Below are 53,862 nucleotides of genomic sequence, written 5' to 3'. Positions count from 1 at the left end.
CATCATGGTCCGCCGACTCACCCGCGGCCGCCCCGCCACCCGACCAGGCCCGCGACCGCTCTCACCCACCGAACCACGAGATCTCAAACGCGGTCTCAGCCCCAACGACTATGAACACCGACGCCACACGGCTAAGCTCGCGCTCGCCGCGTGACAACCAACCCCGTGTTCACCTACACGTGCGAAGGCCATCGGTTCGTTCGAGAACGACATGGCCGCAAACTTAGCCGACGCGCGACAGGATGGCGCTGGTGCTCAGAGCATGTAATCTCCGGCTTCTGTGCTTGAAGGGGTAGGAATGTCGCAGGCAAAGCCACGGGTGGTGTCCTGGGGAGCTGGGCGGGTCGAGGACGACGGGCCGCCGATGGGGACCAACCGGCTGGCGCTCTGGTCGGCGATATCCGGTGTGTTCGGGCTCGTGCCGTTCGCACTTGGGTTCGGCGTGTTCGGGCTGATGCAGACTCGGCGCAGTGGGCAGCCAGGGCGGGGGCTTGCCGTGTTGGGTCTGGTCACGTCGGTTCTGTGGACAGGGGTGCTGGTCAATGTGGTTGCCGCACCGGGCGTTGGGGTTGACCGCGATTCGACGGGACGAGTCTCCACGGCTCAGTACTCAAGCGTGTTCGACATGAGGAGCGGGGACTGCTTCACGTGGGCACCACTTGCGGCCGACGGGTCAGTGGAGATGGTCAGGTTGGTCCCGTGTGCCCAGGGACATGACGCTCAGGTCTACGGCGCACCCAGCCTTGCGATGATGGCGGACAGTCTGATCGAGGCCGCAGCCGAGGACGCCTGCGCTGATGCACGGGCCGGGCGCGAACTGCCAGCCGGGGTGAGGCTTGGCCTCATCTACCCGGACCGCACCTCTTTCGCCAAGTACGATCGGCGGGTTGTCTGCTACACGAGCTCCTGACTACGGCGATGGGCCGGCGTGTTGGGGAAGCCACCCCAGGCCGGCTACCGCTGCGCCTACCTGACCGACTGGACGGTAGTGAAGGCCCGCTGGGGCCTGAGCGCCGATCAGGTCGAAGCGGATGCGCTGCACCGCTTGGCCGCCGCCTGCCCTGCCGAGCCTCTGATCGTCACCCCGGCCCCTGACCGCCCGGGCCGGGCAGGGGCCGGTCACAGGTTCAGGTCGATGCACTCGGCGATGTAGGCGCCGTCGTCGAGCCGGGTGCCGGTGGCGAGGTGGCGCGATCCGGCGGCGGAGAACTCCTGGCCGGAGACCAAGGTGGTCAAGCCGATGTGGCGGGCAGCACGGCCCATGAGCAGGATGACGCGGCGGCGGGCCGGGGCGGCGGGGTCGGCTTCGGGCAGCGGATCACGGAGTCCTCCTCGGGGCCAGGCCGAGCGCGCCCCGGCCTCCCAGCCCTGATGCTCGGGACCCGGCACTCGACAGGGAAGCAACGCCGAGCGCCTCTTGAGCCCGCCGTCGGTCCGGGAGCGGGCCCGGGTGCGGTGCGGAGGAGAATCGGTGGTGACGTGTGCCGCGAACCATTGCCTACCGCACGCGCCGTTAGACGACCCGTCAGGGCTGCCGCGATAGCCAGGTGATGGGCACGGTGGCGTGCAGCAGGCGCACCGTGGCCCTGGGGGTGAGGGTGCCGGGGCCGGCGCTCCTGCGCTTCGACGTGCGAGCCCATGACGGCGGTGCGGTCGCGGAGGAGGCCGGAGTGCTCGGCGGCGTCGGCGGTGATGGGGGAGGCGGCGACGAACAGCCGCCTCCCCGGCGGCCACGGCGTACGCCTTGCCGGCGCCCGGTGCGACGCCGAAGCGGACGTGCAGTGTGCCGGTGCCGACCGTTCGAGGCGCCCGGGGGTCCCGGTCGGCCGACCCGGGCCGACCGGGATCCCGTACCGCCCTGCCGCGGGGGCGCCGCTGCCCGCAGGACGCGGCGGGCAGCCCGGCAGACGTCAACGTCGTGTCAAGGCCGCCCCGGTGCGCGTAGGCCACGCGTCAAGGACCGCTCCGACCGGCGGCCGAAGGGGCTCCACTGGGAGGGAGGGCAGGAACACCCAGCTCCTCGCCTCGACCGGAAGGAACCGGGACCATGACGGACACCCAACTCGTCACCGCAGTGGCCGCGGAGCGCGGCCGGCCCGCCCCGCCTGACGGCGCGACGTTCCGACAGCTGCTGAGCGGAACAGTATTCGGCCCCGGCACGGCAGAGGGCACCGACGGCCGCCCCGGTGACGCCCGGGAAGACGACCGCCGGACCACCGCGCACTGCCGGCACGCCATGCACTACGTGGACTGACCGGACACCGGACGATCCCCGTGGAGCGTGTGATGCCCATCGAAGACGAAGCACCCGAGGACCCCCGCGAACGCTCCCTGCGGCACGTGCCGGTGCGCACCGCGGGTCCGGCCCAGGTCCTGCGCCTGTTCCGGGACCGTGACGGCACCCGCTGCGCGGTCGCGTTCAGCACCGCGGAAGCCCTGCACGCCGTGCTCGGCCCCGACCAGGAGTGCGCCGAGGTCACCGGGCCCGCCCTGCGCGCACTCACCGAGCCGCTCGGTGTCCACCGCGTGATCACCGACCCCGCCCTGGTCGCGGCGCCGGTCGCCGGCACTCCGGTGCCCGCGGCGGTGGGCACCGAGCGGGAACTGGCACCCCAGCGGTGACCCGCCGGCAGGACGAACCGGATCCGCTCGGGGCCCGCCCGGCCCGGTCCCGCCGCGTTCCGTCACCGACCGACCAGCCGTCGAGCCCCGTCCCCGACAGGAGCCCCGCACCGTGACCACGTTTCCCGTCCCCGCCGTCGGCCGTCCCTCCGCGGCGCCCCACCGGCCCGCCCGCCTCACCGACGGGCCGCCGCTCGGCAGCCCGTGGCCCGCCTCCGCCAGGCCCGGGCGCGACGGCGGCCTGCAGATCGCCGGGGTCGACGTGGCGCAGGCCGCGGACCGCTTCGGCACCCCGCTCTACGTCCTCGACGAGGGCGAGGTCCGCAGCAGGGCGCGCGCCTACCGCCGCGCACTGCCGACGGCCGAGGTGTTCTACGCCGCCAAGGCGTTCCTGTGCAGCGCGATGGCCGACTGGATCGCCGACGAGGGCCTCGGGCTGGACGTCTGCTCGGCCGGGGAGCTCCGTCTCGCCACCGGCGCGGGCTTCCCGCCCGAACGGATCCTGCTGCACGGCAACGCCAAGACCCCGGACGAACTGCGCCTCGCCCGACGGCTTCGGGTCGGCCGGATCGTCATCGACAACCTCGCGGAAATCCCCCGACTCGCTGCCCCCACCGCCGCGGACACCCCGCAGCGCGTCCTGGTCCGCGTCGTCCCCGGCATCGCGGCCGGGCACCACAGCGCCGTGCGGACCGGCGTGGACGGCCAGAAGTTCGGCTTCCCGCTCACCGGGGGCGACGCCGCCGGGGCGATCGCCCGCGTGCTGGCCCAGCCCGCACTCCGGCTGACCGGCCTGCACTGCCACCTCGGCTCGCAGATCACCGACACCGAGCCCTACCTGACCGCGGTGGACCGCCTGGTCGGCCTCCTGGCAGAGGTCCGCGACCGCCACGGCGTCGAACTGCCCGAACTCGACCTCGGCGGCGGGCACGGCATCCGCTACCTCCCCGACGACCCGGAGCTCGACCCCGCCCGCCTCGCCGCCGCGACCACCGCCCGCCTCCGGGCCCGCTGCGCCGAGCACGGCCTCGCCGTCCCGCGGCTGATGGTCGAGCCGGGCCGGGCGATCGCCGCACCCGCCGCGGTCGCCGTCTACCGGGTCCTGTCGGTGAAGCACTCGGCCGGCCGGACCCACGCCGCCGTCGACGGCGGGATGAGCGACAACCCGCGCCCCGCCCTGTACGGATCCCCCTACACCGTGCGGATGTTCGGCCGGATCGGCGCCCGGGCGACCCGGCCGGTCGACGTCGTCGGCCGCCACTGCGAGGCCGGCGACGTCCTGGTCCGCGACGCCCAACTGCCCGCCGACCTCCGCCCGGGCGACCTGCTCGCCGTCCCGTCCGCAGGGGCGTACCAGCTCTCGATGGCCTCCGGCTACAACCTGGTCGGCCGCCCGGCGGTCGCGGCCGTCCGCGACGGGCGGATCCGCCTGCTGATCCGCCGCGAGACCGTCGACGACCTGCGCGCCCGGGAGGTCGGCCGCTGAACCGCACCCCGGCCGACCGGTCCGCGGGCCCGACCGCCCCCCCGGTCCGGTCGGGGCGGCCGCGACGAGCGTCGCGAGCAGGACGACGGCCGACCGGAGCGGTGTCGAGTACGCCGCCCTGTCGGCCGTGCACCACGAGCGAAAGCCACCCGTGCCACCCGCGTCACCACTGTCAACGTCGGTGACACCGTCGCGCTGCACTACGGCAGCTGACGAGATGTCAGGGGACCGCCGCAGCGCAGGTTCCAGCGCCCGGCGCGCCCGCTGAGCGAGGTGACGGTGAGCGGGGCGACGTCCAGCCGCCAGAACGCGGTGGCCGGCTCGGACGGCGCCTCCGCCAAGGCGTGCTGCAGGGCGCGCACCCGGGCGCTGCATGCGCCAACCTGGCGCCGGTTCGCGAGCGGGGACTCGGACTCCCGCTCGGGGAGCACGACCAGCACCTCCTCGCCGACCCGGATCCGCCGCGCCCCGCCCCGTCCGGCGATCGGCCGCCCCCTCGATCGCTCCGGCCGGTCCGGGCGGGCAGGCGGTGTGCCCGCCCGCCCGGACCGGTACCTCGTCAGTCGATCCGCCGGTTCTGCAGTTCCGCGCGCAGGGTGCGGGCGGCCGTGACCAGGCTGTCGATCGAAGCCCGGGTCTCGGGCCAGCCGCGGGTCTTCAGGCCGCAGTCCGGGTTGACCCACAGGCGCTCGGCGGGGATCGCCGCCAGTCCGGCCCGCAGCAGGCGCAGCGCCTCCTCGGGGGAGGGCACGCGCGGGGAGTGGATGTCCCACACGCCCGGGCCGACCTCGGCGAGGTAGCCCGCCTCGGCGAGCTCGCGGGCCACCTGCATGTGCGAGCGGGCGGCCTCCAGCGAGATCACGTCCGCGTCCAACTCCTCGATGGCACGCAGGATGTCGCCGAACTCGGCGTAGCACATGTGGGTGTGCACCTGGGTGTCGGCGCGCACCCCGCAGGTGGCGAGCCGGAATGCGTCGGTAGCCCAGTCCAGGTAGGCGGGCCACCCGGCGCAGCGGCAGGGTCTCGCGCAGCGCGGGCTCGTCGACCTGGATGACGGCGGCGCCGGCGGCCTCCAGGTCGGTGACCTCGTCGCGCAGGGCGAGGGCGACCTGCCGGGCGGTGTCGGCGAGCGGCTGGTCGTCGCGGACGAACGACCAGGCCAGCATGGTGACGGGACCGGTCAGCATGCCCTTGACCGGGCGGTCGGTGAGGCCTTGCGCGTAGCGGTACCAGTCGACGGTCATCGGCTGCGGACGGGAGATGTCGCCCGCCAGCACCGGCGGCCGCACGTAGCGGGTACCGTAGGACTGCACCCAGCCGTGCCGGGTGGCGAGGTAGCCGGTGAGCTGTTCGGCGAAGTACTGCACCATGTCGTTGCGTTCGGGTTCGCCGTGCACCAGCACGTCCAGCCCGGCCCGCTCCTGGTAGGCGATCACCTCGCGGACCTCGGCCTCCATCCGCTTGCGGTAGTCGGCCGCGTCGATCCGCCTGGCGTTCAACTCGGCGCGGGCGGTGCGTAGTTCGGTGGTCTGCGGGAAGGAGCCGATGGTGGTGGTGGGCAGCGGCGGCAGCTGGAGCCGGGCGCGCTGGGCTTCGGCGCGGACGGCGTAGGGGGCATCGCGGCGAAGGTCGGCCTCGGTGACGGCCGCGGCGCGGGCCCGGACGGCCGGGTCGCGGGTGATCGGGGAGGCGGTACGGGAGGCCAGGTCGGCGCGGTTGGCGGCGAGTTGGGCGGTGACGGCGCCGGTGCCGTCGCGCAGGGCGCGGGCCAGCAGCGCCACTTCGGCGGCCTTCTGCCGGGCGAAGGCCAGCCAGCGACCGATTTGCGGGTCCAACTCCCTTTCGGCGGCCGTGTCGAGCGGGACGTGCAGCAGCGAGCAGGAGGGGGCGACGTCCACCGTGTCGGCCAAGCCCAGCAGGGTGCCCAGGGTGGCGAGCGACTTCTCCAGGTCGTTGATCCACACGTTGCGGCCGTCGACCACGCCCGCGACCAGCCGCTTGCCGGGCAGGCCGCCGACGGCCGCCAGGTCGGTCAGGTTGCCCGCCGCCGGTCCGGTGAAGTCCAGCGCCAGGCCCTCGACCGGGGCCTTGGCCAGGGTGATCAACGCCTCGCCGAGCCGGTCGAAGTACGAGGCCACCAGCAGCTTCGGGCGGTCGGTCAGCGCACCGAGGTCCCGGTAGGTGCGGGCGGCGGCGTTCAGTTCGGCCGGGCTGCGGTCCTGCACCAGCGCGGGTTCGTCGAGCTGCACCCACTCGGCGCCCGCCGCCCGCAGGTCGGCCAGCAGCTCCGCGTACACCGGCAGCAGCCGGTCCAGCAGGGCCAGCGGCTCGAAGCCGGACGGTGCGTCGGGTGCGGGCTTGGCAAGCAGCAGGTAGGTGACCGGGCCGAGCAGCACCGGGCGCGCCCGGTAGCCCTGGCCGAGCGCCTCGCGCAGCTCGCCGACCTGCTTGGCAGAGTCGGCGGCGAAGACCGTGTCCGGCCCCAATTCGGGCACCAGGTAGTGGTAGTTGGTGTCGAACCACTTGGTCATCTCCAGCGGCGGCGCCTGCTGGGTGCCGCGCGCCATCGCGAAGTAGCCGGCCAGCGGGTCGGCCGCGTACACGTCCCGGTGCCGGGGCGGGACGGCGCCGACGGCGACGGTGGTGTCCAGCACGTGGTCGTACAACGAGAAGTCACCGGTGGGGACTTCGGTGATCCCGGCCCCGGCCAGCTGCCGCCAGTTGGCGCAGCGCAGTTCGGCGGCGGTGGAGCGCAGCGCGTCGGCGGTGACGGTGCCCTTCCAGTAGCCCTCGATCGCCTTCTTCAGTTCCCGGTTCCCGCCCTGGCGGGGGTATCCGTGGACGGTCGCCGCGGCGACGGACGTCGTAGTCAAGGGGACTCTCCTCGCGAGCCTTGATCCTGGAACCGGTGCACAGGAGGGCGCGCGGGGGTGGCGAGACCGGGCGGAGGCCGGTGCGGCCCGCCTGGTGTCCGTGCCGACCCGCCCTCGAGGTCACCGGCTACCGGACGCGAACGGGTCGCACCCGGGCAACGGGCAGGTCTTCGGACTCGCGGGCACACCCGGGGAGTTGACGCCTCCCGGGCACCTACTGGCCGTCGCTTCCCAAGCCCTCCCGGGCCCAGTGCGTATGACGGCGGTCGTTCCCGCTCACCGCTGCGGGGCAGTCCCGGACTGGCCAGTCAAGGCGTCACCGGGTTCCCTCTTACGACGCCCCGCCTGGCGGACGGGGCGAACCAGTCGCGTCGCCAGTCTAGAACGGGCCGGGCGGGAGCCGGTCAGCCGTCGGTGCGGCGCAACAGGTAGCTGTCCATGATCCAGCCCTTGCGCTCGCGCGCCTCCTCCCGCAACTCGACGATCCGGTCGGCGAGTTCGGCCAGCGGACCGGCGACCAGGATCTCGTCCCCGGTGCCCAGGTAGGCGCCGTAGTGGATGTGCACGCCCGCGGGGTCGATCTCCGCGAACGCGGCCTGCCCGTCCAGCATCACCACCGCGTCCTCCGCGCCGGGCCCGAAACCCTCGGCCGCCAGCCGCCGCCCGGTGGTGATCCGCACCGGCCGCGCGGTGCGGGTCAGCGTGGTGCGGTGCCGGGCCGCCAGCACGGAGACGCTGCTGATGCCGGGGACGACCGTGTACGCGAACTCCGTCCGGCCGCGCGCCAGGATCCGGTCCAGCACGGCACTCACGCTGTCGTACAGCGCCGGGTCGCCCCACACCAGCAGCGCGCCCGTCCCGCCGTCCGGCACCTCCTCGGCCACCGCCCGCTCCACCAGGTCCGCCCGCCGCTCCCGCCACTCCTCCACCGCCTGGGCGTACGCCGCCGCGGTGCGGTCCCGGGCCGGGTCGACCAGCTCGACCACCCGGTGTCCGGGGCGGCCGTGCTCGGCGATCATGTCCCGCCGCAGCCGCATCAGGTCCTGCCGCTCGGCGGGCTTGTCCAGCAGCAGGAACACGTCGGTGCGGCCGAACGCCTTGACCGCCTCCAGGGTGAGGTGGTCGGGGTCGCCCGCGCCGATGCCGATGACGAGAAGAGTGCGCATACCCGCGATTCTGCCTTCCGCCGCCGCCCGCCCCCGCACCGCGCCCGCCGCAGGGTGGATCAGGGCGCGGAGATGCCAGGCCGGGCGCCCGCGCCGAACGCCCAGCCCTCCACCTCGCCCGGCGCCGGCCCGCCCGTCCCGGCCGCCTGCAGGTCTTCAACGCCGAACGCGGCAGCCGACCGGCCTTCGAACGCGGCACCGGCTTCCTGCTGGCCCGCCTGAGCTCCCTCACCGCCCGCTCCTGGACGACCTTCCTCGGCGAGCACCGGCTGACCCAGGGTCAGTACGCCGTCCTGGTCGCCCTGGACCGGCACGGCGACACGGTCCAGCGGCGCTTGGCCGAACTCGTCGCCATGGACGCCCGCAACATCGTGGCCGTCCTCGACCAGCTGGTGGACCGGCAGCTGGTGGAACGCCGCCCCGACACCGACGCCGGCTCCGATACCGGCTCCAGGTAGGGCGGCGGCCGAGGGCGCCGCCGGAGCCGGGGTCAGTGCTTGAGCGAGTCCGCGCCGCGGTAGCCGGACGGGACGCCCTCGATGAGGACGATGTCGGCGACCATGTGCCGGGTGCGCAGCGGCAGGATCTCCCGGTAGGCGGGCGAGTCCCACCAGGCGCGGGCCTGCGCGTAGTCGGGGAACTCGATGACGATCGTGCCGCTCTGGCCCCAACTGCCCTCCACCGTCTCGGACTTGCCGCCGTGGACGATGAACCGTCCGCCGAAGGGGTCCAGGGTGGCGTCGATGCGCTCGAGGTACTCGACGATGTCGGGGCCGAACTCCACCGAGTGGACCTGGGCCAGTGCGTAGGCGGTCATCTGCTGCTCCCGTGGGGTGTCGTGGGGTGTTCCGGCTGACGTCTTCGACGGTAGGCGGCGAGGGCGGGCGGCCGAATCAGTCACGTATCGGCAGACCCGCGCGGCCGCACCGGTCGTACCAGCGCCCCCGCTCGCGTCCGTCCCTGTTGATCATCTGTTGATCGGCGGCTGGCAGAGTGGGGCCCGGACCGGAACCCGTCCGGTGACCGCCGTCAGCACACGTCAGAAAGCCGCTGCTCCACGATGCTCCGACACCTCAAGCCGAAACCGGCGCTCGCCGTCCTGCTCGCCCTGGCGGTGGTCGCCGCCCTGGCCGTCTGGCACCCGTGGCGGCGCCCGGCCGCACCGGCGGCGTCCGCGCCGATGGCGTTCACCACGGCGGGCGGCGGCACGGAGCCCGCCGGTACCGGGGGGAAGGCGTACCGGTACAAGGTGCGGGCGGAGGACGGGCTGGCCGAGCGGCCCGAGCAGTTCGCGGCCGAGGTGGACGCGGTGCTCGCCGACGTCCGCCGCGGCTGGTCCGCCGACGGCACCCGCACCTTCCAGCGGGTCGCTGCGGATCCGGTCGACTTCACCGTCTACCTGGCCACGCCCGCCTCCACCGACCGGATCTGCGGCCAGTACGGCCTGGACACCGGCGGCGAGGTCAACTGCGGCGCGGGCCACCAGGTCGTGATCAACGTCAAGCGGTGGACCGACCTCACCGAGTCCTACCGCGGCCGCCCCGAGGAGTACCACGCGCTGGCGGTCAACCACGAGGTCGGCCACGTCCTCGGCTTCGGCCACGTCGACTGCCCCGGCCCCGGCCTGCCCGCCCCCGTGATGCAGCAGCAGATCTTCGGCCTGCACGGCTGCCTGCCCAACGCCTGGCCCTTCTCCGACACCGGCACCCTCCTCACCGGCCCGCCCGTCCCCACGCCCCCGCCGACGCAGCAGCCCTGACCGGGCCCACCAGGCGCGCTGACGCCCCGTCGGGGCGGGGGCGTCGTACGCTCGATGCCGGAGAAAGCAGGGGGGACACCGAGACCGGAGGACGCCCGTGGACGCGACGACCCTGTACGCCGAGCTGGACCGCCGCAGTGCGGACGTCGCCGAGCAGGTGACCGCCTGGCGCCGCCACCTGCACCAGCACCCCGAACTGTCCAACCGCGAACGGGCCACGGCCGCGCTGATCGCCGAGCACCTGCGGGCGCTCGGCCTGGACGAGGTGCGCACCGGCATCGCCGGGCACGGCGTGGTCGGGGTGCTGCGCGGCGGGCGGCCCGGCGAGCGGGTGGTGGCGTTGCGGGCCGACACCGACGCGCTGCCGGTGGCCGACCTGTGCGGCACCGGCTTCGCCTCCTCGGCCGTCGACCACGACTACCCCGGCGGCCCGTTCCCGGTCTCGCACGCCTGCGGCCACGACGGGCACACCGCGATGCTGCTCGGCGCCGCCACCGTCCTCGCCGGGGTGCGCGGACAACTGCCCGGCACCGTGCTGTTCGTGTTCCAGCCGGCCGAGGAGGGCCCGCCCGTCACCGAGACCGGCGGGGCCCGGCAGATGCTCGCCGAGGGCGCCCTCGCCGACCCCGAACCCACCATGGTCTTCGGCCTGCACCTCACCCCGCACCCCAAGGGCCACGTCGGCTACCGGGTCGGCAACCAGTACGCCGCGTCCTGCCTGGTCAAGATCACCGTGACCGGCCGCCAGGTGCACGGCTCCACCCCCTGGCAGGGCGTCGACCCGATGCCGCCCGCCGCCGCGATCGTCACCGGCATCGGCCAGCTCTACCGCCAGCTCGACGCCTACCACCCCGTCACCGTCACCATCGGCCACCTCGAGGACATCGGCCGCTTCAACATCATCGGCGAGCACGTCACCCTCTGGGGCACCGTCCGCTGCGCCGTCGAGAGCGACATGGCCGACGTCCAGCGGCGCCTGACCCGCCTCGCCGAACACACCGCCGAGGCCCACGGCTGCACCGCCACCGTCGAACACCTCCAGGACGTCCCCGCCGTCCACAACCGCCGGGAGTGGCTGGACGCCGCCCTGCCCACGCTGCGCCGGGTGGTCGGCGAGGACCGGGTCCTGGAGACCGGCGCGACCCTCGGCTACGACGACGTCTCCGAGTTCGTCAACGCCCACGGCGGCCTGTACCTCATGCTCGGCGCCCAGGACACCGAACTCGACCCCGCCGGGAACCCCGCCCCCACCCCCGGCGGCCGCGGCCTCGTCCCCAACCACAACCCGCACTTCTACCTCGACGACGACACCCTCCCCACCGGCGTCCGCCTGCACGCCCACCTCGCCGTCGACCACCTCACCGGCCGCCTGCTCCCGGCGGAGCCCCGGTGAAGTCCCGGTGACCCTCCCCGCTCACCCGCGCAACGCCCGTTCCAGCAGCGGGCGTTGGTCGGCCAGCCAGGATTGCAGCCGGTCCCAGCGGGTCCAGCCGCCGTACGCGGCGAAGTAGGAGACGAACGCGGGGTCCCCGGCGGCGATCCGGCGGGCGACGAAGGTGCGGCAGACGGCGGTGGCCTGTTCGAGGGTGGTGGGGAGGGCCAGGCGGTCGGCGGGGGAGAGGCCGTAGGCGGCGGCGAACAGGCGCAGGCGGTGCGGGAGTTCGAGGTGGGCGCGGGCGGATTCGGCGGCGGTGGCCGGGTCGAGCACCGGAACCCAGTAGCGGGCGGTCAGGGCGACGTCCCAGAGCGGGCGGCCGGGGGCGGCGAAGTCGAAGTCGATCAGGGCGGCGGCCCGGCCGGAGCGGAACACCACGTTCTCCGGGCAGACGTCGTTGTGGCAGAGCAGCGGGCCGCCCTCCGGGTCGGCGAAGTCGGCCGGCCAGGGCGCCGCCGGGTCGAACGGGGTGCGGGCGCTCGCCGCGTGCCAGCGCCGCAGCAGGCGGGCCACCGAGACCAGGGCGTCCTTGCTCAGCGCCCAGGCCGGGTAGGGCGGCAGGGCGACGTCCCCGGGCAGGAACTCCAGCCGCTCCCGTCCGTCCGCGATCGGGCCCGCCGGCAGCGGTGCGCCGGGGAAGCCGCCCGCCCGGAGGCCGGTCAGGAAGGCGTGCAGGGCTCCGGCGTGCGCGGGGGCGGGCCGTTCCACGGTGCCGCCGTGCCGCCGCACCGCGCCCGCGTTGGCCAGGCCGCCCGCCAGCAGCTCCCCCGACTCTCCGTCGTCCACGGTCGGTTCCTCCTCGGGGCAGGGCGGGGCGGGGCGGCGCAGGGCAGGGCGGTGGGGGGGCAGGGCAGCGCAGGGCGGTGCGGCTGCGAGGGTACTCGGGCTGCCGGGGGCGCCGACCGGCGGGATACGCGGGATACTCGAACTGACGCCGAACTCCGCGGAGGTGAGAGCGATGCCCGCGACCGCTGCCGGAACGCCCCGGCCCAATCCGGTCCGCCGACTGGCCGCCTGGCTGACCGCCAAGCACAACTCCTCGCTGGTCTTCCTGCTCGCCCTGTCACTGGGCCTGGGCCTGGTCGCCCCGCAGGTGGGCCAACTCTGGTTGCTGATCGTGTTCTCGGTGGTGTGGGGCGTCACCATCGTCGCGTTCGTCACCCAGTTCGCCGGCCGCCACGAGCACGCCCACCCGCACGCCCACCCGCACCACGCCTGAGCCGGCGGCACCGGCCGCTCCCGGGCCCGGCGCCCTCCCGCGCCGGGCCCCCGCGCTGCCTCAGCTGCCGGACCACACTGTGGTGATGTTGCAGAACTCGCGGATGCCGTGACCGGACAGCTCCCGTCCGTAGCCGGAGCGCCGCACCCCGCCGAACGGGAACGCCGGGTGCGAGGCGGTCATCCCGTTGAAGAAGACCCCGCCCGCCCGCAGGTCGCGCACGCACCGCTCGCGGTCCGCGTCGTCCCGGGTCCAGACGTTCGAACTCAGGCCGAACGGCGAGTCGTTGGCGACCGCGACGGCCTCGTCCAGGTCGCCGACCCGGTACACGGTGGCGACCGGGCCGAACGCCTCCTCGCGGTGGATCCGCATCCGGGGGGTGACCCCGGTCAGCACCGTCGGCAGGTAGTACCAGCCGCCCGCCAGCGCCGGGTCGTCCGGGCGGCCGCCGCCGCAGGCCACCGACGCGCCGAGCGCGACCGCGTCCGCGACCAGTTCCTCCAGGTCGGTGCGGCCCTGCTCGGTGGCCAGCGGGCCGACCTCGGTGCCGTCGGCCGTCGGGTCGCCGACCGTCAGCGCCCGCATCCGCGCGGTGAACGCGGACAGGAACTCCTCGTACACGTCCGTGTGCACGATGAAGCGCTTCGCGGCGATGCAGGACTGCCCGTTGTTCTGCACCCGCGCGGTCACCGCCCGCTCCGCCGCGGCCGGCACGTCCGCCGAGGGCAGCACCAGGAACGGGTCGCTGCCGCCCAGTTCCAGCACCGTCTTCTTGATCTCGTCGCCCGCGACCGCCGCCACCGAGCGGCCCGCGCCCTCGCTGCCGGTCAGCGTCACCGCCACGACCCGCTCGTCCCGGATCACCGCCTCCACCTGGGACGAGGAGATCAGCAGGGTCTGGAAGCAGCCCTGCGGGAACCCGGCGCGGGCGAACAGCTCCTCCAGCGCGAGCGCCGTGCGCGGCACGTTCGAGGCGTGCTTCAGCAGGCCCACGTTGCCCGCCATCAGGGCGGGCGCGGCGAACCGCACCACCTGCCAGAACGGGAAGTTCCACGGCATCACCGCCAGCACCGGCCCCAGCGGCCGGTAGCGGACGTACGCCGACACGCCGCCCGAGTCCGCCACGTCCGCGTCCGCCGGGTGCTCGTCGGCGAGCAGCGCCTCCGCCCGGTCCGCGTACCAGCGCATCGCCTTCGCGCACTTCGCGGCCTCGGCCCGGGCCTGGGCCAGCGGCTTGCCCATCTCCAGGGTCATCGTCCGGGCGACCTTGTCGTTCGCCTGCTCCAGCAGCTCCGCCGCCCGATGCATCAGCTCGGCGCGGTGCGCGAACGTGGTCAGCCGCCAGGACTCGAACGCCGACTGGGCCCGGGCCAGCCGGCGCTCCACACCGGCCTCGTCCAGCGGATCGAAGACCTCGACGGTACGGCCGTCGGCCGGATTGACAGTGGCGATGGCCATCGGGCCATTCCTTCCTCGACTGCCGCCCGGCCAACCGGGCGGGGGCGGACACATCGAGGGGAGCGAGGAGGTGGAGACAGGAATCGAACCCATGTACGCGGCCCTGCAAGCCGCTGCCTCGCCTCTCGGCCACTCCACCGGGCTCCCTCGCGTGACTCACAAGCTAGCAGCGGAGGGCACGCGGACGGGTGCCCGACCCACCCGGAACTCACCCGAATGCTGCGGTGCGCGAGAAATGTGACGAATGGTCAGGAGATGATCGAATCATCCTCTGCCGATCGTCGGACCGGGCGACTACCCTGGGCGCCGTGCAGATCGACGACCTCAAGCGCCTCCGCAGGGCCCGCGACACCATGGACCGCGACTACGCCGAACCCCTGGACGTCACGGCCCTCGCCAAGGTCGCCCTGATGTCCGTCGGCCACTTCCAGCGCAGCTTCCGCGCCGCGTACGGCGAGACCCCGTACAGCTACCTGATGACGCGGCGGATCGAGCGGGCCAAGACGCTGCTGCGCCGGGGCGACCTGTCCGTCACCGAGGTGTGCATGGCCGTCGGCTGTACCTCGCTGGGCTCGTTCAGCACCCGGTTCACCGAACTCGTCGGCGAGAGCCCCAGCGCGTACCGGGCCCGCGACCACAGCGCCGCCGAGCACATCACCGCGTGCGTGGCGATGTACCTGACCAGGCCGATCCGCGGCACCGACACCGGGCGGCCGCGGCAGGAGGATCCGGGGCCGGAGGCGCAGCCGGAGCCGGGTCCGGAGCCGGAGGCGCAGCCGGTCAGGAACGGAGAAGCACCGGCCGCGGCGGATCGGTAGCGTCGGGGGCATGGACATCAAGCTCTCGCAGTGCTTCATCGCCGTCGACGACCACGAGGCCGCGCTCGGCTTCTACCGGGACGCGCTCGGGCTGGAGGTGCGCAACGACGTCGGCTTCGAGGGGATGCGCTGGGTCACCCTCGGCTCGACCGCCCAGCCCGACGTCGAGGTCGTGCTGGAGCCCCCGGTCGCCGACCCGGGCGCCACCGACGCCGACCGGCAGGCCGCCGCCGAACTGCTCGCCAAGGGCCTGCTGCGGGCCGTCAACTTCCGCACCGCCGACTGCGACGCCACCTTCGAGAAGGTCCGCGCCACCGGGGCCGACGTGCTCCAGGAGCCGATGGACCAGCCCTACGGCGTCCGCGACTGCGCCTTCCGCGACCCGGCCGGCAACATGGTCCGCTTCGCCCAGCCCAGCCGGTAGGCCCCGGCCCGGCCGGCAGGCCCTTGCGGGCCCGGTGGGCCCTTGCCGGGCAGGTGTGCCCTGGTCGGGCCGGCGGACGCCGCTCGCGGGACGACCCCGCGGGCGGCGTCCGCCGACTCCGGCGCCGGATCAGCCCGCGAGCAGCGGGTAGTGGTCCGACAGGTCGGTGTACGTGTACGAGCTGCCCCAGCTGCTCACCGTCCACGGCGCGGAGTGGAAGCGGTGCACGGTGTTGGTGTACTGCTGCGGGCGGGCGTGGTCGGCCCGGTACAGCACGTAGTCCAGGTCCTCCTTCGGCTCGCCGGGGTAGCGGTAGGCGGCGATCGAGTTGTCGACGGTGTCGAAGGAGTTCGCCCAGCCGGTGCGGGTGCTGGCCGGGGCGAGGTTGCCGTTGGCCAGCAGCGCCGGGTACTCGCCGCCGTGCGAGTCGATGTTGAGGTCGCCGGCCAGCACGATCGGCTCGTCCGCCGGGATCTGCTTGGCGTCCAGGAAGGCCCGCATCGCGCGCAGCTGCCTGCCCCGGACGTCCGCGGCCTGGCCGCTGGCGCAGCCGGAGTCGGTGGACTGCAGGTGGGTGCCCACCACGTGGGTGCGCTGCCCGTTCACGTTGATCTGCGCGTAGACGAACCCCTTGTTGGACCACCAGTCCGAGCCGCAGGCGTCCTTGAACACGTACTGCTCCTTGCGCAGGATCGGCCACTTGCTCAGCAGCAGCACCCCGCCGTCCTCCGGGGTGGTGCTGCTGTAGCTGCCGGACGTCGCGTCCCAGCCGGAGGTGGAGCGGCCCACCACCGGCGTGCGGTACGGGTAGGCGCCGGCCGCCTTCGCCGCCAGCGCGTCCGAGACCGTGTTGTCGAACGCCTCCTGGAGGACCACCACGTCGTGGCCCTGGAAGAAGTCCGCGCCGGCGATCGCCTGGGCGCGCTGGGCCTGGCCCCAGTTCGGGTAGAGCGAGGTGCTCATCAGGAAGGTGTTGTAGCTGAGCACGTCCAGCGGGGCGACGGTGGCGGGCGCGGTCTCGGCGTGCGCGGCGGTGGCCTGAGTGGTCGTCAGCAGGGCGGCCGCGGCGGCGAGTACGGCGGCGGTGCGGGCGGCGCGAAGGGCGGGCATGGAGGCTCCGGTGGGTGAGGGCCGGTCGATGTTGTGCAGTCAACTCGGGCCGCCGTGACGCGGACAAGACAGCGGGCGGCGGGCGGGTGAACTCGGCCGAAACACCACCTACCGGCGGGTAGGAACCGGCCGCGCCGGGCACTGTCAACGGAAGGTTGACACCCCCTGACTGTCAACCTAAGGTTGCCTCATGGCAGACACCTCCGGAGCGAAGCCCTCCATCCGGCTCGACGACCTGATCGAGGGCATCAAGAAGTCGTACCCCGAAGCGCTCGACCAGCTGTCCAACGCGGTCCTGGTCGCCGACCACCTCGGCGACGTGGCCGACCACCTGATCGGCCACTTCGTCGACCAGGCCCGCCGCTCCGGCGCGTCCTGGACCGACATCGGCCGCAGCATGGGCGTCACCCGCCAGGCCGCCCAGAAGCGCTTCGTCCCCAAGGACCCCGGCGAGGTCACCGGGACCGACACCGCGCAGGGCTTCAACCGGTTCACCCCGCGGGCCCGCAACGTGGTGATGGCCGCCCACCAGGCCGCCAAGGACGCCCACAACGACGAGGTCCGCACCGAGCACCTGGTGCTCGGCCTGCTCGCCGAACCCGAGGGCCTCGCCGCCGCCTACCTGGTCACCAGCGGCGTCCCGCTCGACACCGTCCGGGAGGCCGCGCTGGCCGCGCTCCCGCCCGCCGTCGATGACGCCCCCGAACTCGTCCCCTACGACGCCGGGGCCAAGAAGGCCCTCGAACTCACCATGCGCGAGGCCCTCCGCCTCGGCCACAACTACGTCGGCACCGAGCACCTGCTGCTCGCCCTCCTCGAACACGAGGCGGGCACCGGCATCCTCACCTCGCTCGGCCTCGACAAGGCCGCCGCCGAGGCCGAGTTCCTCGCCATCCTCGCCCAACTGACCAACGAGTCCTGACGGTTCGACCCGCACACCCCGCGAGCGGCGGGGCCGCCCTGGGACGGGAGCGGCCCCGCCGCTCACGGCTGCCCGGCGACGGCCGGACGAAACACGGCTACCGGACGAAACACGGCTACCGGGCGAAACGCGGGGGCAGGGCGAAACGCGGCGGCCGGGGGAGCGGCGCGGCTACCGGGCGAGCGCGGCGAGCAGCTGGGTGGCCAGGCGGGCCGAGGAGGCCGGGTTCTGGCCGGTGTGCAGGTTGCGGTCGGCGGTGGTGAACGGCAGCAGCGGCAGGCGGCCCTTGACGTAGTGGGCGCCCTCGGCACGCAGCCGGTCCTCCAGCAGCCAGGCGGCCTTGCGGCCGAAACTGTTCAGCTTCTCCTCGGTGTTGGACAGCGCGGTCATCCGGTAGCCGGTGAACGGCCAGGACCCGCCCTCGTCGCGGGCGGCCAGCAGCGCGGCCGGGGCGTGGCAGAGCAGCCCGAGCGGGCGGCCGGAGCGCAGCACCCGGGTCAGCAGCGCGCCGGAGACCGGGTCCTGCGCGAGGTCCTCCATCGGGCCGTGGCCGCCGGGGTAGAAGACGGTGCCGAAGTCGTCCGGGTCGACGGCGTCCAGCGCGACCGGGCGGGCCAGCTCGGCCCGGATCGAGCCGAGGTACGCGGAGACCTCGCGCAGCGTGCGGGGCAGCCCGGCGGTGCGGGACATGCTGAGCCGGTCCAGCGTCGGCGGCCGTCCGCCCGGCGTGGCCAGCGTGACCTGCCAGCCCGCCGCGGTGAACTCCCGGTGCGGGACGGCGAGTTCCTCGCCCCAGTAGCCGGACGGGTGCCGGGTACCGTCGCGCAGCGTCCAGTGGTCGGCGGCGGAGACGACGAAGAGGGCGCGGCCGGGTGCTGCCATGTCCGGAACTCCAGGGGTGCGAGGGGGCTTGCCGGGTCGAAGCTACGGCCGGGCGGGACGGGTACGGACGACGGCGCGCCGGGCGCGGACCCGGGCGGGTTGGCGGAGCTGTGCCCGGCGCGGCCGGATTCCGCCCCTCGAAACCCCGTTGACGACCCGTCGGCCCAGCCGGTTCGCTGCTGCCGGGAGCGATCCCGCGCACCCGGACGGAGAACGGAGCAGGCATGGCGTACCGACTGCAGGGCCCGGTGCTGGAGGGGCGGCTGGTCCGGCTGGAGCCGCTGGAGCAGCGGCACGCCGCGGGACTGGCGCGGGCGGCGGCGGAGAGCCGGGACAGCTACGGGTTCACCTGGGTGCCGAGCACGGAGGAGAGCGCCGCCGAGTACGTCGCCACCCAGCAGGGGCGGGCCGCCGCCGGTCGGCTCGCCCCGTACGCGCAGGTCTCGCGGGCCACCGGCCGGGTCGTCGGCGCCACCGCGTTCTGGGACCCGCGGACCCTGCCGGACACCGGCGTGCTGTACGCCGTCGAGATCGGCTTCACCTGGCTCGCCGCCTCCGCGCAGGGCACCGGGATCAACGCCGAGGCCAAGCTGCTGCTGTTCCAGCACGCCTTCGAGCAGTGGCGGGTCAGCCGGGTCGACCTCAAGACCGATGCCCGCAACGCGCGCTCCCGGGCCGCGATCGCCGCGGTCGGCGCCCGCTTCGAGGGCGTGCTGCGCAAGTCGGGACGCTCCTGGGCGCCCGGGGAGGACGGCAGGCCGCGGGACGCCGCGGTCTTCTCGATCGTCGACGACGAGTGGCCGCAGGCCAAGGCCGCCCTCCAGGAGCGCGTCGCCCGCTACGGGACGTGACGCCACGGGACGGGACGCCACGGGACGGGACGCCACGGGACGGGACGCCGGGGGAGTGGCGGGCGCGGCGTCACTTCCCGTGCGGGGGCGGCGGGTTGGCCGGGCCGGGCGGTGGCGGGGGCGCGCCGCCCATGCCGGTCGGCTTCCCGGACGGAGCTTTCTGCGGTGCCACGGTTCCCCTCCTCGGTGCGCCCGGCGGCGGAGCGGGCCGCCGCCGGCAGGTGCGGTCAACGGCTGGATTCCCTCCGGGCGCCGGGCTATGCGACCGCACATCCGTCCAGCTCCACCGCTGCGGGCCGATGATCCGATCATCGGCCCGCAGCGCGGGTGCGCTCATCCCTCGGACGGGCTCCCGCCCGGCGGTCCGATCAGCGCACCGGTGCGCTCGGCCCGCCCCACGCCCCACGCGTACAGCGCCTCCAGCACCGGCACCAGGCTCTCGCCCTCCTCGGTCAGCCGGTACTCGACCGACGGCGGGACGGCCCCGTCCGAGTGCCGGGCGACCAGGCCCGCCGCCTCCAGCCCGCGCAGCCGCTGGACCAGCACCTTCTCGCTGACCCCGGGGATCCGGCGGCGCAGCGCCCCGTACCGGTGCACCCCCTCCTTCAGGTGGGCCAGCACCACCACCGCCCACTTGCCGCCGATCACGCTCAGCGACAACTCCACCGCGCAGTTGTACCGCTGACCGTCCGTCAGTTTTCCCACCTGGCTCCCCGCCGGTTCCGCCACCGTTCAGCTCCCCCGTTCGGCTACTTACCGTGAAGTGCGTTCTTGTCCCGGGACGCGCCCTGCGGTTGGGTTCCGATCATGACGGTCGAATACATCCGCTACCGGATCGACGGGGCGCGCGCCGCCGCGTTCGAAGCAGCCTACGCCCGCGCCGCCGAGCCGCTGGCCCGAGCCGAGCAGTGCCTGGACTTCGAACTGAGCCGGTGCACCGAAGCCCCGGACCACTACGTCCTGCGGATCCGCTGGACCTCCACCGAGGAGCACCTCGAGGGCTTCCGCAAGGGCGAGCACTTCGCCGCGTTCTTCGCCGAGATCAAGCCGTACGTCGCGGACATCCAGGAGATGCGCCACTACGAACCGACCGCGGTGGCCGGCCGGGGCGGCGCCCACCCCACCCTGTACGACTGGGCCGGCGGCGCCGAAGCCCTGGAACGCTGGTTCACCCGTTTCTACGAGCACGTCGACGCCGACCCGCTGCTCGCCCCGCTCTTCGCCGACAAGCACCCCGACCACGCCCGCCACGTCGCCGCCTGGCTCGGCGAGGTCTTCGGCGGCCCCCGCACCTACAGCACCCGGTACGGCGGCCACCGCGGGATGGCGACCCACCACCTCGGCCGCGGCATCGACGAGGCCCGGCGCCGGCGCTGGGTCGCCCTCCTGACGGACACCGCGGACGAGGTCGGCCTCCCGGCCGACCCCGAGTTCCGCGCCGTCCTCGCCTACTACCTCGAGTGGGGCACCCGGATGGCCGTCCTCTACTCCGGCCCCACCCCGCCGCCCGTCCTCGAAGCCCCCGTCCCCCGCTGGGACTGGGGCCTCACCCCGCCCTACCGCGGCTGACCGGCCGCCGTCGCCGTCGCTGCTGTCGTCGTCGGAGCCGTCGGAGTCGTCGCCCACTGGTGCGCGGTGCCCTGGTGCAGGGCCGCGTAGACGCGGTCGCGCAGGGCGTTGGCCTCGGCGTCGGTGAGGGTGCGGTGCAGGTCGCGCAGGACGACCTTGAGCAGCAGGTTGTGCTGGTCGGGGCGGGCGCCGAGGCGGGCCAGGGCCTGCGGGGGCAGGTCGCGGCAGGGGGTGGCGGCGAGGACCTCGACCGTCTCCACCCGGTCGGCGTCCGCGCCGAGCGCGTCCCGGACGCGGTCGCCGAGGTCCTCGGCGAGGTCGGCGCCGTCCACCGCGACGGACAGGTCGCGGCGGACCGCGGGCAGCGCGGAGACCGGCCGGTACGGGGCGAGGTCGGTGAGCTGGGCGGCGACGGCCGGGTCGGCGGAGCGCAGCAGGCGGATGTCGGGAATGCCCTTGCGCAGCATCAGCACCCGGTCCAGGCCCAGGCCGAGGGCCAGCCCGCTCCACTCCGGCCCCAGCCCGGCCCCGGCCAGCACCCGCGGGTGGGCCAGCCCGCACTCGGCGACCTCCACCCACTCCTCCTCGTCCGCGCCGCCGTTCCCGCCGCCGTTCCCGCCGCCGTTCCCGCCGGCGTCCCCCTCGCCGTTCCCGCCCGCCGCGACGTCCAGCTGACGCCCCGCCAGGGTGTACGGGTGGACCCGCTCCTCGGTGCGGTACGCCGCCCCCGGCAGCAGCGCCCCGGCCAGCGCGGCGATCATCCCGGTCAGGTCGTCCGGCCCGGCCGGGAGCGGACGGCGGGTCAGGTACCACAGGTCCAGCTGGTGCGGGGTGCCGCTGTGCAGCCGGTCGATGCTGTCGCGCCGGTAGACCAGGCCGGGGCAGACCAGCAGCACCGACTCCGGCGCGGCACCGGCCGCGGCCCGCGCGGCGAGCGCCCGCAGCGCGCCCGGGACCAGCGCGCTGGAGTGGCTGCGCAGCATCCGCCGGTCGTCGACGTACCGGGTGTAGCGGGCGTCCCGGGTGATGTCGTCGGCACGGTAGTTGAGGTGGTCGTAGTTGTCGGCGACGGTCACCGCCCGCTCGCCCCGGTGCACCAGCACCTCGCACCCCCAGCGCCCGGCCAGCGCCCGCGCCGCGCGGTCGACCAGCAGTTGCAGGGCGTGCGGCCCGGCGGCCGGGTCGGTCAGGTCGCGGACGGCGAGGTCGCGGGCGAGCTGCTCCGCGGACAGGTGGCGGACGGAGCCGCGGGTGGCGGTGCGGTCGGGAGCGGCAGTGCGGTCAGGGGTGGTGGACATGGCGGCCTCCGGGCCTGGTCGGAAGAGGGCAACGAGGGGGGAACACCACACCCCCCGGCCCCTGGGCACGACCCGCCACCGGGGGCCGACCCGCTCCGCCGGAGCCTCGCTACCGGCGCGACGGAACCCGCCCCCTGCGGCACCCATCGGGAGCCGGGGGGCCGGTAAATCGGCGAGAGTTCGCAACGACGGCCATGCCCGGAGTCTAGGCACCCCACCCGGCCCGCCCGCAACGCATTTACCGCCCCGGTCCACCGCCCCGCCCGGAACCCCGGCCCCGGCTAGGCTGAGCGCTTCCCCGGCGCCGGACGACACCGGCCGCCGGACGGGACCGGGCAGCGGGCGACGGACAGCAGGCAGCAGGCAGCAGGCAACGGACAGCGGGAGGCGCGGGATGGGGACGGACCACGGGGTCGGACTGGCGTACGACGGGGTGGCGGAGCTGTACGCCAACCTGTTCCGGGGCGAACTCGCCACCCAGGACGTCGAGTTGACGCAGATCCGGCGGCTGGTCGAGGCGCCCGCGGTGGCCGGGCGCGGGCTGCCGGTGGGCGACCTCGGCTGCGGGCCGGGGGAGGCGACGGAGCTGCTGGCCGGCCTGGGCGTGCGCGCGTTCGGGCTGGACCTGTCGGCCGGGATGCTGGCGCAGGCCCGGCTGGCGCACCCCGGCCGGCCGTTCCTGCGTGGCTCGCTGCGCGCGCTCCCGCTCGCCGACGGCAGCCTCGGCGCGGTGCTCGCCCGCTACTCGCTGATCCACCTCCCGCCCGCCGAACTCCCGTCCGTGCTGGCCGAGTTGCACCGGGTGCTGGCCCCGGGCGGGCTGCTGCTGACCGGGTTCTTCGCCGCCGACCCGGAGCTCGGCGACCGCGACCTGCCCGTCCCGTTCGACCACAAGGTGTCCACCGCCCACCGCTGGCCGGTGGACACCCTGGCCGGGCTGTTCCGCGCGGCCGGCTTCACCGAGACCGCCCGCACCCGGCGCGCCCCCGGCCCCGGCGAGCGCTTCCCGCAGGCCACCCTGCTGCTCACCCGCCCCTGAACCGGGGCCCGCCCCCGGGCCGTAGCCGCGCCCCCGAACCGTGCCCGCAACCCCGTCCGCCCGTCCGCCCGTTCAGTCCGCCCAGCCCCGCCGGTGCGCCTGCCAGCCGAGTTGGATCCGGGTGTCGGCGCGGGCCAGTGACATCAACCGGCTGATCCGGCGCTGCACGGTGCGCAGTCCGAGGCTGAGCTGCTTGGCGACGGCCGGGTCGGTGGCGCCGGAGAGCAGCAGGGCGAGGATGCGCCGGTCGGTCTCGTCGGGCTCCCCGGCCGGGACGGGGCCGACGGCCAGGTCGGGGCCGGTGCGGCCGAGCGGGTGCGCCCACTCCCAGGTCTGTTCGAACAGCACGGTGAGGACGGTGACCAGGGCGGGGGCCCGGATCACCAGCGCCACCGGGTCGGTGGTGGAGGCGGTGAGCGGGACGAGGGCCAGCGAGCGGTCCGCGACGATCAGCTTGGTCGGCACGTTCTCCACCACCCGGACCTGCTGCTGCCGGTCCAGCGCCTCGAACAGCGGCCGGGCCGCGCCGGGTTCGTCCAGCGAGCGGCGCTCCAGCACCACCCGGTAGGTGACGCCGCGGGCCACCGCCGCGGTCTCCGCGCCGGTCTCGTCGGCGGCCACCACCTGGTGGCGCCCGGTCACCAGGGCCAGCAGTTCGCGCTCCGCGCCCGCCTGGAGCTGGGTGACCCGGTGGCTGATCGCGGCCCGCCCGGCCACCACCTCGATCAGGTCCCGGTGGGCCCGGTCGTTCCCGGCGGCCGCGCTGCGGTACGCCTCGGTGAGCTGGGAGGCGGTCAACTCGGCCTCCTGGAGGGCGTGTCGCTGCCCGGTGAGCAGCGCCTCCAGGGCGACGGCCGGGGGAGCGGCGGTGAAGCGCCGGTCGGCGTCGGGGGCGACCAGGCCGCTGGCCTGGAGGAGTTCGAGCGCGCCGGTGGGCAGCGGGCCGCAGCGGGCGGCCAGTTCGGCCCGGGTCGCCGGGCCGTGGGCCACCAGGTGGGTGTAGACCCGCTCGGCGTGCTCGTCCAGACCTATCGCCGCCAGCACCCGCACTCCGTTCGCCGTACCGAGAACCACCCCTGCCCGGCCGCGCCCCCCCCACCGCCCCTCCCGGTGCCCGCGGTGCCCCGCCGGCCGGGCCCGAACCCCCGTCAGGGGCCCGTCCCGCACCGTCGGTTCGCACCGGACGCACCCGGTGGCGGGTTGCCGCCGGGCGGTGATCCGCCAGCGCACATCATGACCGGTCAGCCGGGTTTTCTGCCAGGCTCACCGGCCATAAACCGACTCCTGGAGGCGTTCATGACACTGCCTGCGCGCATACGCGGCGCGATGGCACTGACGGTGGCGGGCATCCTCGCCACCGGCGCGCTCAGCACCACCGGCCAGGCGTACGCGGCCACCCCGGCGGCCGCCCCGGCCGCCGCCCCCACCGGACCGGCAGCCCCCGCGAGCACCCTGACCGGCCGTCAGCCCACCGCCCCGCGCACCGTCACCCTGGTCACCGGCGACCGGGTGCAGGTCGCCACCACCGCCGACGGCCGCACCAGTGTCACCGTCCTGCCCGACGAGCACGGCAACGTCCCGCTCACCTTCACCCAGCAGGAGAACGGCGACCAGTACGTCCTCCCGCAGCGCGCCTCCGCCGCCCTCGCCGCCGGCACCGTCGACCGCTCCCTGTTCAACGTCAGCTCGCTGCTGCGCCAGGGCTACGACGACCAGGGCACCGGGACCCTCCCGCTGATCGCCGTCTACCGGGACGCCCGGGCCGCCGACGCCAGCCCGCAACTGCGCGCCCGCGCCGCCGGGACCAAGCAGCTCAAGGCCGTCGACGGCGTCGCCTTCGCCCCCGCCAAGGACACCGCCGCCCGCACCTGGGACCAGCTCGTCGGCCCGGACGGCAAGGGCCGCGACGGCCTGGCCAAGCTCTGGCTGGACCGCAAGGTCAAGACCGCGAACGACGCCGAGACCCGGCAGATCGGCGCCCCCGCCGCCTGGGCGGCCGGCCTCGGCGGCGACGGCGTCAAGGTCGCTGTCCTGGACACCGGCATCGACGACCAGCACCCCGACCTGGCCGGACAGGTCGACGCCCGCCGCAACTTCACCGCCGAGACGCCCGACGAGGACGTGCACGACGCCGTCGGCCACGGCACCTTCGTCGCCTCCGAGATCGCCGGCACCGGCGCCGCCTCCGGCGGCAAGGAGCGCGGCGTCGCCGACCGGGCCCGGCTGCTGGTCGGCAAGGTCCTCGACGACGGCGGCTCCGGCACCGACTCGCAGATCATCGCCGGCATGCAGTGGGCCGCCGACTCCGGCGCCGACGTCGTCTCGATGTCGCTGGGCAGCCAGGAGCCCAGTGACTGCACCGACCCGATGTCGGTGGCCGCCCAGAAGATCGCCCAGCAGTCCAGGGCGCTGTTCGTGGTCGCCGCCGGAAACCTCGGCCGCTACCAGTCCGTCAGCTCCCCGGGCTGCGCGCCCGCCGTGCTCACCGTCGGCGCCGTCGACGGCAAGGACGCCACCGCGAACTTCTCCAGCCACGGCTCGGTCACCGGCACCCACACCCTCAAGCCCGAGATCGCCGCCCCCGGCGTCGACGTCAAGGGCGCCGCCACCGGCGGCCGCGGCGTGTACGCCTACACCGCGATGTCCGGCACCTCGATGGCCACCCCGCTGGTCGCCGGCACCGCCGCCCTGGTCAAGCAGCGCCACCCCGACTGGGACGCCGCCCGGATCAAGGCCGCCCTGGTCTCCGCCGCGCTCGCCACCGTCCCCGGCGACGTCCAGCAGGTCGGCGCGGGCCGGCTGCGCGCCGACGCCGCCACCACCCAGCGCGTGCTCGGCGCCCCCGCCGTCGGCTTCGGCGACTTCGCCCACCCCCAGCAGAAGTCCGACACCCGCACCGTCCAACTCCCGTACACCAACACCGGCGACCGGCCCGTCACGCTCAAGCTCGCCGTCCAGCGCACCGACGGCGACGACGACTCCCCGGTCAGGGCCAAGGCCGTCAAGCTCGGCACCGACCGGGTCACCGTCCCCGCCGGCGCCACCGTCGAAGTGCCGCTGACCCTCGACCCGACCGCCAAGCTGGCCGGCGGCCAGTACGGCGACCTCACCGGCCGGGTGCTGGCCACCGCCGCGGACGGCAGCACCGTCTCCACCCCGTTCAACGCCTACGTCGAACCCGACACCTTCGCCGTCCGGGTCAAACTGATCGACCGCGACGGCAAGCCCGCCGCCCCCGACGCCGGCAGCAGCATCACCATGGTCGACCTCGGCCAGGCCACCGGCACCCGCCAGGCCCCCGACGCCAACGGCGAGATCGTCTACCGGCTGCGCCCCGGCAGCTACTCGCTCAGCGGCTACGTGGTCACCCCCGACCGGCGCGACACCACCGGCGAAGCCTCGCCCAAGGGCGTCACCGCGCTCGCCATGCCCGAACTCCGGCTGGACGAGGACACCGTCCTCACCCTCGACGCCCGCAAGGCCGACAAGATCGAGGTCAAGGCCGACCGGGACACCCGGGTCCGCAACGCGGTGCTCGAACTCGGCCGCTGGTGGGGCGACAAGTGGGTCGACTCCACCGGCGTGCGCACCGGCCTGCTGCCCGTCGAACTCTCCGCCTGGGGCTCCGGCAAGGCCCGCACCGGCGGCTTCGAGTTCGGCAGCTACCTGCGCCTGGCCGCCCCCGAGGTGGTGCTGCGCGGCGCCGGACTCACCCTGGAGCCGCACTACGCCCAGTACGCCGACGAGGCCCACCTGCCCGCCACCGGCAGCGCCGCCCTGACCGCCGTCGCCGCCCCCGCCGACCTGGCCGGCGCCGACCTCAAGGGCCGGCTCGCCCTCGTCCCCGACGACGGCACCTCCCAGCGCACCGTCTCCGCCGACGCGAAGAAGGCCGGCGCGGTCGGCGTCCTGACCTACCGCCCGACCCCCGGCGTCTTCGCCAAGAACGACATCAGCCTCGACGTCCCCGTCCTGCCGATCACCGCCGACCAGGCCGCCGCCCTCAAGACCGCCCTCGGCACCGGCACCACCACCCTCACCTGGACCTCCACCCCCGACAGCCCCGACGTCTACAACCTGGCCTTCCACGACACCGGCTCCATCGCGGGTAAGCAGGACCACACCGTCCGCGACCGCGACCTCGCCACCGTCACCGAGGACTGGCACGCCCTCGGCACCCCCGTCCGGATGACCGACTACACCAGCGTCGAACGCCCCTGGAACCCGTACGCGGCCCAGGCCGTCGCCCAGGGCCTGGTCGCCGCCCCGTCCGTCCGCACCGCCCGCTACACCGCCGACGACACCACCTGGCTGCACGACGCCCAGAGCAGCTGGCCGTTCAACGAGTTCATGCAGGACCTGCCGCGCCGCTACCAGGCCGGACAGCAGCGCACCGAACAGTGGTACCGCGGCGTGCTGCGCCCCACCGCCGGACGCGACACCGACGGCTCCCCGCTGCTGATCGGCGAACGCCAGGCCGACCTGATCGGCGTCGACTTCAGCCGCTCGCTGTGGGGCGACGGAAACACCGACCACACCGGCTCGATGGCCTACTTCGGCGACGGCGCCGCCGTCGAACTGTTCAGCGGCGGCCAATCGCTCGGCCGCTCCTGGTTCGGCCCCTCCAACGTCTGGGAGATCCCGGCCGAAGCCCGCGACTACACCCTGGTCCTCGAACAGCAGCGGTTCTACCACCGCGACCTGTGGCAGCGCTCCACCGCCGTCCGCACCGAGTTCGGCTTCCGCTCGGCCGGCGACCCCGCCGCCTACTCGCAGTCCCTGCCGCTGCTCCTCCCCGACTACCGGCTCGACCTGGACGGCGACAACACCGCCCCCGCCGCCCCGGTCCGGATCACCCTCACCGCCACCGGCCAGCACGGCTACACCCCCGCCCCGCTGACCGGCACCCGGCTCTCCTACTCCTACGACGGCGGCACCACCTGGACCGACGCCCCCGTCGGCCCCGACCGCACCGCCACCCTCGACCACACCGGCGCCACCGGGAAGACCGTCACCCTGCGCACCACCCTGACCGCGGCCGACGGCGCCACCGTGACCCAGACCGTCACCGACGCGTACGCCGTGCGCTGACGCACCGTCACCGACGCGTACGCCGTGCGCTGACGAACCGTCACTGACGGGCGCGCCGTTCGCTGACGCACCGTCACCCCGCAGGCCCGGGGCGGGCCGCCAGGAGGGGCATCTCCCGGCGGCCCGCCCCGCTGTGCCGTCCGCCGCCGCGCGGCCCGCTCAGGCGGCCAGCCACGGGGCGAACTGCTCGGCCACCAGCGCGGCCACCGCCGGGGCGTCGCGGGTGCCGTCCACCTCGATGACCCGGACGCCCAGCCGGCGGGCGCCGCGCACGGCGTCCTCGGCCACCAGCCGGTCCCGGGCCACCCGGTTGGCCTGCGCGCGGGCCGGGTCCGACACCCGGGCGCCGACCGCCCCGGCCCGCGGCAGGGTGCGGAGCTGGTGCTGCCGGAACTCCTCGGTGGGGACCAGGACGACCATCCGCCGGGGCGTGTCGAGCAGCGGCGCGACCAGCTCCGGCCGCAGCCCCCACCCCTCGGCCAGCACCGGCCGGACCGAGAACAGCCCGCCCAGGTCGTCCCGCACCCACCCGAACCGGTCCGGGAACCCGGCCAGCACCTCGGCCGCCATCTCCTCCGGCTCGCGCGCCGACCAGACCAGGTCGGGCGCCGGATCCGCCACCGCCACCCCCGCCGCGACCCGCCGGGCGACCCGGCGGTCCTGGTGCCCGCGGGCGTCGTGCCAGTCGTAGTGGTACACCGTCAGCCCGTGCGCCTCGCCCACCAGTTGCGCCACCGTGCTCTTGCCCGCCCACTGCGCGCCGCCGATCCACAGTGCCCGGCGCAGCGTCCCGTACGGATCCCGGACGTCCGTCATCGCTTCCTCCCGTTCGGGTGCGGCAGCGGCTGCCGCCCCGGAGAAGAGTGTCCGGGTTCGTCCGGGAAAATTGCAGTCTTGTTCTGCGCGCCGGTTTGCCGCAGAGTGGAATCAGGGGGAGTGCGGCTCGCGCAGGAACTCGCCCACCAGGCGCAGCAGTTCGGCCGGCTGCTCCAGGTGCACGTCATGGCCCGCGCCCCGCACGCTGACCGCGCGGACCTCCGGCCGCAGGGCCAGCATCCGGTCCGCCTCGGCGGGCGGGATGATGCCGCCCTGGCCGAGCACCAGCAGGGTCGGGCAGGTCAGCGCGGCCCAGTCGGCCCAGTGGTCGCGGGCGGCGATCCCGGCCAGCGAGTCGACCAGCACCTCGGGGTCGAAGCGCGGCCACCAGCCGTCCGGGCGCCGCTCCAGGCCGTCCGCCCAGGCCGCACCGACCGGCCCGCCGCCGAAGAAGGCGACCGCCGCGGCCCGGTCCGGGAAGGGCAGCGGCCAGCCGCGCAGCATCCCGCCGATCTGCTCGGGCACGTCCGCGTTCCGCCCGGCGGCGGCCTCCACCAGCACCAGGCCGCCGAACCGGCCCGGGTGCGCGGCGGCGGCCAGCAGCGCGGTGTGCCCGCCGAGCGACTGCCCGACCAGCAGCGGCCGCTCCAGCCCGAGCCGGTCCGCGACGGCGAGCGCGTCGGCGACGTACGCGGCCCGGCCGACGTCCGCCGGGCGGCGGGTGGAACGCCCGTGCCCGCGCTGGTCGAACGCCACCACCCGGTGCCGGGGCGCCAGCGCCCCGGCCAGCGCGTCCCACTCGCCCGCGTGCCCCGCCAGCCCGTGCAGCAGCAGCACCGGCCGCGCTCCCGGCCCGCCCGCCCAGTCCCGGCAGTGCAGCTCCACACCCTCGCGGACCACCGTCCGCGGCTCCCAGCCCGCCACCCGCTCCCCCACCCGTTGCCTCATCCGCTCCGGTCGGCCCCGGTCGGCCCCGACCTCGACCGCCGAGGATGGCACGCCACCCCGACCATGATCAACTCTCGTGCGGCCACCGGTGCGGGTGACGCACCACCAGCACCGCCGCCACCTCCTGCCGGGCCGCCGCCCGGTACCGGTGCGGGACGTCCGCCGCCCAGGTGTGGTGCCCGCCCGGACCGACCTCGACCAGTTCCGCCCCGGCGCCCACCAGCGCGGTGCCCGCCAGGACCACCAGGTGCTCCACGGTGCCCGGCGGGTGCGCCGCGGAACGCTGCACCCCGCCCGGCCGGATCCGGATCCGGTACGTCTCCGACACCGCCGCCGCGTCCTCGAACCGCTCCAGCAGCACGGCGTCCAGCACCCGCCCCGACACCGCCGCCTCCTCGGCCGCCTCCCCGGCGGGCGGCTCGGGCGCGGGCAGCGCGGCGCTCAGCGGCAGGCCGAGCGCGGTGGTCAGCGCGTACAGCGTCTCCAGGGTCGGGTTGCGGGTGCCCGCCTCCAGCCCCGAGAGGGTGGCCTTGCCGACGCCCGAGCGGCGGGCCAGCTCGGAGAGGGAGAGCCCGCGGGCCGCGCGCAGCTCGCGCAGCCGCAGCCCTATCCCCGCGGAGAGCCCGGCGCTCGCCGAAATCGGTTGATCCGTTGCTCGCACGCGGTCTATCGTTCCACACGCGGAACGTTCCGTATATGGAACGCCCGCGCCTGCCCGCCCGACCAGGAAACGCGAACGCCCCGAGGAGCCCCCGTGGAACCAGCAGCGCCCCCCGCCCTCCCGCCCCGCAGCGCCCAGGTCGCGGCCGCCCTCGCCGCCGCCGGGATCCCGGGGGAGGTCCACCTGCTCGCCGACTCCGCCCGCACCGCCGCCGAGGCCGCCGCCGCGCTCGGCTGCGAGGTCGGCGCGATCGCCAACAGCCTGGTGTTCCTCTCCGACGGCGAGCCCGTCCTGGTCCTCACCAGCGGCCGCCACCGGGTCGACACCGCCGCCCTCGCCGCCCGCTGGGGCCGCGGCCCGCTCCGCCGGGCCACCCCCGAGCAGGTCCGCGAGGCCACCGGCCAGGCCATCGGCGGCGTCGCCCCCACCGGCCACCCGCGCCCGCTGCCGACCGTCGTCGACCTCGCCCTCACCGACTACCCCCGCGTCTGGGCCGCCGCCGGCACCCCGCACACGGTCTTCCCGACCACCGCCGACGAACTCCTGCGCCTCACCGGCGGCACCCTGCTCCCAGTCACCGCGAGCCAGGCCCAGGGCTAGGTCCGCACGGCGACCGGCGAGGAGGCGCCGGGGACGCGCAGGGCGGGGGAGCCGGTGCCGTCGGCGGGGACGGTCCAGAGGTCGCTGCCGCGGCCGCTGCCCGCGGGGAGGGCGTAGCCGAGGGTGTCGCCGTCCAGCCAGGCGGCCTGGTCGTCGACGCTGCGGGTCTCGGCGAGCGGGTGCTCGCGCAGGTCGGCGAGGTCGAGGACGTACAGCCGCCACGGGGCGGCCGGGTCGTCGGAGACCTTCTTCTTGAAGGCGAGCCGGGTGCCGTCCGGGGAGAGCGACGGGCACTCGACGTTCTCCCGCAGGGTGCGGGCGGACCAGCCCGCGAGGTCGCCCTCGACCAGGTGGGTGCGGCCGCGGGTGGAGACCGTGGCGTAGAACCGGTTGTCGTCGGCGGCGAAACCGACGCCCCAGTAGTTGACGTCCGCGGCGTGGTAGCGGACGCCGTCCACGGTCAGCGGGATGTCCTCGATCGACTTGATCAGGTAGCCGGAGCGCAGGTCCAGGACGGAGGTGCGGGTGGAGAAGCCGCTGACGGCGTAGGAGTCGCCGACGGCGAAGGCCGTCCAGGAGAGCAGGTTGCCGGAGGCGGAGACCCGGGCCCGGTTCGGGACGCCGGGCACGACGACGCTCTGCAGCCGGGTGAACTCCCGGTCGTAGACGACGGCTTCGGTGCGGACCGGGGTGCCGGGCAGCGCCCGCAGGCACAGCGCGCGCTCGCCCCCGGCGTAGAAGCGCTCGCAGGACGGCCCGCCGACCGGCCCGCCCTCCCGGGCCACCCGCCCGCTGGCGGCGTCCCGGTAGTAGAGCCCGGGCCGGTCGAGGGCGAACGAGGCGTCGGCCGCCACGTCCCGGCGCGCCCCGCCGCGCTCGCGGGCGTGCAGCACGTACCCGAGCGAACCGCCGAGCAGCGCGAGCAGGGCGACCCCCAGCACCACCGACCGCCACACCGGGAACCGCCACCCCGCCGCCTCGTCCTCCGGCACCCCGTCCTCCGCCACCCGGTCCTCCGCCTTCGCTCCGGGCCTGTCGACCGTGGTCATGAAACCTTCCCTTCGGGCAGGACGCGGCGGGCCGCGAGCAGGGCGGCGGCCAGGGTGAGGGCGGCGGCGGCCAGGGCGGGGCGGGTGCCCCACCAGGTCCAGGCCGCGCCGAAGCCGGCGGCGCCGACCAGCCGGGCCAGGGCCTGGCCGGTCTGGACGACGGCGAGTGCGCCGGCCCGGCCGGCGGCGGGCAGGACGGGTCCGGCCAGTGCCATCAGGACGCCGTCGGTGGCGGCGTAGAAGACGCCGAGCAGGACGAGCACCAGGGCGAGGGTGGCCCAGCCGGCCGGGACGAGCAGCAGCAGGTAGCCGGCCAGCAGGGCGAGGTGCCCGGCGAGGAACGGCGCGCGCCGCCCGGTGCGGTCGGCGAGCCGTCCGGCGGGGACGGCCAGCAGCAGGTAGCAGGCGGCGGAGCCGAGCGGCAGCAGCGGGAAGACCTCGGGCGGCAGGCCGAGGACGCGCTGCAGCAGCAGGTAGAGGAAGGAGTCGCCGACGGTGGCGGCGCCGAGCAGCGCGGCCGCGCCGGTGATCCGCCGCAGCGCGGGCTCGCGCAGCAGTTGACGGACCGTCGGCCGGTCGGCCCGGGCTGCGGGCCCGGCCGGGGTACCGGCACCGGCGCCGTCGCGGACGAACAGCACCAGCACCAGCACGCCGAGCAGCCCGGTGGCGAAGGAGACCGCGAAGACGGCGTCGTACGCGTCGGCGGCGGCCCAGAGCACGGCGAAGGCGGCCAGCGGGCCGAGCAGGGCGCCGGTGGTGTCCATGGCGCGGTGCACGCCGAAGGCGCGGCCGAGGTCGGCGGGCGGCGTGCTGAGCGAGATCAGCGCGTCCCGGGGCGCGGTGCGCACGCCCTTGCCGAGCCGGTCGGCGGCGAGCGCGGCGGCGATGCCGGTGGCGGCGCCGCCGGCCAGCAGCAGGCCGAGCCGGGAGAGCGCGGAGAGCAGGTAGCCGGCCCCGGCGACGGCCTTGTGCCGGCCGCCGCCGCGGTCGGCGAGCCGTCCGCCGAGCAGCCGGACCAGTGCGGTGGCGCCGTTGAACAGGCCGTCGAGGAAGCCGAACTGGAGGGGTGACAGGCCGAGGCCGAGCACCAGGTAGAGCGGCAGCACGGCGGTGACCATCTCCGAGGAGACGTCGGTGACCAGGCTGACCGCCCCGAGCGCGAGGACGGTGCCGGGGACCCGCCGCCCCGCCCCGGTGCGGGGGCGGGACGGCGCGTCCGGTCGGCGGCCGGTGGTGGCCAGGTACATCATCAGTGGCAGCTGTAGGTCGGGCTGGTGTCCTTGACCTGGCCGTCGGTGCCGACGTAGGTCCAGCTGTAGCCGGTGTCGGTGAAGTCGAGCTTCAGGACGCCGTAGTCGCCGCTGATCCGCTTCTGGCTGTTGGGCTGGACCTGCTCGATCGGGTAGGGCTCGGCGCCGCCCGTGCCGCCGACGATCTCGACCATGCCGTCGGCGGTGGCCTTCCCGTCCGGGTCCTGCGGGGCGAAGCGCTCGTAGTGGTGGTCGTGGCCGTTGAGGACCAGGTCGGCCCCGGCGGCGTAGAGGATCTTCCAGACCGGCTTGGAGACCGGGTCGTTGCCGTGGCCGCCGGAGGAGTAGAGCGGGTGGTGCCAGTAGGCGGCGACGCACTTCTTCGCGTTGGCGGCGAGGTCGGCCTTCAGCCAGTCGATCTGGGCGCTCTGGTCGAAGGAGTTGGAGTCCAGCGCGACGAAGTGCCAGTTCCCCCGGTCGTAGCTGTAGTAGCTCTTGCCCTGCGGGTAGGCGATCGCGCCGAAGTAGGACTTGTAGCCGGACAGCGGGCCGGCCGGGTCGTAGGTCTCGTGGTTGCCGGGGACGGGGTGGGTCTTGGCCTTGAAGGCGCCCCAGGTCTTGTCGTAGTAGTTCTTGAAGTCCGACAGCCGGGCGTCGTCGTACTGGCTGTCGCCCATGGTGAGGTAGAACGCCGGGTCGATCCGCTGGGCGAGCGCGGCGGTCTTCGGGTGGGCGCAGCCGCTGTCGGCGGCGGTGCACCGGTCGGCGATGTCGCCGGCCGCGACCACGGTGAACGCGCCGGTGCCCGGCGTGCCGCCGCTGGGCGAGGGGCTCGGGGAGGGGCTCGGCGTGGAGCCGTCGAACGCCCCGTAGACCTCCATCTCGTACAGCGAGTACCCGTACGAGGTGCCGCGGGCGGTGCCGTACATCCGGACGTAGCGGCCCTTGCCGGACAGGCCGGTGAACTCGTCGGTGCCGCCGTCGCCGGCCTTCTCGGTGGCGACGGGACTCCAGGCGGCGCCGTCGGCGGAGACCTCCAGCCGGTAGGCCCTGGCGTAGGCGGCCTCCCAACTCAGCTTGATCCGCGAGACGTCGGCGCTCGCGCCGAGGTCGACCTGCAGCCACTGCGGGTCCTTGCCCTCCGCACTGGCCCACCGGGTGCTGCCGCTGCCGTCGAACGCCTTCGCCGCGGCGTACGAGGACCCCTCGGTGGAGGACGCGGTGGCCGCCCGCCCCTTGGAGAGCAGCGGATCGGCCGCCGCCCCCGCCCGCCCGGACCAGCCGAGCAACAACCCGCCCAACAACGCGAGCACGGCGGCGTACACACCGATCCGGGCCCGCCCGGCCGTGATTCCCTGGTGCATCTGAACTCCCTGACCTGGAAGAGGGGGAGAGCTGGACACCGGCGCACACCACGGACGGGCCGCACCGGAGAAGCAGTGACCGCACACCACCGCAGCGGCCGGACCAGAGCTCTCACTGAGCGCGTCACGCCCCATCCGGTGCGGGCGCCGCGCCGAGCCGCCGTCAGTGAGAGTAGTAGAAAGTAAAGTTTCCTTCCAGTCTTGGTCATGCTCGAACTTCCGTGCGCATCACCACCGTTGGCTTCAATGCCTGACGGAGCGTCAGTCGAGGTGACGGGAAGGGGGCGTCACAGGGACGGGGCGGCAACGGCCGGGCGACGGCCGCGCGCTTCCCGCCGGTCGGCGGCCGGTCAGGCGCGGGTGCCCGGGACGCCGAGTTGGGCGGCGAGCCAGGGGAGGGCCTGGGTGAAGGTGGTGGCGCCGGTCTGCCAGGTGTGCTTGCCGGAGCCGACCGTGTCGGTGGTGCGGATGCCGTCCTTCTCGGCGGCGGTCTTCAGCAGCTTGGCGGACTCGATCTGGCCGTGCTCCTCGTCGCCCTGGCCGAAGTAGCCGGAGACGCCCTGGTACTTGCCGTGGTGGGCGCCGAGCACGGTCAGCGGGTCGTGGGCGGCCCAGGCGGCCGCGTTGCCGCCGTACAGCTCCTGGATGGTGTGGTCCTTGTCGCCGATGTACGGGCCCTTGTCGCCGGAGAAGTCGCCGAAGTGGGTGAAGCGGGTGGGGTGTTCGACGACCAGGTCGACGGCGCAGGTGCCGCCCATGGACCAGCCGGCCACGCCCCACTTGTGCGGGTCGGCGGACGCGTTGAAGGTCTTCTCGATGTACGGCGGGACGTCCTTGAGCAGGTGGCTCTCCGCGTTCCCGTGCGGGCCGTCCACGCATTCGGTGTCCACCCGGAAACCGCCGGTGGCGTCCACGAAGACCAGGATCGGGGCGAAGCCGTTGTGCTGGGCGGCGAAGGCGTCGGCGGTCTTCACGGCGTTGCCGGAGCGGATCCAGTTGTCGGGCGCGGCGAACTCGCCGCCGATCATCTCCAGCACCGGCAGCTTGGGCCGGGCCTGGCTGCGGAACCAGGCGGGCGGCAGGTAGACCAGCTCCTGGCGGTGGGCGAAGCCGCTCGCGGTGTCCGGGATGTCGACCTGGACGATGCGCCCGGTCCGGGTCCTGCCGTGGATCTTGGCGAGGTCCGCCACGGTGATCTGGTCCGGCAGCGGCCGGCCGCTGAGCTCGCCGATCGCGTCGTCGACCGTCGGGTAGTAGCCGGTGGCCATGTTCACGCTGTTCGCGGCGCAGAACAGCGCCAGCAGCGCGACCGGCAGCACCAGCACCCGCCGCCACCACCGGGCGCTGCGCCAGCCGAAGCCGAGCACCGAGAACGCCCCGACCGCCACCCCGCCCCACAGCCACACCCCGAACGGGACCGGGTCGGTGATCCCGGACAGCGAGAGCACGGCGACGGCGCCGGCCGCGGTGACCGCCAGCGCCGTGCCGAGCGCGATCGGACCCCACTTGCGCCGCCAGACCCGGTCCCGCAGGCCCACCGCGGTCAGGAACAGGGCGAGGGCGGCGGCCTGGACCGTCCAGGGGAACCAGCCGTCGAGCAGGGAGACGTTCATGCGGGGAGGCTAGGCGCGGTGGATGAGAAACGAGTGAGAATCTGACCGGCAGCTGAGAACGGGCCGGCCGCCCCCTGGGAACCGAGGGGACCCGGACGGTCGGACGAGGATCGGGGTCCAGCCGGTGGGACCGGGGCCTGCGCGGCACTAGTCAGCGGGGCCGATCCGCCCGTGCAGGTCGGTGAGCAGCCGGTCGAGCAGGGCGGCGAGGCGGTCGCGCTCGGCGGGGGACAGGCCGGTGACCAACTCGGCCTCCCGGCCCAGCACGGCGTCCACCGACCGCTCGACCAGGGCGTGCCCCTCCGGGGTGAGCGCGACCAGCACCGCCCGGGCACCGGCCGGGTCGGGGGAACGGCGCACCAGCCCCTCGCGCTCGGCCCGGGCCACCCGCTGCGAGATCGCCCCCGCGGTGACCAGGGTGCGCCGGGTCAGCTCACGGGTCGTCAGCGCGTACGGCGCGCCGGAGCGGCGCAGCACCGCCAGCAGGTCGAGGGTGGCGGCGTCGATCCCGGCCGCCCGCAGCACCCGGTTGCGGTCGTCCGCGAAGAGCTTGGCCAGCCGCCAGATCGGGGTGACGATCTCGATCGAGTCGGTCGGCGTGCCCGGCCGCTCGCGCTGCCACGCCGCCGCGATCGCCGCCGCCGACCGCTCCCCGGGCCCGGGCCCGCCCGCGCCGCCGTCCGGGCCGCCGCCCGCTGCGCCGTCCGCCGGTTCGGCCATGGGTTGCCTCCTGCCGCTCCCGAGCCGTGTTTAGCGCTAAACGTAGCAGTCGCGGCCGCAGCGGGAAGCAGCGACCCGGCCCGGCGCCCGACCGCCCGTCGCCCGACCGCCCGCCGACCCCGGGTCAGGCGTTCTGCCGCGCCCGGAGCTCGGCCTCGCGCAGCAGGCCGGCGGTGTCGGCCAGCCGGCGGGAGGCGTTGGTCAGGGCCAGCCCGGTGTCGGGGGTGGTACGGCGCTCGCCGGCGGCCCCGGTCAGCTCCTGCACGGACTCCACCACCGCGGCGATCGCCCCCAGCAACAGGTGCTCGTCCGCCGCCGGAACGTCCTCCCGGCGGGCCCGCAACGGCGCGAGCGACTCCTCCCGGAGCCTGGCCCGCGACTCCTCCAGCCCGGTGACGGCCTTCCGCAGTTCGGCGTCCACGCCCGCTCCCTCCGCCCGGGCGGCCCACCGCCGCCCACTCCCGTCCGACCTACCCCGCCGCGGATCACCACACCCCTCCCGCGCCCCGCACGCCGCCCGCGCCCCGCACCCCTCCCACACGCCGCCCACACCCCGCGTCCGTCCAGGTCACCGCCGCCGCGTCCTTCCCGGCCACCCCCGCCCCGCCCGGCTAGCCTGGCCCGATGAGCGAGCAGCACAGCCCGAAGCGCCGGCCGCGGTACCGGGCGCTGTCGCCCCTGCGGGAGCACCTGCGCGAGGCGTTCTGGTTCGCCCCGCTGCTGACCTGCCTCGGCGCGGTGCTGCTGGCCGGGCTCACCGACCTGCTGGACCGGGAGATCTTCGCCGAGGCGTCCGCCGCCCAGACCGCCGACACCCTGCTGTCGTTCAGCTCGGCCGCCAAGAGCGTGGTCTCCACCGTCAGCTCGGCGATGCTGACCTTCATCGGCGTGGTGTTCTCGATCTCGCTGGTCTCGCTGCAGATGGCCGCCAGCCAGTTCAGCCCCCGGGTGCTGCGCCTGTACGTGCGCAGCCGCCTGATCAAGGCGACCTTCGCCACCTGCCTGGCCACCTTCGTCTACACCCTGCTCGTCCAGCTCGGCTACGACGACACCGCCGACCCGTCCCGCGCCGTCTCCGTCCCGATCGTCTCCACGGTCGTCGCGCTCGCCATGGTGATGCTCAGCCTGGCGCTGTTCGTGCTGTACGTGCAGGCGACGCTGCGCCTGCTGCGGGTGCCGCACGTGATCGACCGGGTCACCCGGGAGTCCCTCCAGGTGCTGCAGGACTACCGCTGGCTGGCCCCCGAGGTCGGCCCTGCGCCCGGCACGCCGCCGCAGGGCCCGACCCTGCTGCACGAGGGCCGCGGCGGCGTCCTGCGGGACGTCAACATCCGGTGGCTGATCCGGGTCGCCCGGCGGCACGGCACGGTGCTGCACCAGGTGCCCCGGATCGGCGACTTCATCGCCCCCGGCACCCCCACCGTGGTCGTGGTCGGCGGCACCCCGCCCCGGCCGCGCCGGATCACCACCGCGCTGAACGTCGGCGTCGACCGCACCATGCACCAGGACCTCAGCTTCGGCTTCCGCCAGCTCGTCGACATCGCCATCCGGGCGCTCTCCCCGGCCGTCAACGACCCCACCACCGCCGTCCAGGCCGTCGACCGGATCCACCAGCTGCTGGCCGTCCTCGCCCCCGTCCACCTCGGCGAGCTGCGCCACCGCGACAAGGACGGCGCGGTGCGGCTGGTCCAGCCGGTGCCGGGCTGGGAGGCCACCGTCGACCTGGCGTTCACCGAGATCCGGATCTGCGGCGCCGGCCAGCCCCAGGTCACCCGCCGCCTCACCGCCGCCCTCGACGACCTGCTGCGGATCACCCCCGAACCCCGCCGCGCCCCGCTGCTGCTCCAACGCGCGCTCCTGGAACGGGCCGTCGCCGCCGCCGTCCGCGACGAGGACAACCGCCTGTTCGCGCTGACCCCCGACCGCCAGGGCATCGGCTGACGGCCCCCGCAAACGCGAACCGCCCGGAACGGGAAGTCCCGTTCCGGGCGGTGCGGTGCGCTGCCGCCGCGAGGGGCTCAGCCGGCGGCGCGGTTGGCGCCCCGCTCCAGCGAGGCCAGGTACCGGTTGTACGCCTCCAGCTCGGCGTCGCCGTCCCGGTCGGCGGCCCGGTCCCGGCGGCGGGCCTGCCGCTCCTCGGACTTGGCCCACTGCAGGGTCAGCGCGATCAGCACGATCGCGGTCGGGATCTCGCCGAACGCCCAGGTGATGCCGCCCGCCAACTGCTGGTCGTCGTGCAGGTTGGTGCCCAGCGGCGCCATCTCGGAGGTGAAGGTGGACACCAGCTGCCCGGAGGCCATCATCACCGCGACGCCGAAGAACGCGTGGAACGGCATCCCCATGAACAGCTCGATGATCCGCATCACGAAGCCGGGGCGGTGCGGGCCCGGGTCGACGCCCATGATCGGCCAGAAGAACAGCAGGCCGACGGCCAGGAAGTGCAGCATCATCGCCAGGTGCCCGATCCGGTACTGCATCAGGAAGTCGAACAGCGGCGTGAAGTACAGCACGTACAGGCTGGCGATGAACGCCGGGATGGTGAACGCCGGGTGCGAGACGATCCGCACGTAGGTCGAGTGCAGCAGGGCCACCAGCAGCTCGCGCGGCCCCTTGCCGCTGCCCTTGCGGGCCGGGCGCAGGGCGCGCAGCGACAGCGTGATCGGGGCGCCGAGCAGCAGCAGGATCGGCGACAGCATGGACAGCACCATGTGCTGCATCATGTGCGCGCTGAACAGCACCATGCCGTAGTCGTTCAGCCCGGTGTTGGTGACCAGCAGCACCGTGCCGACCCCGGCCGTCCAGGCGACCACCCGGCCGACCGGCCACTTGTCGCCGCGCCGCCACAACCGGACCGCCCCCGCCAGGTACAGGCCGAGGGCCAGCAGGCAGAACACCAGGTAGGGCCAGTCCGGCGACCACTCCAGCGCACGGGAGAAGGAGAAGGGGGGAAGTGGTCCCCCTCCGTGGTGGTGCATCCCCGCCATGCCGTCGCCCATCGGGCGGCCCCGCTTTCGTCCATGCCGCCCGGCCCGCCGCACGCGCGGCAGCCCGACCCGACCCGGTGTGGCCCGGTCCGCTTTGGACCGGTTTCGTTCGGCCCCCAGCCTAAGCGCCGCTTACCGCGCCCCGCCGGGCGCCCCCGGCGGCGGGAGCGTCCCGGTCAGAACTCCTTGCCCAGCAGACGGTCGAAGACCATGCTCCACCAGCAGTCCTCCTCGGCGAACGCCTGCGGGTCGCGGGCTTCGAGGTACGCGCGGAGCTGCTCGGTGTACTCGTCGGCCTGCCGGTCGCCGACCGCGCCGACGTGCCCGAAGCGCAGCCCGAACCGGTACAGGAACTCGACGAAGTCGTCCAGCGTGGTGTTGACGATCTCGGCGCCCGGCTGGTCCCCGAGGGTGAGCAGGATGACGTAGCCGTCCTCGAGGTCGAGGCAGTAGCGCATCTCGCGGTTGCCGGTGGGGCCGCCGAGGCACAGCACCTTGACGACGCTGTCGCCGGTGTCCACCGGCACGAGGGTGAACGCCTCGGGCCCTCCCGGGGCGGCCAGGCTGAAGACGACGCTGAGCTCGGCCGGCAGCCCGACCTCGGCGAGCACCCGGGCGTCCGCCTCGGGCACGCCGTTGGCAGCCGCCTCGGCCCGCGGGACGGTCACGATCCCTTCGGTTCCGAAGAGTTCGGTCAGTTCGGCGTGCGTGGCCACGGTGCTCCTGGGTCCGGCCGGCGTGCGGGTCTCCAGTATGCGGGGCCGTCCGCGCGGGTTCTCCGCCGGCACCGGAAGTCCCGCCGGGGCGTCAGCCCTTCGGCACCAGGGTGTTCTCGTTGGTGCGCCCCGCCGCGTAGTCGTCGATGTTGCGGGCGGTGGTGTCGATGATCTGGCCGACGGCGGTGCGGGTGTAGTAGGCCTGGTGGGAGGTGACCAGGACCTGGGGGAAGGTGACGAGGCGGGCGAGGGTGTCGTCGGTGATGCCCTGGATGGACTGGTCGGTGAAGAAGACGCCGGTCTCCTCCTCGTAGACGTCGAGGCCGACGCCGGAGAGGCGGCCGGCGCGCAGGGTCTCGACGAGGGCGGCGCTGTCGACGAGGCCGCCGCGGCTGGAGTTGACGAGGATCGCGTCGTCCTTCATCCGGGCGAGGGCGGCGGTGTCGATCAGGTGGTGGGTGCTGGGGAGGAGGGGGACGTGGAGGCTGATCAGGTCGGCCTGGGAGAGGAGTTCGGGCAGTTCGGTGTAGGTCATGCCGAGGTCGAGGCAGGCCGGGTTCTCGGCGATGTCCCAGCCGAGCAGGCGGGTGCCGAAGCCGGCGGCGATCCGGGCGAAGCACTCGCCGATCTTGCCGGTGCCGATGACGCCGACGGTCATGCCGTGGATGTCGCGGCCGAGGAGGCCGTCGAGGCGGAAGTCGAACTCGCGGGAGCGGTTGGCGGCGCGGGTGAGCCGGCGGTTGACGGCGAGGGCGAGGGCCCAGGCGTGTTCGGCGACCGCGTAGGGGCTGTAGTGGGAGACCCGGGCGACGGTGAGGCCGAGTTCGGCGGCGGCGTCGAGGTCGATGTTGTTGAAGCCGGTGGAGCGCTGGGCGATCAGCTCCGTGCCGCCGGCGGCGAGGACGGCGAGGGTGCCGGCGTCGAGTTCGGCGTTGACGCTGGTGCTGACGGCGGGGTAGCCGGCGGCGAGGGGTGCGGTGTCGCGGTTGAGGAACACGGCCAGGGTCCGCAGGGCGTGCCGGCCGGCGAAGGCCTTCTCCAGGAGGGGCTGCTCGTCTGCTTGGACGCCGTACGCGAGGATCTCCATGCGCCGAGGCTATCGCCGGGGGCGCGGGCGGGCGGGCCGCGACGCGCCCCCGGGGCGGGGCGAGGGGCCGTCAGACGACGGTCTCGGCCTCCTTGTAGCGCTCGGCCGGGACGGTCTTCAGCTCGGCGACGGCCTCGCCCAGCGGCACCAGCTTGATCTCGGTGCCCTGCAGCGCGGTGATGTGGCCGAAGGCGCCCTTGTGGGCGGCCTCGACGGCGTGCCAGCCGAAGCGGGTGGCCAGGACGCGGTCGTACGCGGTGGGGGTGCCGCCGCGCTGGGTGTGGCCGAGGATGACCGGTCGGGCCTCCTTGCCGAGGCGGTGCTCCAGCTCGCGGGAGAGCTGGGTGGCGATGCCGGTGAACCGCTCGTGGCCGTACATGTCCTTGGTGCCCTCCTCCCACGGCATGGTGCCGGGTTCGGGCTTGGCGCCCTCGGCGCAGACCACGATGGCGAACTTCTTCTGCCGGTCGAAGCGCTCGCGCACGACCTCGGTCAGCTTGTCGATGTGGAACGGGCGCTCCGGCACGATGATGGCGTGCGCACCGGCCGCCATGCCCGCGTTCAGCGCGATCCAGCCGGTGTGCCGGCCCATCACCTCGACGACCATGACGCGCTGGTGCGACTCGGCGGTGGTCTTCAGCCGGTCGAGCGCCTCGGTGGCCACCGAGACGGCGGTGTCGAAGCCGAAGGTGACGTCGGTGCAGGCGATGTCGTTGTCGATGGTCTTCGGCACGCCGACGACCGGCAGGCCCGCGTCGCTCATCAGCTTCGCGGCCTTCAGGGTGCCCTCGCCGCCGATCGGGATGACCGCGTCGATGCCAAGGTCCGCACAGTGCTGCTTGGCGCGCTCCACGCCGTCGCGCAGGTGGCTGGGCTGCACCCGGGAGGAGCCGAGGATCGTGCCGCCCTGGGCGAGGATGCCGCTCACCGAGTCGAGCGTCAGCGGACGGTGCACGCCCTCCAGAAGACCGCGCCAGCCGTCCTCGAAGCCGATGATCTCGTCGCCGTGGTCGACCACCCCCCGGTGGACCACGGAACGGATGACGGCGTTCAGGCCGGGGCAGTCACCGCCGCTGGTCAGGACACCAATACGCATTGCTTTGCCAACTCCCGAGCAGGATCGGACGGCCGGACTGGTGGGTGGGAATCGGACATGTCGCCCGAAACTGACCTGCTGCACAGCATACGGTTCCTGCGTCCGGCCGAGCCGAAACCGACGCGGGGGCGGCTTCCTCGACGCACCACACGTAACTGCGACCCGACCGCCGAGGAGGGTGTTGCGCCCGGGCTCTCCTATTCTCCTATGAAGTTGTCCCGCGACGGGAAGGCTGACCACATGGCGGTCAGCCGTCCACCGTCGTGACCTCGGCTTACGCGTGGATGAACGCGCAGCGGGGCCGCTCCGGCGCTACGCGGGGCGGGCCGCGGCGATCCGCTCCGCGCGCAGCGCGTCGTACCAGGTGGTGTCGGCCGGCGGCAGCGCGTTCACGTCCAGCGCCAGCTTGATCAGCATGTCGGCGACGGCGGGGTTGCGGGCCATCACCGGGCCGTGCAGGTAGGTGCCGAACACGGTGTCGCGCCAGGCGCCCTCGGTGCCGTCGCCGGTGCCGTTGCCCCGGCCGACCTGCACGGTGGCGAACGGGCTGACGCCCTCGCCGAGGTGGGTGACGCCCTGGTGGTTCTCGAAGCCGGTCAGCTGCGGCAGGTTGAGCTGCGGGCTGACGTCCGCCAGCACGTCGCCCACGCAGCGCGCGCCCTCGCCGCGGACCGTCCACACGTCCAGCAGGCCCAGGCCCGCCTCGCGCTCGCCGAGGTCGTTGACGAACTCGTGGCCCAGGATCTGGAAGCCCGCGCAGACCGAGAAGATGATCGCGCCGTTCTCGGCCGCCCGGACCAGCCCGCCGTCGTTGCGCAGCCGCTCCGCGGCCAGGCGCTGCGGACGGTCCTCGCCGCCGCCGATCAGGTAGATGTCGCCGCTGGTCGGCACCGACTGGTCGGAGCGCACGTCGATCCGCTGCACCCCGAGGCCGCGCTGCCGGGCCCGCCGCTCCACCACCAGCGCGTTGCCGCGGTCGCCGTACGTCGACAGCAGGTCCGGGTACACCCAGACCACCCGAAGGCTGCTCTCGCTCATCCTCGAAGACCTCCCGAACTGCTGCTGGGGCGCGGGCTGCTGCGGAGCGTCCCCGCCGTACTGCTGGTGCTGCTGCGGCTCGCCGTACGCCTGCTGCTGCTCGTACTGGCCGTACTGCTGCTGTTGCTGCTGCGGGTCGTACTGCTGCTGCTCGTAGGACGGCTGCCCGCCGTAGGGCTGCTGCTGTCCGTAGCCGCCCTGGTCGCCGAACTGCTGCTGTCCGCCGTAGTACTGATCGCTCATCAGGACACCACGGCCTTGCGCAGCTGCTGGAAGGCGGTGTAGTTGGCGATGGCCTCGATCCGGCCGCCCGGGGCGGCGTCCACCGCCTGGGCGAGCGAGTCGACCACCTCGAACTGCAGGTCGGCGACCTCCAGGCGGACCGCGAGGTCGAGCTTGCGCTGGCCCATCACGTAGATCGGGTGCCCGGCCAGGCGCTCGTAGTCGACGTCCCACAGCCAGGAGGTGTCGGTGCCGTCGGCGTCCATCGCGTTCACCGACAGGACCACCGGCGCGGGCGGGCCGTCGATCAGCGAGAAGGTCTCCAGCCAGCCGGCCGGGTTCTTCGCCAGCAGCAGCCGGATGTCCCGGCCGCGGTACTGCACCACGTCGTAGCGGCCGGCCACCGCGGCCACCGACTGCATCCGCTGCAGCGCGACCTGCGGGGCCACCCCGAAGACCGCCGCGACGGCGGCCGAGCTGGTGGCGTTCGCCAGGTTGGCGCGGCCCGGCAGCTGGAGCTGGATCGGCCAGGCGCCGCGGTGCGGGTCGATCACGTGGGTGCCCTGGAGCGCCCAGTGCGGGTTCGGGCGGCGGAAGCCGCACTCGCCGCAGAACCAGTCGTCGCCCGGGCGCTGCATCACGCCGCCGCAGGACGGGCACGACCAGGCGTCCTCCTTCCACGCCTGCCCGGCGGCCACCCAGACCACCTTCTTGCAGGACGAGGCGGCCCAGGTCACCAGCGGGTCGTCCGCGTTGGCGATGATCACCGCGTCGGTGTCCTTGAGCCCCTCGCGCCACTTCTCGGCCATCATCCGGGTCTCGGCGGCGCGGTCCAGCTGGTCGCGGGAGAGGTTCAGCAGCGCTATGGCCTTCGGCCGGGTGTCCCGGGCGACCATCGGCAGGTACTTCTCGTCCACCTCGATGACGCCGAACCGGGCGCCGGTGCCGCCGGCCAGCGCGCCGGTGATGCCGGCGGGCATGTTCGCGCCCAGCGCGTTGGAGACCACCGGGCCGGCCGCCCGCAGCGCCTCGGCGATCAGCCGGGTGGTGGTGGTCTTGCCGTTGGTGGCGCTGACCAGGACCACCTCCAGGTGCTCGGCGAGGGTCGCCAGCAGGTCCGGGTCGAGCTTGAGCGCGACCTTGCCGCCGATCACCGAGCCACTGCCGCGCCCGGCCTTCTGGGACAGCGCGGCGGCCATCTTGCCGGCCGTCACAGCGATCTTTGCGCGGGCGGGCAGCGAGGCGTCGCGCGCGGCTTCCGAATCGGTGCCTGGCATGCTCAGGGGTTCCTCCTTGCTGCGGCACCGCCCTGGCCGTTCGACGGCCCGCGGGCGGCGGGGACGGGCTCAGCCTACCGACTCCCGCCCGCACACTTGAGCAGGGGCGACAACCTTCGGTGCCCGGCTCAGCCCTTCGGCAGCGCGAGCGGCCCTCCCGGGCGGAGCGGTTCAGCGGGCGGGCCAGGGGGCGGGGAGCTTCTCGGCGGCCTCGGCGAGGTGGGCGGTGATCACCAGGGTGCCGTCCTCGACCTGGTAGTCGAGCGGGGCGCGGAGCCGGCGCATGGTGGAGATCAGGCCGGTGTTGGCCGAGGTGGTGACGGCGTAGACGGTGCGCACGCCCGCCTCCAGGGCGAGCGCGGCCATCCGGCGCACCAGGTCGACGCCCAGGCCGCGGCGCTGCCAGGCGTCCTCGACCAGCAGGGCGATCTCGGCGCCCTCGTCGTCCCACATCAGGTGGGCCAGGGCGACCAGGCGGCCGTGCGCGGTCTCCACGGCCAGGGTCTGGCCGTGCCGGGGGTCGAGCAGGTGGTCGAGGTAGCGGTCGGCGTCCTTGACCGGGCCGTGGTAGCGGCGGCGCAGCGACTCCGCGGAGCAGCGGGCGTGCATGGCCAGCGCGGCGGGCTTGTCCCCGGGGGTGGCCCGGCGGACGGTGAGCTCGTCGTCCTGGTGGCTGATCCGGGCGGCGACGGCCGGGACGCGCGGGCCGAGGACGGTGTCCAGCTCGACCAGGGCGCGGGCCCGGGCGAACTCGGTGGGCGTGAACGGCAGGTGCGGGCGGGAGAGTTCGAGCAGGTCGCCGCCGGGCAGCGGCAGCCGCATCAGGTGCCCGGCCAGGCCGGCCGGGGTGTCGTCGCCGCGGCCGGGGTACTGCCGGATCGTCGCGCGGCCGAACAACTGGCGCAGGGCGACCGGGAGTTCGGCGGCGTCCAGGGCGGTGCGGGTGGCCAGGGCGAGGACCTGGCGGGGGACGTCGACGAGTTCGTGGGCGTCGGCCCGGTCGGTCCAGATGTCCCAGCCGCCGGCGGCGGCGACGGCCGCGGCGAGCTCGGTGCGGGGCAGCGCGGCCGGGGTGCGGAGGATGAACTCGTCGACGGTGCAGTCGGGCAGCGGGTGGGCCTGCATGGAGACGATGTTGACCCGCAGGCCGGCCAGTGCCGTGCACACCCGGGCCAGGCTGCCGGGGGCGTCGGAGACGCTGGTGCGCAGCCGCCACAGGGCGGTCGGCTCCTCCGGTGCGTTCATCGCGCCGCCGCCCGGCGGTGCGTCCGCTCCCGGCGGGGCGGTGGCCCCGGGCGGCCCGGTCGGGTGCCGGTGGGCGAGCCAGCCGCGGAACAGCGCGGTGGCGAGCATGGCCGCTGCGGAGGCGGCCAGCAGCACCGGCCCGTCGTGGCCGTGCACGACGACGTTGGCGACCAGGTCGGCGGCCGCGACGGCGGCGAAGACCGCCGCGAGCTCGACCGTCTCCTTGCGCCAGCGGTGCCCCCGGCTCCGCCGCCGCTGCTGCTTGTCGTCGGTGACTCTGTGCTGGGTGTACGCCATGGTGTCCATGCCTGCATGGTGGCGCTCCGCTGTTTCACGATCACGAATCCCCCGTGACCTGACGGTAAATGTCTCCGCGGGCCCCCGTCGGATCGGCGCTGATCCGCGCCCGCGATCAGTTGGACGTACGGCACCGGTCCAGGAGTTCCGCTCCGGCGGACTTCACCTCGTCCAGCAGCAGCCGCAGGTCCGCCTCGGTGGTGGCGGCGTTCAGCAGGCAGGCCCGGAGCACCTCCCGGCCGCGGTACACCGCGCCGGTGACGAAGACCTCCCCGCGCTGCTGGACGGCCACCGGGAGCAGCGAGTTGAGCTTCTGCAGGCCCGCCTCGTCGAGCCCGGCCGGGCGGTGGCGGAAGGCGACGATGGAGGTCTCGACGGGTGCGACGAGCTCCAACTCCGGGTCCTGCTCGATCCATTGGCCCAGCTGCCGGGCCTGCGCGGTGCAGTGCGCGACGTCCCGGGCGACGCCGGCGCGGCCGCGGTGGGCGATGGACGCCCAGACCTTCAGCGAGCGGAACGGGCGGGTCTGCTCGGTGCCGTACTCGGAGAACCAGCCGAGGTCGCCGGCCGCGTCGTCGCGCAGGTAGGAGGGGACGAGGCTGAAGGTGCCGCGCAGCTCCTCGGCGTCGCGCACCAGCGCGCAGCCGCAGTCGACCGGCACGCCCAGCCACTTGTGCGGGTCCAGGGCCAGCGAGTCGGCCCGGTCCATGCCCGCGTAGCGGTGCGCGATCGCCGGGTCCAGGACGCCGAACGCGCCGTAGGCGCCGTCGACGTGGAACCACAGGCCCTCGCGCTCGGCCAGGTCCGCGATCGGTTCGAACGGGTCGACGGCGCCGGTGCCGACGGTGCCCGCGGAGGCGACCACCAGGAACGGCAGCCGCCCGGCCGCCCGGTCCTCGGCGATCGCGGCCGCCAGCGCGTCCAGCACGAGGTGGCCGTCGGCGTCGGAGGCGACGGTGCGCAGGTGCCTGGAGCCCAGGCCGAGCAGTTCGGCGGCCTTGCGCACGCAGCTGTGCGCCTCGCCGGTGACGTAGCCGACCAGCGGCGGCATCCCGGCCAGGCCGTCCTCGCGGACGTCCCAGCCGGCCTTGCGGGCGGCCCGGCCGCGGGCCGCGGCCAGGCAGACGATGGTGGCCATCGAGGTGCCGGAGGTGAGGATGCCGCCGCCGGGCGGGTGCGGGAAGCCGACCAGTTCGGCGATCCAGCGCACCACGGCGCGCTCCAGGTGCACGTCGGCGTGGTCGCCGCCGGCCGAGCTGGGGTTCATCGCGCTCGCGGCCAGGGTGGCGAGCACCCCGGCGGGCTGCGGGGCGGAGTTCACCCAGCCGAAGAAGCGCGGGCTCCCGTTGCCCATCGGGTGCGGCATGATCCGCTGCTCGACGGCCTCCAGCAGCCCGGCCAGGTCGGTGCCGTGCTCGGGCAGCGGGAGGTCGAGCAGCGCGGCCCGCTCCGCCGGGTCCATCGGCTGCCACACCGGGCGGTCGGGCACCGCGTCGAGGTAGTCGGCCACCAGGTCTGCGGCCGCCCGTGCGGCCCCGCGGAAGTCGTCGTTCACACCGGGCATCGTATGCGCAGGTGGGCGGGGTCGGACCGCCGCCCGCCCGCGGGAGGGCCGGGGGTCAGTCCAGGGTGCTGGACAGGCCGCCGGCCGAGCGGCAGTAGCCCTGGATCTCCTTGTTGCTGATCTGGGCGCACAGGCGGCCGGCGGCGCCCGCGGTGGTGTCGTTGACGGTGTAGTAGCTGACCAGGCCCTGGGTGCAGGCCTTGCGCTGCCAGCCGTCCTTGGGGGTGGCGCACTGCTGGGCGGCCCAGTCGGGGCGGTCCAGGTTGTACTTCATGGTGCGCGAGCCGGCGCCCCGCGAGCAGTCCTCGGCGCCTCCACTGGCCTGCCCGTTCAGGCACCACTGGAGGGCCTGGGCGAACGCCTCGGGGTGGTTGGCGTAGTCGTGCGAGGAGAGGAAGAAGGTCGGCGCGTAGAAGAAGCAGGCCGACTGGTAGAGGGCGGGCTGCTCCGGGCACGGGTAGAGCGGTTCGGCGGCGAGCTTGTCGGCGGGGAGGTTGGCCTTGGCCTTCTCGTCCTCCTCGTCGGGTGCGAACAGCTGCATGAAGACGCCCTCGGAGCAGGTGATCCGGCGGCTCTGGCTGGGGAACTTGTCGCACAGCGCGCGGGCGGCCGGGATGTCCTGCTTGGTGACGAACATGATGCCGTGGCCGACGCCGTGGATGCACGGGCCGGTGTTGGCCGGGGCGCACAGGGTGAGGATGTCGCTCTGCGGGTCCTTGGAGTTGGCGAGCATCTCCTCGACCGCGCCGTGCAGGTAGCCCGCCGCGCAGGTCTCGTGCGGGAAGGAGATCACCTTCTGGAAGTCCTGGTGGTAGCGCTCCACGGCGGCGTGCCCGAGCTCGTGCGCGATCGGGTGGCAGAACCGCACCGTGTACGGCTTGTCCTTGGAGATCTTGTCCAGGTCGGCGAGCGCCACCCCCGGGTCGGTGGCGGCCATCTCGGTCATCAGCTTGTTGCGCAGGGTGGAGCGGGTCCACACCGCCGGGTCGCCGGTGGGGGAGGGGGACGCGGCGGCGTCCGGCGCGGCGCCGGGGCGCGGGCCGCCGGGGTCGGCCGCGGCGGCCGCGGTGGCGGACTTCGGCGTCCAGTCGGTCACCATGACCGACCCGAGGCCGAGGACGGCCAGCAGGACGGCGGTGACGACGGCGAACACGCGCGGTTGCATGACGGACGTTCCCCCTGTGATCGACACGGACAGTACACGGCCCATCCTGCGGGGTGACCGCCGGAAACCCGGGCAGGGACACCGCCGACGGGATCGGAAGGCCCCCACGATCACCCGAACACCGTCCGCGTGCCGTCCGCGCACCGTCCTTCAACGAACGGCCCACATCATAGGGGCGCCCCCGCGCGCGGCCCCGACCGCCGTCATGGCTGGTGATCCTGCCCGAATTCGGGCAGGATCTTTGGCAAATGGACACTTCACGCCTAGGCTCCCGATCCGTGCCTGCCTCACCGCACCCTCATGAGGACCTGCTGGCCCACCTCGCCAGGACCACTGCGCTGGCCCCGGGGGAGGCCGCGCGGGTCGTCGCGGAGGTGCTGGCGTACTTCGCGGAGACCACCGAGGAGTACGTCCGCCGCCGCCACGGTGAGCTCCAGGCCCGGGGGCTGACCAACGACCGGATCTTCGCCCGCCTCGGCGGGGAGCTGGCCGCCCGCCGGGTGGCCGCCCCGCAGTTGACGGTGCGCCAGCTGCGGCGGATGGTCTACGGCTGACGGACCGGCCCCACCGCCTTCTCACGACTGACAGGAGCCCACGTCATGTGCGGAATCGTGGCCTACATCGGCCCCAAGGACGCGTCCCCCATCCTGCTGGAGGGGCTCCAGCGGCTGGAGTACCGGGGCTACGACTCGGCGGGCGTCGCGGTGGTCGCCCCCGCGACCAAGTCCGCCCCGGCCAGGCTGCGGGTCTGCAAGACCAAGGGCCGGGTCGCCGACCTGGCCGCCGCGCTGCCCGCCCGCTTCAAGGGCTCCGTCGGCATCGGCCACACCCGCTGGGCCACCCACGGCGTCCCCTCCGACGCCAACGCCCACCCGCACACCGACAACGAGGGCCGGATCGCCGTCGTCCACAACGGCATCATCGAGAACGCCGACGAGCTGCGCGCCAAGCTCGCCGCCGACGGCGCGCTCTTCCGCTCCGAGACCGACACCGAGGTCCTCGCCCACCTGGTCGCCGCCCACCGCGCCGAGGGCGGCGAACTGGAGGACGCGGTGCGCGCCGCCCTCAAGCTGGTCGTCGGCACCTACGGCATCGCGGTGCTGGACGCCGAGCAGCCCGACCGGATCGTGGTGGCCCGCAACGGCAGCCCGATCGTGCTCGGCATCGGCGAGAAGGAGATGTTCGCCGCCTCCGACGTCTCCGCCCTGGTCCGCTACACCCGGCAGGTCGTCCACCTGGAGGACGGCGAGCTCGCCACCGTCCGCGCCGACGGCTTCCGCACCTTCACCGAGGACGCCCGCACCGTCACCCGGCAGCCCTCCACCGTGGACTGGGAGGTCGGCTCCTACGACACCGGCGGCTACGCGCACTACCTGCTCAAGGAGATCCACGAGCAGCCCGGCGCCGTCGAGCGCACCCTCTCCGGCCGGCTCGACGAGCGCTTCGCCACCGCGCACCTCGGCGGCCTCAACCTGGACGCCCGGGAGCTGCGCGAGATCCGCCGGGTGAAGATCCTCGGCTGCGGATCCGCCTACTACGCGGGCGAGATGGGCGCCCAGCTGATCGAGGAGCTGGCCCGGATCCCCGCCCACTCCGAGCCCGCCTCCGAGTTCCGCTACCGCAACCCCGTCATCGAGGCCGACACCCTGTACGTCGCGGTCAGCCAGTCCGGCGAGACCTACGACACGCTGGCCGCCGTCCAGGAGGTCAAGCGCAAGGGCGGCCGGGTCCTCGGCGTGGTCAACACCGTCGGCTCGGCGATCGCCCGCGAGTGCGACGGCGGCATCTACCTGCACGCCGGCCCGGAGATCTCGGTCGCCTCCACCAAGGCGTTCACCTCCACCGTGGTCGCCTTCGCGCTGCTCGCCCTGCACTTCGGCCGCATCCACGACCTCTCGCCCGCCGACGGGCGCCGGATCGTCGCCGGGCTCAAGGCGCTGCCCGACCAGATCCGCGAGGTGCTCGGGCAGCAGGCCGAGATCGAGAAGCTGGCCGCCGCGTACGCCGACAGCCAGGGCATGATGTTCATCGGCCGGGTCCGCGGCTACCCCGTGGCCCGGGAGGGCGCGCAGAAGCTCAAGGAGATCTCCTACGTCCACGCCGAGGCGTACCCGGCCAGCGAGCTCAAGCACGGCCCGCTCGCGCTGATCTCCCCCGAGCTGCCGACCGTCGCCCTCGTCCCCGACGACGAACTGCTCGACAAGAACCTCACCGCGCTCGGCGAGATCAAGGCCCGCGAGGGCCGGGTGCTGGCCGTCGCCCACCGCCAGGTCGAGGCCAAGCTCGCCGACCACTGCCTGGTCGTCCCCAAGAGCGAGCCCGAACTCGACCCGCTGCTGCTCAACATCCCGCTCCAACTCCTCGCCTACCACGCCGCGGTGGCCCTCGGCCGGGACGTCGACAAGCCGCGCAACCTGGCCAAGAGCGTCACCGTGGAGTAGCCCCCGGCCCCCGGCGGAGAAGAGGCCCGGCGGCAGGCGGGTGACCGGCTCCGCCGGGAAGTCGTCCGGGAACCACTCCTCCTGGTCGTGGACGCGGCCGTACAGCCGCCCCTCCTCGCCCCCGTGGCGCAGCCGGGCCCGGCCCTGGTGGCCCAGCCTGGTGGTGGGGCTCGCCGGGGGCGCCGAACCCCTCGACCGCGTCCTCCTCCGGCACCAGCGGGTCCGCCGGCAGCCCGGCCGTCCCGCGCAGCGCCCCCGAGAGCGTCCCGGGCACCGCGCACAGCACCGGGACGGCCGCCCGGGTCGGACCCGACGGGGTGGTCGGTGCCGCCACCCCTGGTCCGTCGGCGGGCGGGCCGTCCCGGTGCTCCCCGAACGCGGGGGCGGGCGGCGTCCGGTGCCGCGGCGTCACACGCGCCGGCGCGACCAGAACGGGGTCACCAGCATGATCAGCACGGCGGCCGCGCCGATCTGGAAGAAGTGCCGGATCCAGTCGACGCCGTCGGTGTCCGCGACGCCGAACGCGCTTGCCAGGAAGTTGCCGATGATCCCGCCGACGATGCCCAGCAGGACGGTGAGCCACAGCGGAATCGGCTGCCGGCCGGGGATGACCAGCTTCGCCAGCAGACCGATGACCAGACCGGCGATGATCGCCCAAAGGATCGACATGGTTCCTCCTCGTCTCGGGGATGCGCGGCCCGACGTCGCCGCGCCACCCGCTTGCCCCGCCGCCCGCCACTGATGCCTGCCGCGGCCCACCGGATTCCCGCCCGTCGGCCACCAGCATGGACCGGCCGCCACCGGGCAACCGCCCCGAGCGGCCGGGGTGGAACGCCCGCCCCGCCGGGGCCGCCCGAACGGAGGGACGAGCATGAGCGAGCAGCGCCACGACGTCGACCTGTGGACCTACCGGGACGCGTCCGGGCACCGGGTGGGGACCGACCTGGTCGGGTTCCACGTGGAGGCCGAGGACGGGCCGATCGGCAAGGTGGACCGGATGGCCGAGGACTTCGGGCCGCAGTACCTGGTGGTCGACACCGCCCCGTGGATCTTCCACCACCGGGTCCTGCTGCCCGCCGTGACGGTCCGTGAGGTCGACCTGGAACGGCGCACCGTCCGGGTCGACCGCACCAAGGAGGAGATCGGCGCCGCCCCGCCGCTGGTGCGGGCCGAACAGCACACCGACCTCGACCTGCGGGCCGAACTCGCCCTCTACTACGGCCCGTTCTACGGCGGCCGACTGCCCTGAGCGGCCCGCTCCACCACGGCTGGACCTCCTGCGGGCCGGGGGCCACGGCGGCTGCGCGGCTGGCTCCCGGGCTGTCCGAGCCGACCTACCTCGGCCAGCTACGGGCACGCTCCTCGCGTTCGAGGGCCGGCCGCTGTGGCACACGGCCCTCGACGACTTCGCCGATCGGTCATCGTGGTTGCGTCCGATGGCCGGGTTCCCTCCGGCCCGCAGGGCTCGACTCCCAGGGCCGTGAGGTGTCCGGAGGGGAGGGGAGCGCGCTGTTTCGAGTCGGCAGGCTGGCGGTGGGGTCGTCGGGCCGGGGCTGGACGGCGCGGCGGAGGGGTTCCATGCGGCGGGGGAGGGGGTGCCAGCCGGGTTGGCCGGCCATGTCGGTGTTGAGGTCGTGGACGGCGCGGGCGTAGGCGCGGGCGAGGCCGCGGAAGTGGAGGGGGAGGC

Annotated in this window: 50 protein-coding genes, 1 tRNA gene, 1 pseudogene and 1 riboswitch; of the genes and pseudogenes, 20 read left to right on the top strand and 32 right to left on the bottom strand. The window is 74.5% G+C overall.

What is annotated here, in order from left to right; translation table 11 throughout:
* Nucleotides 1-298 precede the first annotated feature (298 nt).
* From IH44_RS0119125 to lysA, 4 genes are all read left to right on the top strand, one after another.
* Nucleotides 299-910 carry a DUF4190 domain-containing protein gene (locus IH44_RS0119125; RefSeq protein ID WP_107066575.1) on the top strand — a complete coding sequence of 204 codons (612 nt, stop codon included), beginning with the start codon at nucleotides 299-301 and terminating at the stop codon, nucleotides 908-910.
* Between the two features lie 1,137 nt (nucleotides 911-2,047).
* A complete protein-coding gene (locus IH44_RS0119115) occupies nucleotides 2,048-2,254 on the top strand; it encodes a hypothetical protein (RefSeq protein WP_030460828.1) in 207 nt (68 codons plus the stop codon).
* A 32-nt stretch (nucleotides 2,255-2,286) separates the two neighbouring features.
* Entirely contained in the window at nucleotides 2,287-2,622 is a 336-nt protein-coding gene (locus tag IH44_RS0119110) for an SAV_915 family protein (RefSeq protein ID WP_051817062.1), read from the top strand.
* Between the two features lie 112 nt (nucleotides 2,623-2,734).
* Nucleotides 2,735-4,108: a diaminopimelate decarboxylase gene (gene lysA, locus IH44_RS0119105; RefSeq protein WP_051817061.1), complete on the top strand. Its 1,374-nt coding sequence runs from the start codon at nucleotides 2,735-2,737 to the stop codon at nucleotides 4,106-4,108.
* 200 nt (nucleotides 4,109-4,308) lie between these two features.
* On the opposite strand, the gene IH44_RS0119100 is transcribed toward lysA, so the two are convergent.
* From IH44_RS0119100 to IH44_RS48165, 4 genes and pseudogenes are all read right to left on the bottom strand, one after another.
* Nucleotides 4,309-4,470 carry a hypothetical protein gene (locus tag IH44_RS0119100; RefSeq protein ID WP_157852389.1) on the bottom strand — a complete coding sequence of 54 codons (162 nt, stop codon included), beginning with the start codon at nucleotides 4,468-4,470 and terminating at the stop codon, nucleotides 4,309-4,311.
* 197 nt (nucleotides 4,471-4,667) lie between these two features.
* Nucleotides 4,668-6,903 (bottom strand): annotated as a pseudogene (metE, locus tag IH44_RS41185) (5-methyltetrahydropteroyltriglutamate--homocysteine S-methyltransferase).
* A gap of 221 nt (nucleotides 6,904-7,124) precedes the next feature.
* Nucleotides 7,125-7,363, bottom strand: a riboswitch (cobalamin riboswitch).
* 22 nt (nucleotides 7,364-7,385) lie between these two features.
* Nucleotides 7,386-8,147, bottom strand: a complete 762-nt coding sequence (gene cobF, locus IH44_RS0119090; protein WP_030460824.1) for a precorrin-6A synthase (deacetylating) — start codon at nucleotides 8,145-8,147, stop codon at nucleotides 7,386-7,388.
* A gap of 59 nt (nucleotides 8,148-8,206) precedes the next feature.
* Nucleotides 8,207-8,461, bottom strand: coding sequence for a hypothetical protein (locus IH44_RS48165; protein ID WP_030460823.1), 255 nt, complete (start codon nucleotides 8,459-8,461; stop codon nucleotides 8,207-8,209).
* Between IH44_RS48165 and IH44_RS49730 the strand changes: the two genes are divergently transcribed.
* The gene (locus IH44_RS49730; RefSeq protein ID WP_369794972.1) at nucleotides 8,354-8,605 is read left to right on the top strand and encodes a MarR family winged helix-turn-helix transcriptional regulator; all 252 of its coding nucleotides are present in this window, start codon (nucleotides 8,354-8,356) and stop codon (nucleotides 8,603-8,605) included. The genes IH44_RS48165 and IH44_RS49730 overlap by 108 nt on opposite strands.
* 32 nt (nucleotides 8,606-8,637) lie before the next feature.
* Here IH44_RS49730 and IH44_RS0119075 read toward each other — a convergent pair whose 3' ends face one another.
* Complete coding sequence (locus tag IH44_RS0119075) at nucleotides 8,638-8,964, bottom strand: DUF1330 domain-containing protein (RefSeq protein ID WP_030460822.1); 327 nt, start codon at nucleotides 8,962-8,964, stop codon at nucleotides 8,638-8,640.
* A gap of 243 nt (nucleotides 8,965-9,207) precedes the next feature.
* Here IH44_RS0119075 and IH44_RS0119070 point away from each other — a divergent pair, with 243 nt between their 5' ends.
* Both IH44_RS0119070 and IH44_RS0119065 read left to right on the top strand, forming a co-directional pair.
* Nucleotides 9,208-9,906, top strand: a complete 699-nt coding sequence (locus IH44_RS0119070) for a DUF3152 domain-containing protein (protein WP_051817060.1) — start codon at nucleotides 9,208-9,210, stop codon at nucleotides 9,904-9,906.
* Between the two features lie 97 nt (nucleotides 9,907-10,003).
* Nucleotides 10,004-11,299: a M20 family metallopeptidase gene (locus IH44_RS0119065; protein WP_030460820.1), complete on the top strand. Its 1,296-nt coding sequence runs from the start codon at nucleotides 10,004-10,006 to the stop codon at nucleotides 11,297-11,299.
* A 21-nt stretch (nucleotides 11,300-11,320) separates the two neighbouring features.
* On the opposite strand, the gene IH44_RS0119060 is transcribed toward IH44_RS0119065, so the two are convergent.
* The gene (locus IH44_RS0119060; RefSeq protein WP_030460819.1) at nucleotides 11,321-12,127 is read right to left on the bottom strand and encodes an aminoglycoside phosphotransferase family protein; all 807 of its coding nucleotides are present in this window, start codon (nucleotides 12,125-12,127) and stop codon (nucleotides 11,321-11,323) included.
* Between the two features lie 172 nt (nucleotides 12,128-12,299).
* On the opposite strand from IH44_RS0119060, the gene IH44_RS0119055 reads away from it, so the two are divergent.
* On the top strand, nucleotides 12,300-12,560 hold the full coding sequence (locus IH44_RS0119055; RefSeq protein ID WP_030460818.1) for a hypothetical protein: 261 nt from the start codon (nucleotides 12,300-12,302) through the stop codon (nucleotides 12,558-12,560).
* A gap of 60 nt (nucleotides 12,561-12,620) precedes the next feature.
* On the opposite strand, the gene IH44_RS0119050 is transcribed toward IH44_RS0119055, so the two are convergent.
* Together IH44_RS0119050 and IH44_RS0119045 are read right to left on the bottom strand one after the other, a co-directional pair.
* A complete protein-coding gene (locus tag IH44_RS0119050) occupies nucleotides 12,621-14,018 on the bottom strand; it encodes an NADP-dependent succinic semialdehyde dehydrogenase (protein ID WP_030460817.1) in 1,398 nt (465 codons plus the stop codon).
* 68 nt (nucleotides 14,019-14,086) lie between these two features.
* Nucleotides 14,087-14,157: transfer RNA gene (locus tag IH44_RS0119045), tRNA-Cys, on the bottom strand.
* 214 nt (nucleotides 14,158-14,371) lie between these two features.
* On the opposite strand from IH44_RS0119045, the gene IH44_RS0119040 reads away from it, so the two are divergent.
* Entirely contained in the window at nucleotides 14,372-14,836 is a 465-nt protein-coding gene (locus IH44_RS0119040; RefSeq protein ID WP_081966979.1) for a helix-turn-helix transcriptional regulator, read from the top strand.
* A 10-nt stretch (nucleotides 14,837-14,846) separates the two neighbouring features.
* Nucleotides 14,847-15,260 (top strand): VOC family protein, encoded by a 414-nt coding sequence (locus IH44_RS0119035; RefSeq protein WP_030460815.1) that lies wholly within the window; start codon nucleotides 14,847-14,849, stop codon nucleotides 15,258-15,260.
* A gap of 129 nt (nucleotides 15,261-15,389) precedes the next feature.
* Here the strand turns inward: IH44_RS0119035 and sph are convergent, their stop codons facing one another.
* Nucleotides 15,390-16,370, bottom strand: a complete 981-nt coding sequence (sph, locus tag IH44_RS0119030) for a sphingomyelin phosphodiesterase (RefSeq protein ID WP_030460814.1) — start codon at nucleotides 16,368-16,370, stop codon at nucleotides 15,390-15,392.
* A 190-nt stretch (nucleotides 16,371-16,560) separates the two neighbouring features.
* On the opposite strand from sph, the gene IH44_RS0119025 reads away from it, so the two are divergent.
* Nucleotides 16,561-17,292: a Clp protease N-terminal domain-containing protein gene (locus IH44_RS0119025; protein WP_030460813.1), complete on the top strand. Its 732-nt coding sequence runs from the start codon at nucleotides 16,561-16,563 to the stop codon at nucleotides 17,290-17,292.
* Between the two features lie 171 nt (nucleotides 17,293-17,463).
* Here IH44_RS0119025 and IH44_RS0119020 read toward each other — a convergent pair whose 3' ends face one another.
* Nucleotides 17,464-18,174 (bottom strand): type 1 glutamine amidotransferase domain-containing protein, encoded by a 711-nt coding sequence (locus IH44_RS0119020; RefSeq protein WP_030460812.1) that lies wholly within the window; start codon nucleotides 18,172-18,174, stop codon nucleotides 17,464-17,466.
* Between the two features lie 224 nt (nucleotides 18,175-18,398).
* Here IH44_RS0119020 and IH44_RS0119015 point away from each other — a divergent pair, with 224 nt between their 5' ends.
* Complete coding sequence (locus IH44_RS0119015) at nucleotides 18,399-19,025, top strand: GNAT family N-acetyltransferase (RefSeq protein WP_030460811.1); 627 nt, start codon at nucleotides 18,399-18,401, stop codon at nucleotides 19,023-19,025.
* A gap of 333 nt (nucleotides 19,026-19,358) precedes the next feature.
* On the opposite strand, the gene IH44_RS0119010 is transcribed toward IH44_RS0119015, so the two are convergent.
* Complete coding sequence (locus IH44_RS0119010) at nucleotides 19,359-19,730, bottom strand: helix-turn-helix domain-containing protein (protein WP_232795007.1); 372 nt, start codon at nucleotides 19,728-19,730, stop codon at nucleotides 19,359-19,361.
* A gap of 102 nt (nucleotides 19,731-19,832) precedes the next feature.
* Here IH44_RS0119010 and IH44_RS0119005 point away from each other — a divergent pair, with 102 nt between their 5' ends.
* Complete coding sequence (locus tag IH44_RS0119005; protein ID WP_030460809.1) at nucleotides 19,833-20,594, top strand: group II truncated hemoglobin; 762 nt, start codon at nucleotides 19,833-19,835, stop codon at nucleotides 20,592-20,594.
* Here the strand turns inward: IH44_RS0119005 and IH44_RS0119000 are convergent.
* Nucleotides 20,582-21,892, bottom strand: coding sequence for a hypothetical protein (locus tag IH44_RS0119000; protein WP_081966973.1), 1,311 nt, complete (start codon nucleotides 21,890-21,892; stop codon nucleotides 20,582-20,584). The genes IH44_RS0119005 and IH44_RS0119000 overlap by 13 nt on opposite strands.
* A gap of 394 nt (nucleotides 21,893-22,286) precedes the next feature.
* On the opposite strand from IH44_RS0119000, the gene IH44_RS0118995 reads away from it, so the two are divergent.
* A complete protein-coding gene (locus tag IH44_RS0118995; RefSeq protein ID WP_030460807.1) occupies nucleotides 22,287-22,931 on the top strand; it encodes a class I SAM-dependent methyltransferase in 645 nt (214 codons plus the stop codon).
* A gap of 72 nt (nucleotides 22,932-23,003) precedes the next feature.
* Here IH44_RS0118995 and IH44_RS0118990 read toward each other — a convergent pair whose 3' ends face one another.
* On the bottom strand, nucleotides 23,004-23,975 hold the full coding sequence (locus IH44_RS0118990; protein WP_030460806.1) for a hypothetical protein: 972 nt from the start codon (nucleotides 23,973-23,975) through the stop codon (nucleotides 23,004-23,006).
* Nucleotides 23,976-24,227: 252 nt separating this feature from the next.
* On the opposite strand from IH44_RS0118990, the gene IH44_RS49130 reads away from it, so the two are divergent.
* A complete protein-coding gene (locus IH44_RS49130; protein ID WP_157852387.1) occupies nucleotides 24,228-28,022 on the top strand; it encodes a S8 family serine peptidase in 3,795 nt (1,264 codons plus the stop codon).
* Nucleotides 28,023-28,181: 159 nt separating this feature from the next.
* Here the strand turns inward: IH44_RS49130 and IH44_RS0118980 are convergent, their stop codons facing one another.
* The 3 genes from IH44_RS0118980 to IH44_RS0118970 all read right to left on the bottom strand — a co-directional run bounded on the left by IH44_RS0118980 (nucleotide 28,182) and on the right by IH44_RS0118970 (nucleotide 30,447).
* Complete coding sequence (locus IH44_RS0118980; protein WP_030460804.1) at nucleotides 28,182-28,838, bottom strand: hypothetical protein; 657 nt, start codon at nucleotides 28,836-28,838, stop codon at nucleotides 28,182-28,184.
* A 111-nt stretch (nucleotides 28,839-28,949) separates the two neighbouring features.
* Nucleotides 28,950-29,774: an alpha/beta fold hydrolase gene (locus tag IH44_RS0118975; RefSeq protein WP_232795006.1), complete on the bottom strand. Its 825-nt coding sequence runs from the start codon at nucleotides 29,772-29,774 to the stop codon at nucleotides 28,950-28,952.
* Nucleotides 29,775-29,853: 79 nt separating this feature from the next.
* Nucleotides 29,854-30,447 carry a helix-turn-helix domain-containing protein gene (locus tag IH44_RS0118970; protein WP_232795005.1) on the bottom strand — a complete coding sequence of 198 codons (594 nt, stop codon included), beginning with the start codon at nucleotides 30,445-30,447 and terminating at the stop codon, nucleotides 29,854-29,856.
* 93 nt (nucleotides 30,448-30,540) lie between these two features.
* Here IH44_RS0118970 and IH44_RS0118965 point away from each other — a divergent pair, with 93 nt between their 5' ends.
* Entirely contained in the window at nucleotides 30,541-31,047 is a 507-nt protein-coding gene (locus tag IH44_RS0118965) for a YbaK/EbsC family protein (RefSeq protein ID WP_030460801.1), read from the top strand.
* Here the strand turns inward: IH44_RS0118965 and IH44_RS0118960 are convergent.
* From IH44_RS0118960 to IH44_RS0118935, 6 genes are all read right to left on the bottom strand, one after another.
* Nucleotides 31,044-32,096 carry a hypothetical protein gene (locus IH44_RS0118960; protein WP_232795004.1) on the bottom strand — a complete coding sequence of 351 codons (1,053 nt, stop codon included), beginning with the start codon at nucleotides 32,094-32,096 and terminating at the stop codon, nucleotides 31,044-31,046. The genes IH44_RS0118965 and IH44_RS0118960 overlap by 4 nt on opposite strands.
* Complete coding sequence (locus IH44_RS0118955) at nucleotides 32,093-33,343, bottom strand: MFS transporter (RefSeq protein ID WP_030460799.1); 1,251 nt, start codon at nucleotides 33,341-33,343, stop codon at nucleotides 32,093-32,095. Before IH44_RS0118955 ends, IH44_RS0118960 begins: the two co-directional genes overlap by 4 nt.
* A gap of 2 nt (nucleotides 33,344-33,345) precedes the next feature.
* Nucleotides 33,346-34,710, bottom strand: a complete 1,365-nt coding sequence (locus IH44_RS0118950) for a discoidin domain-containing protein (protein WP_051817058.1) — start codon at nucleotides 34,708-34,710, stop codon at nucleotides 33,346-33,348.
* A gap of 350 nt (nucleotides 34,711-35,060) precedes the next feature.
* Nucleotides 35,061-36,323 carry an alpha/beta hydrolase family protein gene (locus IH44_RS0118945; protein ID WP_030460797.1) on the bottom strand — a complete coding sequence of 421 codons (1,263 nt, stop codon included), beginning with the start codon at nucleotides 36,321-36,323 and terminating at the stop codon, nucleotides 35,061-35,063.
* Nucleotides 36,324-36,470: 147 nt separating this feature from the next.
* Nucleotides 36,471-37,043 carry a MarR family winged helix-turn-helix transcriptional regulator gene (locus IH44_RS0118940; RefSeq protein WP_030460796.1) on the bottom strand — a complete coding sequence of 191 codons (573 nt, stop codon included), beginning with the start codon at nucleotides 37,041-37,043 and terminating at the stop codon, nucleotides 36,471-36,473.
* 124 nt (nucleotides 37,044-37,167) lie between these two features.
* Entirely contained in the window at nucleotides 37,168-37,464 is a 297-nt protein-coding gene (locus tag IH44_RS0118935) for a hypothetical protein (RefSeq protein ID WP_030460795.1), read from the bottom strand.
* Nucleotides 37,465-37,667: 203 nt separating this feature from the next.
* On the opposite strand from IH44_RS0118935, the gene IH44_RS0118930 reads away from it, so the two are divergent.
* The gene (locus IH44_RS0118930) at nucleotides 37,668-38,984 is read left to right on the top strand and encodes a DUF2254 domain-containing protein (RefSeq protein ID WP_030460794.1); all 1,317 of its coding nucleotides are present in this window, start codon (nucleotides 37,668-37,670) and stop codon (nucleotides 38,982-38,984) included.
* Between the two features lie 77 nt (nucleotides 38,985-39,061).
* On the opposite strand, the gene IH44_RS0118925 is transcribed toward IH44_RS0118930, so the two are convergent.
* From IH44_RS0118925 to IH44_RS0118885, 9 genes are all read right to left on the bottom strand, one after another.
* Entirely contained in the window at nucleotides 39,062-40,018 is a 957-nt protein-coding gene (locus tag IH44_RS0118925; RefSeq protein ID WP_030460793.1) for a cytochrome c oxidase assembly protein, read from the bottom strand.
* Nucleotides 40,019-40,203: 185 nt separating this feature from the next.
* Entirely contained in the window at nucleotides 40,204-40,743 is a 540-nt protein-coding gene (locus tag IH44_RS0118920; protein ID WP_030460792.1) for an SUKH-4 family immunity protein, read from the bottom strand.
* A gap of 91 nt (nucleotides 40,744-40,834) precedes the next feature.
* A complete protein-coding gene (locus IH44_RS0118915) occupies nucleotides 40,835-41,830 on the bottom strand; it encodes a 2-hydroxyacid dehydrogenase (protein ID WP_030460791.1) in 996 nt (331 codons plus the stop codon).
* A 70-nt stretch (nucleotides 41,831-41,900) separates the two neighbouring features.
* Nucleotides 41,901-42,926: a 6-phosphofructokinase gene (locus IH44_RS0118910; protein ID WP_030460790.1), complete on the bottom strand. Its 1,026-nt coding sequence runs from the start codon at nucleotides 42,924-42,926 to the stop codon at nucleotides 41,901-41,903.
* Between the two features lie 312 nt (nucleotides 42,927-43,238).
* On the bottom strand, nucleotides 43,239-43,964 hold the full coding sequence (locus IH44_RS0118905) for a type 1 glutamine amidotransferase (RefSeq protein WP_030460789.1): 726 nt from the start codon (nucleotides 43,962-43,964) through the stop codon (nucleotides 43,239-43,241).
* 242 nt (nucleotides 43,965-44,206) lie between these two features.
* Nucleotides 44,207-45,463 (bottom strand): MurT ligase domain-containing protein, encoded by a 1,257-nt coding sequence (locus IH44_RS0118900; protein WP_051817057.1) that lies wholly within the window; start codon nucleotides 45,461-45,463, stop codon nucleotides 44,207-44,209.
* A 171-nt stretch (nucleotides 45,464-45,634) separates the two neighbouring features.
* Nucleotides 45,635-47,014 carry a GNAT family N-acetyltransferase gene (locus tag IH44_RS0118895; RefSeq protein ID WP_030460787.1) on the bottom strand — a complete coding sequence of 460 codons (1,380 nt, stop codon included), beginning with the start codon at nucleotides 47,012-47,014 and terminating at the stop codon, nucleotides 45,635-45,637.
* A 106-nt stretch (nucleotides 47,015-47,120) separates the two neighbouring features.
* Complete coding sequence (locus IH44_RS0118890) at nucleotides 47,121-48,569, bottom strand: pyridoxal-dependent decarboxylase (RefSeq protein ID WP_051817056.1); 1,449 nt, start codon at nucleotides 48,567-48,569, stop codon at nucleotides 47,121-47,123.
* Nucleotides 48,570-48,624: 55 nt separating this feature from the next.
* Nucleotides 48,625-49,734 (bottom strand): hypothetical protein, encoded by a 1,110-nt coding sequence (locus IH44_RS0118885; protein ID WP_030460785.1) that lies wholly within the window; start codon nucleotides 49,732-49,734, stop codon nucleotides 48,625-48,627.
* Between the two features lie 248 nt (nucleotides 49,735-49,982).
* On the opposite strand from IH44_RS0118885, the gene IH44_RS0118880 reads away from it, so the two are divergent.
* Complete coding sequence (locus tag IH44_RS0118880) at nucleotides 49,983-50,288, top strand: hypothetical protein (RefSeq protein WP_051817055.1); 306 nt, start codon at nucleotides 49,983-49,985, stop codon at nucleotides 50,286-50,288.
* Nucleotides 50,289-50,333: 45 nt separating this feature from the next.
* A complete protein-coding gene (gene glmS / locus IH44_RS0118875; RefSeq protein ID WP_030460783.1) occupies nucleotides 50,334-52,175 on the top strand; it encodes a glutamine--fructose-6-phosphate transaminase (isomerizing) in 1,842 nt (613 codons plus the stop codon).
* 408 nt (nucleotides 52,176-52,583) lie between these two features.
* Here the strand turns inward: glmS and IH44_RS0118870 are convergent, their stop codons facing one another.
* Complete coding sequence (locus IH44_RS0118870; protein WP_030460782.1) at nucleotides 52,584-52,844, bottom strand: GlsB/YeaQ/YmgE family stress response membrane protein; 261 nt, start codon at nucleotides 52,842-52,844, stop codon at nucleotides 52,584-52,586.
* A 202-nt stretch (nucleotides 52,845-53,046) separates the two neighbouring features.
* Between IH44_RS0118870 and IH44_RS0118865 the strand changes: the two genes are divergently transcribed.
* Nucleotides 53,047-53,424 (top strand): PRC-barrel domain-containing protein, encoded by a 378-nt coding sequence (locus tag IH44_RS0118865; RefSeq protein ID WP_030460781.1) that lies wholly within the window; start codon nucleotides 53,047-53,049, stop codon nucleotides 53,422-53,424.
* Nucleotides 53,425-53,862: the final 438 nt, after the last annotated feature.

It is taken from the genome of Kitasatospora sp. NRRL B-11411, from assembly GCF_000721345.1.
Taxonomy (GTDB): Bacteria; Actinomycetota; Actinomycetes; order Streptomycetales; family Streptomycetaceae; genus Kitasatospora; species Kitasatospora cineracea.
The sequence above is the reverse complement of the archived record's forward strand: the minus strand, read 5'-3'. Positions and strand labels throughout refer to the sequence as shown.

Coding starts and splice junctions, on each gene's coding strand:
- IH44_RS0119125 (WP_107066575.1), top strand. CDS start 299: ATGTCGCAGGCAAAGCCACGGGTGGTGTCCTGGGGAGCTGGGCGGGTC.
- IH44_RS0119115 (WP_030460828.1), top strand. CDS start 2,048: ATGACGGACACCCAACTCGTCACCGCAGTGGCCGCGGAGCGCGGCCGG.
- IH44_RS0119110 (WP_051817062.1), top strand. CDS start 2,287: ATGCCCATCGAAGACGAAGCACCCGAGGACCCCCGCGAACGCTCCCTG.
- cobF (WP_030460824.1), bottom strand. CDS start 8,147: ATGCGCACTCTTCTCGTCATCGGCATCGGCGCGGGCGACCCCGACCAC.
- IH44_RS0119075 (WP_030460822.1), bottom strand. CDS start 8,964: ATGACCGCCTACGCACTGGCCCAGGTCCACTCGGTGGAGTTCGGCCCC.
- IH44_RS0119070 (WP_051817060.1), top strand. CDS start 9,208: ATGCTCCGACACCTCAAGCCGAAACCGGCGCTCGCCGTCCTGCTCGCC.
- IH44_RS0119055 (WP_030460818.1), top strand. CDS start 12,300: ATGCCCGCGACCGCTGCCGGAACGCCCCGGCCCAATCCGGTCCGCCGA.
- IH44_RS0119050 (WP_030460817.1), bottom strand. CDS start 14,018: ATGGCCATCGCCACTGTCAATCCGGCCGACGGCCGTACCGTCGAGGTC.
- IH44_RS0119040 (WP_081966979.1), top strand. CDS start 14,372: ATGGACCGCGACTACGCCGAACCCCTGGACGTCACGGCCCTCGCCAAG.
- IH44_RS0119035 (WP_030460815.1), top strand. CDS start 14,847: ATGGACATCAAGCTCTCGCAGTGCTTCATCGCCGTCGACGACCACGAG.
- sph (WP_030460814.1), bottom strand. CDS start 16,370: ATGCCCGCCCTTCGCGCCGCCCGCACCGCCGCCGTACTCGCCGCCGCG.
- IH44_RS0119025 (WP_030460813.1), top strand. CDS start 16,561: ATGGCAGACACCTCCGGAGCGAAGCCCTCCATCCGGCTCGACGACCTG.
- IH44_RS0119020 (WP_030460812.1), bottom strand. CDS start 18,174: ATGGCAGCACCCGGCCGCGCCCTCTTCGTCGTCTCCGCCGCCGACCAC.
- IH44_RS0119015 (WP_030460811.1), top strand. CDS start 18,399: ATGGCGTACCGACTGCAGGGCCCGGTGCTGGAGGGGCGGCTGGTCCGG.
- IH44_RS0119005 (WP_030460809.1), top strand. CDS start 19,833: ATGACGGTCGAATACATCCGCTACCGGATCGACGGGGCGCGCGCCGCC.
- IH44_RS0119000 (WP_081966973.1), bottom strand. CDS start 21,892: ATGTCCACCACCCCTGACCGCACTGCCGCTCCCGACCGCACCGCCACC.
- IH44_RS0118995 (WP_030460807.1), top strand. CDS start 22,287: ATGGGGACGGACCACGGGGTCGGACTGGCGTACGACGGGGTGGCGGAG.
- IH44_RS49130 (WP_157852387.1), top strand. CDS start 24,228: ATGACACTGCCTGCGCGCATACGCGGCGCGATGGCACTGACGGTGGCG.
- IH44_RS0118980 (WP_030460804.1), bottom strand. CDS start 28,838: ATGACGGACGTCCGGGATCCGTACGGGACGCTGCGCCGGGCACTGTGG.
- IH44_RS0118960 (WP_232795004.1), bottom strand. CDS start 32,096: ATGACCACGGTCGACAGGCCCGGAGCGAAGGCGGAGGACCGGGTGGCG.
- IH44_RS0118955 (WP_030460799.1), bottom strand. CDS start 33,343: ATGTACCTGGCCACCACCGGCCGCCGACCGGACGCGCCGTCCCGCCCC.
- IH44_RS0118950 (WP_051817058.1), bottom strand. CDS start 34,710: ATGCACCAGGGAATCACGGCCGGGCGGGCCCGGATCGGTGTGTACGCC.
- IH44_RS0118945 (WP_030460797.1), bottom strand. CDS start 36,323: ATGAACGTCTCCCTGCTCGACGGCTGGTTCCCCTGGACGGTCCAGGCC.
- IH44_RS0118940 (WP_030460796.1), bottom strand. CDS start 37,043: ATGGCCGAACCGGCGGACGGCGCAGCGGGCGGCGGCCCGGACGGCGGC.
- IH44_RS0118930 (WP_030460794.1), top strand. CDS start 37,668: ATGAGCGAGCAGCACAGCCCGAAGCGCCGGCCGCGGTACCGGGCGCTG.
- IH44_RS0118925 (WP_030460793.1), bottom strand. CDS start 40,018: ATGCACCACCACGGAGGGGGACCACTTCCCCCCTTCTCCTTCTCCCGT.
- IH44_RS0118915 (WP_030460791.1), bottom strand. CDS start 41,830: ATGGAGATCCTCGCGTACGGCGTCCAAGCAGACGAGCAGCCCCTCCTG.
- IH44_RS0118910 (WP_030460790.1), bottom strand. CDS start 42,926: ATGCGTATTGGTGTCCTGACCAGCGGCGGTGACTGCCCCGGCCTGAAC.
- IH44_RS0118905 (WP_030460789.1), bottom strand. CDS start 43,964: ATGAGCGAGAGCAGCCTTCGGGTGGTCTGGGTGTACCCGGACCTGCTG.
- IH44_RS0118900 (WP_051817057.1), bottom strand. CDS start 45,463: ATGCCAGGCACCGATTCGGAAGCCGCGCGCGACGCCTCGCTGCCCGCC.
- IH44_RS0118895 (WP_030460787.1), bottom strand. CDS start 47,014: ATGGACACCATGGCGTACACCCAGCACAGAGTCACCGACGACAAGCAG.
- IH44_RS0118890 (WP_051817056.1), bottom strand. CDS start 48,569: ATGCCCGGTGTGAACGACGACTTCCGCGGGGCCGCACGGGCGGCCGCA.
- IH44_RS0118885 (WP_030460785.1), bottom strand. CDS start 49,734: ATGCAACCGCGCGTGTTCGCCGTCGTCACCGCCGTCCTGCTGGCCGTC.
- IH44_RS0118880 (WP_051817055.1), top strand. CDS start 49,983: ATGGACACTTCACGCCTAGGCTCCCGATCCGTGCCTGCCTCACCGCAC.
- glmS (WP_030460783.1), top strand. CDS start 50,334: ATGTGCGGAATCGTGGCCTACATCGGCCCCAAGGACGCGTCCCCCATC.
- IH44_RS0118870 (WP_030460782.1), bottom strand. CDS start 52,844: ATGTCGATCCTTTGGGCGATCATCGCCGGTCTGGTCATCGGTCTGCTG.
- IH44_RS0118865 (WP_030460781.1), top strand. CDS start 53,047: ATGAGCGAGCAGCGCCACGACGTCGACCTGTGGACCTACCGGGACGCG.